Raw genomic sequence first — 57,671 nt, forward strand, 5'->3', positions numbered from 1 at the left:
GGAGCGGGAAACGAGACTCGAACTCGCGACCCCGACCTTGGCAAGGTCGTGCTCTACCAACTGAGCTATTCCCGCAACAGGATGTCATTTGCAAGTGATTGGAGCGGGAAACGAGACTCGAACTCGCGACCCCGACCTTGGCAAGGTCGTGCTCTACCAACTGAGCTATTCCCGCATCGGAATATCACTTACAAATTTTTGGAGCGGGAAACGAGACTCGAACTCGCGACCCCGACCTTGGCAAGGTCGTGCTCTACCAACTGAGCTATTCCCGCAACTACCTTAAAACGGCCGTACAGCATTTGGTTGCTTGCGCTACTGTACGGGAGCCGAATTATAAGAGCAGGCATTCCAATTGCAAGGGCTTTTTTGTCTGGTTGCGCGCGTTCGCTCAAAAGCTGGTCGAACTGTCGATTTTAGCAACCGGGAGAGCACAAGCCCTTGCCGCAGACTCAGATCTTGAAGACGTGGCTGCGGTAAAACTGCAGTTCGGCAATGGATTCGCGGATGTCGTCCAGCGCCTGATGGGTACCGCTCTTCTTGAACTGGTCCAGCAGCGCCGGCTGCCAGCGGCGCACCAGCTCCTTGATGGTGCTGACGTCCACGTTGCGATAGTGGAAGAAGGCTTCCAGATCGCTCATGTGCTTGACCATGAAGCGACGATCCTGGCCAATGCTGTTGCCGCACAGCGGGCTGGTACGCTCGGGCACCCACTGGCGAATGAACTCGAGGGTCTCGGCGACGGCTTTCGCCTCATCGTGCTGGCTCGCCTTGACCCGGGCCACCAGACCACTGTTGGTGTGGGTGTTGACGTTCCAGTCGTCCATCTTGGCCAGCTCTTCGTCGCTCTGGTGAATGGCGATGACCGGCCCTTCGGCCAGCACGTTCAGGTCCTTGTCGGTGACGATGGTGGCGATCTCCAGTACCACATTTTGTTCGGGGTCCAGACCCGTCATCTCCATGTCGATCCATACCAGGTTCTGCGCGCTGACTGTCATGATTGCTCTCTCTATTGGGAGGAATGGCGGAATTTTGCCAATTTGCATGTATCATACTGGCTTTGGATCTGTTCATAAACTGGCGAATCGAGTGGCAAAGAAAGCAAAACTCAATCTGGGTCAACAAAGGCGCGTCCAGGCCAACCGCGAGCGGCGGCTGCAAAAAGAGCACACCACGGTCGTGGATGACACCCTGTTTGGCCCGGCCATCGAAGGGGTGGTGATCAGCCGTTTTGGTCAGCACGCAGACGTCGAGGCGAGCGATGGTGCCATCCACCGCAGCAACCTGCGGCGCAGCAGCATCAGCAGCCTGGTGTGCGGCGACAAGGTGGTGTGGCGTCCCGGCCTCAATGCCGCGACGGCCGGCGTCATCGAGGCGGTGCATCCGCGTCACTCGGTGCTGACCCGGCCGGACTTCTACGACGGGGTCAAACCCATCGCCGCCAACATCGACCAGATCATCATCGTCTCGGCGGTGATGCCCGAGTTCTCCACCAACATCGTCGACCGCTATCTGGTGGCCGCCGAGGATGTGGAGATCCGCCCCCTGATCGTGCTGAACAAGGTCGACATGCTCGATGACGCGGCCCGCACCCGCATCGAGCGCCAGCTCGAGACCTACCGCAAGCTCGGTTACGAGGTGTTGCTGGTAAGCTGCGAGAGCGGCGAAGGGCTCGATGAACTGAAAGCCGCCCTGACCGACAAGATCAGCATCTTCGTCGGCCAGTCCGGGGTCGGCAAGTCGTCGCTCACCAATGCCCTGATGCCGGGGCTGGATGTACTCACCGGCGAGATCTCCGAAAACTCGGGGCTCGGCCAGCACACCACCACCACGGCGCGGCTCTATCACTTCCCGAGCGGTGGCGATCTCATCGACTCCCCGGGGATCCGCGAGTTCGCCCTCTGGCATCTGGAAGCCGACCGCATCACCTGGTGCTTCGTCGAGTTTCGCGACTATCTGGGTGGCTGCAAGTTCCGCGACTGCACCCACAAGGACGATCCCGGCTGCGCCCTGCGGGCCGCCGTCGACAGTGGCGCCATCAGCGCCGATCGCTTCCACAACTATCACCGCATCCTGGAAACCATGCAGGAAGCCCGTCACGGTCGCCAACAGGCGCGGCTGTGACCCTATTCAACCTACCTTGATGATGAACATGAGCATTACTGACAACCTGAAAATTGCCGGTCAATACTGTCTGCCCAAACACGCCCTCTCCCGCCTGGTCGGCAAGCTTGCGGCTGCCGAAGCAGGCAACCTCACCACCAGGGTGATCGAGGCCTTTATCAAGCAGTACCAGGTCGACATGAGCGAGGCGCTGCACGAGAGTCCGGCCCACTACAAGAGCTTCAACGAATTCTTCACCCGCGAACTCAAGCCGGGGATCCGTCCCCTGGTCGAGGATGCCATGACCCTGGCGCTGCCGGTGGATGGCACCGTCAGCCAGCTCGGTCCGATCCAGCAGGGTCGCATCATCCAGGCCAAGGGCCACGACTACAGCGCCCGCGAGCTGCTGGGCGGTTATGAGGATCTGGTGGCACCGTTCAAGGATGGCGACTTCGCCACCATCTACCTGGCGCCCAAGGATTATCACCGCATCCACATGCCGCTGGACGGCGTGCTGGAGAGCATGGTGTTCGTGCCGGGGGATCTCTTCTCCGTCAACCCGCTCACCGCCGAGAACGTACCCAACCTGTTTGCCCGCAACGAGCGGGTGGTCGCCACCTTCCGCACCCCGCACGGCCCCATGGCGCTGGTGCTGGTCGGTGCCACTATCGTGGCCAGCATCGAGACCATCTGGGCCGGCAACATAGCGCCGACCAAAGAGAAGCGCGTCGTGCGCTGGGATTACAGTGGCGACGAGGCCATCACCCTGCAAAAAGGCGCCGAGATGGGCCTGTTCAAGCTGGGCAGTACCGTGGTCTGTCTGTTTGGCCCGGGCATGCTGGCCGGTTTCGAGCCCCATCTGGCCAACGGGGTCACCACCCGCATGGGTCAGCCCTTTGCCAAGCTGGTGGCGCAGGCATGAGCGAACAGCCCGCCTCCTCGCAGAAGAACAACCCGCTGCACGGGCTGACGCTGGAAGCCATCGTCACCGCCCTAGTTGCGCACTATGGCTGGGAAGAGCTGGGGCAGCAGATCAATATCCGTTGCTTCACCGATAACCCCAGCATCAAGTCCAGCCTGAAGTTCTTGCGCAAGACCCCCTGGGCCAGAGAGAAGGTCGAGAGCCTCTATCTGTATGTCCAGCGCAAGCAGGCCAAATCAAAGGAATAACGCCATGGCGTTCAAGATTACCTACACCTACGGCAAAAAAACCAAAGAGATTGGCTACGCCAACGACAAGTTCAACAGCATCTACGATGCCATTGCCGCTGCCGAGGGGATCAACCTGGCCAGCTTCCACGCCATGGAAGAGCAGCTGGCCCAGGTGTGCCGGCGCGACAAGAAGAGCGTGAAGGATTACCGGGAGAACTACTTCAAGGAGCTGGGCTTCTCCAACATCGTCATCGAGCGGGACGCCAAGGAGTAAGCATGCGCACCCTGACCCTGATGGCCACCTCCCTGCTGCTGGCGGCCTGCAGTACCCCGGAACAACATCTGGTTGGCAGTGATCGCGACAGCCACGGCTGCATCGGCAGTGCGGGCTATCAGTGGTCGGCGCTGACCAAGCAGTGCGTGCGGCTGTTCGAGCAGGGCATCCGGCTCAACCCGACCGATGCCGGCCAGACCAGCAGCGCCTTCGTGCTGTTCAACGCCGATCAGAGCCAGGCCGAGCTGACCCTGCCGAGCGGCGAGCAGCACCTGCTCACCCGCCAGGGGGCGGAAGGCAACTGGTCGTGGCAAGGCAGCGGCTACACCCTCTTCCCCTGGAAGGGCTATGTGCTCAAAGCCGGCGAGCAGACGCTGTTTCACGGCGACGTCGCCCGCTAAGCCACCCGTATCTATTCAACCCCCGGCCCTGCCGGGGGTTGTTTTTTGCGGTTATCGACAACGGCCACATGCACCTTGTCGCCAGGCCGGAAACAAAAAACCCCGTTGCAGGCAACGGGGTTTTTGCTGGCTCTCGGCGCGACTTAATTGCCAAGGGTGGAGAACAGGCTCTGTTCCAGGCTGCCACGGGAGACGCACACCGGGGTGATGGAGGGTGCCAGTACCCGCTCGCCGGAGGACTCGACGAAGTAGAGCTGGGTGTTGCCCTTGACGTTGACGGTCGCCACGCTGTTGTTGCCGCTCTGGGTGATGATCAGGTTGATCTGCAGGTTGGGGTTGCCCAGTGCGACCTTGGAACCCATGGTACCGCAATCCAGCCACTCCAGACCGTCGGCCGAATTCTCGACGTTGGCGGTCATCAGGCCGGAGCCGCGCTGGCTGTTCTCGATGTTAAGACCGTGATCGCCAAACCACTTCTCGGCACGGGCCCACACCAGATCCACCGGGATCTGCATCTCCTGGGTGTTGTTGGTCGCCTTGGCTACCGGCGGGGTATAGCGGTACTGTTCGCCGCCATTGTTGTCGCTGGCACAACCGGCCATCAACAGGGCCAGTGCTACTCCCACAATCTTTTTCATGCTGCTTCTCTCATCCATATAATCCGGCCATCGGCCGACCGGCGGCTATTATGGCGTCAGCGACACAGACTGTCAGCAGGGATCGGCAGAAATGAGTCAGCCTTAACCCAAGCTTTACAAAACCAGCCTGCTATCATAGATTTGCTCGAAATTTCCCCCGTGAGTGTCTGTGTGAACTCCTTGCTCACCCTGCCCCTGCTGCAGCAGATCATCGACCAGCTACCCATGAATATCTTCTGCCGGGATACGGATGGGCGCTACCTGTTTGCCAACCGTGCCTTCACGGAGCAGGCAGGCCTGCCGCAACCGGCGGATCTCATCGGCAAGACCGATGCCGACATGCCCTGGGGCGACATCTTTCGGGAAGAGGATCTGCGCCTGCTGGCGGAGGGCAAACCGCTGCTCTATCAGCAGTTGCACTGCAGCAGCGGTGATGCCACCAGCTGGATGGAGATCCACAAGATCCCGCTCTACGACGCGCAAGGCAAACCGGTGGCCCTGTTCGGCATGGTCAATGAAATTGGCCAGCGCAAGGAGCTGGAGCAGACCTTCCGCCAGCAGCAACTGCTGCAACGCCGCCTGCTGGACGCCATCCCGGATCCAATCCGGCTGGAAGACCACCAAGGGCTGCTGATCGACTGCAACCAGGCCTTTCTCGACTTCATGGGCATGGTGGCGAGCGAGGCGCTCGGCCAGCGGGTCGCCCACCGCCTCTCCACCGAGCTGCCGATGGGGCGCGGTGAATACTGCCTGGTGGACGCCAACGGCCAGGGCCGCCATCTGGAAGTGACCCGGGTCGATGTGCCGGATGACGAGGGCAACTCCCTCGGCATCCTCACCCTGAGCCGCGACATCACCGGACTGCGCACCACCCAGGCCCAGCTGCAGCAGGAGCAGCACTACGACAGCCTGACCGGCCTGCTCAAGCTCTCCCACTTTCTGCAGACCAGCCGCCATCTCGGTGCCCGCAAGGCGAGCCTGGCGCTGGTCGATTTGCAGCACTTTCGCGAGATCAACGACCGCTTCGGCATCCGGGTCGCCGACCGGCTGCTCAATCAGGTGGCCCGCCGCCTGCAACAGCTGGCCCCGCCCCAGTCGCTGGTGTGCCGGGTCGCCGCCGACGACTTTGCCATGCTGCTGCCCGAGCTGAGCGAGCCGCTGACCAGCTGGAGCCGCCGCCTGCAGGGGGCGCTGATGGTGCCCTACCAGGTAGAAGAGCACAGGATCCAGATCCCGGTGTTCCTCGGCATCGCCCACGGCAAGGCCAATGACGCCGAGCGCCTGCTGAGCCACGCCGAAGCCGCGCTGGCCCAGGGCAAGCGCCAGCAGCAGCACTGTACCCTGTTCGATCCCGAACTCGATGCCAAGCTCAAGCGCCGTCAGCTGATCGCCGCCCAACTGCCGCTGGCCATCAAGTCCGGCCAGCTGACCGCCGTCTACCAGCCCATCATCAGCACCCGCACCAGCCAGCTGCACGGGGCTGAGCTGCTCTGCCGCTGGCCCCACCCCGAGCTCGGCATGATCTCGCCGGACGAGTTCATCCCGCTGGCGGAGGAGCTGGGGCTCATCGGCCTGCTCGGCAGCCACATGCTGGAGCAGGGCTGTGCCCAGCTGGCCCGCTGGCAGGTGGCGGCACCGGATCTGGTGCTCTCCATCAACCTGTCGCCGCTGCAATTTCGCGACCCCGAGCTCTGCCCGCAGATCTTCGCCTGCATCGAACGCCACGGGCTCGCCCCCTGGCAGCTGGAGCTTGAGATCACCGAAGGGGTGCTGATGGAGAATGCCGACGAGATTGAGAGCAACCTGGCCAACCTGATCGAGGCCGGCTTTCAGCTTGCCATCGACGACTTCGGCACCGGTTACTGCTCGCTCGCCTATCTGCCCAGGCTGCAGGTGGCCACCCTCAAGCTGGACCGCAGCTTCACCCAGGGGCTGGCCACCAACCAGGCGACCACCGCCATCGTGCGCTCCGTCATAGGGCTGGGCCACGAGCTCGGCATCAAGATCACCGCCGAAGGGGTGGAGACGCAGGAGCAGCAAGCGTGGCTGGTGCAGGCCGGCTGCGATCGGCTGCAGGGCTACCTGTTCAGCCGCCCCCTGCCCCCCGCCGAATTTGCCCGCAGTTACCAGCTGCCGGAGCAGTAAGCCAGCAACAACAAGGCCACCCGAGGGTGGCCTTGTTGTTTTTGCAACGCGTGCGTGAGCTGGCTTCTTACTCCTGGAAGTAGGTGCCCCAGCCGTCGTAATCCACGCCGTATTTTTCGAGGATGGGCAGCATCTTGGCGATGTCCGCGACTATGGTCTCGATGTCCAGCTTGCACTCGGTGGTGGCGTCGAAGCAGAAGATGGTGGCGCCATCATCCAGCTCCATCTCTTCGGCATCGGTCACTTCGAAACCGGCCTTGAACAGGTCGACCGCCGCCTTCTCCAGCAGATCGAAATCCTGGCAGGCAAAGTGGTGCTCAATCTCGTATTCCAGATCCGGGTTGCTGCCATCGGCCAGCAACTCGTTGACGATGGCGGTGGTCTCTTCGCGCCACTCTTGCATATCAAGACTCATATTAACCCCAGATGCGACTGTGTTGGTATCAAATGCCCGCGCGGGCGAGCGCCGTATCGGCTGCGCCCCTGCCCCGCAGGCATGGTTGCGGCAAAGCATACCCGCACAGCCACCTTGGCTCAATGCGGCAAGCCAAGATAAGCAGCTGGCGGCGGCCACCCCAAATGGGGTGCCATCACAAAAGGTTAATAAAGCGTAATCTTTTGTCAGGAATGAATTGCTCCATATGGAGCTTCAACGAGACACGGGAAAACCGCACAACCCCCGCAACAAGCCGTTTGAAATCAGCAGGATCCACCAGCAGCGCCCCGGTGACAAAGGCCATGGACGAGGTGTATCAAGGGACGCGGGTGGAGCACTGCCCGTACGGAAAGAGGAGCCAGCCAGGCTCCCTTTTTATCATGTGAAGGAGCACATAGATAATGCCTAAAAAAACAATAATGAGCCTGCTTGTCGGCTCAACCCTTATGATTGGAAACCAGGCCATGGCCGCCCCGGTCCACGGTCCGTTCGATGCCCCGCTGGCCGACGAGGTGAAGGTGCTGGAGATGCTCAAGAAGAGCGGCCGCATCCCCACCCTGGCCTCCCCCGAGCAGGAGCAGGCGGCCCTCGCCAGCTACTATCGCGAAAAATCGCGGGCCTATCAGGGCAACAGCGGCACCCTGGCGGTGAAAGAGGGCAAGGTGCGCGAGACCATCCTCAAGAAGATCCGCCTCAACGGCACCGCCCGTCCCGGTGATCGGGTGCCCACCCTGCTGCTCAAGGCCATCGAGCGGGAGCACTACCAGGGCCAGATGCGCAAGGACAAGATTCTCGCCATCCTGGTGGACTTCCCGGACTATCCGAAGAACAGCGTGCGCCCCGAGCTCACCAAGATGTACTACCCGGATTACACCCCGGCGCACTACAACGATCTGCTGTTCTCGTCCAAGGGCTATGCCGGCCCGAACGGCGAGCGGTTCATCTCCATGCGCCAGTTCTACGAGCAGCAGTCCGGCCAGAGCTACAGCGTGCGCGGTCAGGTGGCGGGCTGGTATACCGCCGACAAGAACGCTGCCTACTACGGCGCCAACGCCACCCCGAACACCATCCGGGAGCTGGTGAAGGAGGCGCTGATCCAGGTGGCGAACGACCCTTCCATCGATCTGGCGCAGTTTGACCAAGAGGATCGCTACGATCTCAACGGCAACGGCAACCGCAACGAGCCGGACGGACTCATCGACCACCTGATGATCTTCCACTCCAGCGTCGGCGAGGAGGCCGGTGGCGGCGATCTCGGCGAAGACGCCATTTGGGCCCACCGCTGGAACCTGGGCACCCCCTACCCCATCCCCGGCACCAGCAGCCCGAGCCAGAACTTCGGCGGCCAGTTTGCCGCCTACGACTACACCATCCAGCCCATCGATGCGGCGGCCGGGGTCTGTGCCCACGAGTATGGCCACGATCTGGGGCTGCCGGACGAGTACGACACCAAGTACACCGGCAAGGGTGAACCGGTGGCGACCTGGTCCATCATGTCCTCCGGCTCCTGGGCCGGGGTCATCGGCGGCACCGAGCCGACCGGGTTCTCCGCCTGGGCCAAAGAGTTCCTGCAGGCCTCCCTCGGCGGCAACTGGCTGCACGGCAGCAACGTGCAGCTCGCCGATCTCAGCCCCCGCGGCAACGTCTACATGCTGGATCAGGCCAACGACAAGGGGCGCAACGACGACGTGGTGCGCATCAACCTGCCGGCCAAGCAGATCCCGCTCAACCCGCCCTACGCCGGCCAGTACCAATACCATGGCGGCAAGGGCAACAACCTCGACAACCGCATGAGCCTCAAGCTGGATCTGAGCGGCAAACAGAGCGCCAGCCTCGGCTTCAAGGCCTGGTATCAGATTGAAGAGGGGTTCGACTACGCCCGGGTGCTGGTCAACGGCCAGCCCATCGCGGGCAACCTGACCACCAGCGACGATCCCAACGGGGTGGGCTTCGGGATCGGCATCACCGGCAACTCCAACGGCTGGACCGATGCCGAGTTCGATCTCACCCCCTGGGCCGGTCAGCAGATCACCCTCACCCTGCAATACCAGAGCGATGGCGGCGTGGCCGAAAACGGGCTGTTCGTGGACGAGCTGCAGATCCTCGCCGATGGCGACACCCTGCTGAGCGACGGGGCCGAGGGCAGCTCTGCCTTTACCCTGGCCGGCTTTGTGAAGAGCAACGGCAACGAGGCCAAGGATCACTACTACCTGGCCGAGTGGCGCAACCACGCCGGGGTGGACAAGGGGCTGGCCCACATCAACGTGGCCGATCAGCTGATGCGCTACGAGCCGGGCATGCTGCTCTGGTACGTGGACAACAGCCAGGCCAACAACTGGGTGGGTGTCCACCCGGGTGAGGGCTTCCTCGGGGTGGTGGATGCGGATCAGCGCACCCTCAAGTGGAGCGACGGCGCCGTGGCCAGCACCCGCTACCAGATCCACGACGCCACCTTCAGCCTGGGCTTCCAGCAGCCGCTCAACCTGAAACACCCGAGCGGCTCCCTGCTGCGCGACTTCTGGATCACCCCGAACCGGGTGTTCAAGGATTCCCGCAGCTACCAGAGCAAGGAGATCCCGGATGCCGGTCGCCTGCTGCCGGAATACGGGCTCAAGATCAGCGTCACCGGCCAGGCCCGTGACATGAGCACCGGGCGGATCATCGTCAGCCGCCACTGAGCACGACAGTTGTGACCAGGGGGGCCTCAGGCCCCCCTTTTTTTATCTGCTGACCTGCCGCCCAGGATGAAAATGGGCCAAACCGCCCAACAAACGCCCTGATTGCTCACTTGTCGAGCGAACAGTCCGACTATCTGCGCCCTGCGGTTGACACATCCGTTCAGAAAGGGTTTAATGCGCGCCGTTGCCCAGATAGCTCAGTCGGTAGAGCAGGGGATTGAAAATCCCCGTGTCGGCGGTTCGATTCCGTCTCTGGGCACCATAATTCCTCCTTAGTTCAGTCGGTAGAACGGCGGACTGTTAATCCGTATGTCACTGGTTCAAGTCCAGTAGGAGGAGCCAAATTTGAAAAGCCCGCTCATCGAGCGGGCTTTTTTCATTTCGGTCAGCTGCCGTTGCAGGTTGCCAGCAGCAGGGTCGCTCCGCAGGTGGCACTGAACAGCAGCAATCCTGTCTGCAGCACACCCTCCGGGTTTACCCGTTTCTCTTTTTTGCGAAATCGTATCCACTTAGGCTTCATCAAGCCCACCTCGTCCTGTTACGACCCCTGCCCCGTCGGCAGGCGAGCCATCTTTGTGCAGCCGCCCGGCGCCGTCAACTCCCTTGCCGACAATAAATTCATCACGCTGCCACCGCCCGTTTTCCCTTCGTGACAATGTTAACAATTTGGAAAACCGGCGTGACCCGTTCCCACGCCGGGGCTATGATGAGGCCGACGATTTTCCTACCCTCAGGGAGACCCCAGATGAGCAGCCCGTTGCGTTACGTGCTGGATGGCATCCATTGCGAGCCCCGCTTCTTCACCGTGCCCCTCGACCACCAGCGACCGGATGACGAGGAGACCCTCACCCTGTTCGGCCGCACCCTCTGTCGCCAGGACCGGCTGCACGACGATCTGCCCTGGCTGCTGTTCTTGCAGGGTGGGCCCGGCTTTGGCGCCCCGCGCCCGACCGCCGCCAGCGGCTGGATCAAGCGGGCCCTGCAGGAATTTCGGGTGCTGCTGCTCGATCAGCGCGGCACCGGCCACTCCAGCCCCATCAGCGCCGAGGCGCTGGCCCAGCTTACCGCCCCACAGCAGGCGGAGTACCTCGGCCAGTTTCGCGCCGACAGCATAGTGCGCGACGCCGAATACATTCGCGAAGTGCTGAGCCCGGGGCGTCCCTGGAGCCTGCTCGGCCAGAGCTTCGGCGGCTTTTGCAGCCTCACCTACCTCTCCCTGTTCCCGGACAGTCTGCACGAGGTCTACCTCACCGGCGGGGTGGCCCCCATCGGTCGCAGTGCCGACGAGGTCTACCGCGCCACCTACCAGCAGGTGGCGGACAAGAACCGCGCCTTCTTCTCCCGCTTCCCCCACGCCCAGGCCATCGCCAACCGGCTGGCCAACCACCTGCACAGCCATGAGGTGCGCCTGCCCAACGGCCAGCGCCTGACGGTGGAGCAGTTGCAGCAGCAGGGGCTGGATCTGGGTGCCAGCGGCGCCTTCGAGGAGCTCTACTACCTGCTGGAAGACGCCTTCATCGGCGAGCGGCTCAACCCCGCCTTCCTCTACCAAGTGCAGGCCATGCAGCCGTTCAACACCAACCCGGTGTTCGCCATCCTGCACGAGTCCATCTATTGCGAGGGAAGCGCCAGCAACTGGGCGGCCGAGCGGGTGAGAAGCGAATACCCGGCCCTGGCCTGGGCACCGGGCAAGGACTTCGCCTTCACCGGCGAGATGATCTTCCCCTGGATGTTCGAGCAATTCCGCGAGCTCATCCCGCTGAAGGAGGCCGCTCACCTGCTGGCCCAGAAAGCGGACTGGGGGCCCCTCTACGACCCGGCGCAGCTGGCCCGCAACACTGTGCCGGTGGCCTGCGCCGTCTATGCCGAGGACATGTACGTGGAGTTCGACTACAGCCGCGACACCCTCAAGGGGCTTGGCAACAGCCGCGCCTGGATCACCAACGAATACGAACACAACGGCCTGCGGGTCGATGGTGAGCAGATCCTGGACCGGCTCATCCGCATGAATCGGGATCACTGATCCCGCCGGGCTCGCGCCCGCAGCAAGACGACAATATCGAGGGCGACCCATGAGTCGCCCCGCCCCTCTGGAAGCAGCACAAAATAATAAGGACACCCATTGGATCATCCGGAAATCTCGGCCGGCTGGCTGAGCCGCCTCTTCTATCACTGGACCGGCCCGCTGCAGCGCAAGGGGCTGAGCGAGCCCCAGGTCAACCTCGACGATCTCTATCCCCTGCTGCCGGAAGACAGGCGCGATGGCCGCGCCGACGCCTTCCTCGCACTCACCGCCGCCCAGCCGGTACGCCCCTGGCCCATCACCGCCTTCATCTGGCGCCATTACCGCGGGCGCATTGGCCTGCTCACCCTGCTGCAAATGCTCGGCATGCTGGCGACCTTGGCCAGCCCCTGGCTGCTCAACCACAGCATGACCCAGCTCGGTGCCGGCGCCCCCACCGAGCAGAAATTGCTGCTGGCGTTCGCCCTGTTTGCCTCGGTGCTCGCCTCCGGCATGCTGGCGGAGCACTCGCTACAACTGGCACTCAAGATGCACGTGCCCATCCGCCGCCTGCTGGCCGAGTCCCTGCTCGCCAAGGTGATGAAGCTGGGTGGCAAGAGCTTCGACGACCGGGCCGGTGGCCGGGTGCAAAACCTCATCAACCGGGACGTGTGGGACATTACCTGGATTCTTGCGGACCCCGCCATGCCGCTCACCATGCTGCTGCAACTGCTCGGCACCATCGCCCTGCTGGTGTGGCAGGTGGGCAGCGCCGGGCTGGTCGGCTTCGCCGTGCTCACCCTGCTGCTGCTCATCTCCACCCGGGTGGTGCGACGCATGAACCAGCAGGAGCAGCAGCTCAAGCGTCAGCAGGACGAGCGCAACGGCATCCTGGCGGAGTACATCAAGAAGCTGCGGCTGGTGCGCCAGAACGGGCTCGGTGCCTTCTTCACCCGGGCCGCCGGCCACAAGCGCCAGCAGGAGCTGGGGGTGCTGGGGCGGGTGCTCAGGCTCGATGCCATCAACGAGAGCCTGATGCTGAGCACCCCGCTGCTGGTGACCCTGGCCACCTTCACCACCTATCTGGTCTCGGGCAGAGAACTCACCCTGCCCCAGGTGTTCACCACCATCGCCCTGTTCACCGTGCTGCGCATCCCCATGATGCGGCTGCCCTACCTCATCCGCACCCTGATCAACTTCAACACCGGCTTCAACCGGCTGTGCGAGTTCCTCAACAGCCCCGAGCAGCATCGGGATCTCACCGACCCCAGCTTGCCGGTGGGCGGCCTGCGGCTCGACAACGTCACCGCCCTGCACCAGCAAAAACCGGTGCTGGAGGGGATCAGTCTGCACATCGAGCCGGGGGAACTGGTGGGGATCACCGGTGCCACCGGGGCGGGCAAGAGCTGCCTGCTGCACCTCATCGCCGGCTTCGACAACGGCTTCGAGGGCAGCATCCGTCGCCACGGCCGGGTCGCCCATCTGGGCCACAAGCCCTGGCTGATGAACGACACCATCCGCAACAACATCCTGTTCGGCCAGCCCTGGCATGGCGAGCGCTATCGCTGGGTGCTGGGAGCCTGTGCGCTGGGCGCCGACCTCACCCTGCTCAGCCACGGCGACCAGACCCTGGTGGGCGAGCTCGGCACCCGTCTCTCCGGCGGCCAGCAACAGCGGGTCGCGCTGGCCCGCGCCCTTTACGCCCAGGCCGACATCCTGCTGCTGGACAACCCGCTCTCGGCACTCGACCCCATCGTCTCGGCCCAGGTGCTGGAGCAGGGACTCGCCTTCAAGCCGGGGCCGACCCGGCTGCTGGTGAGCCACGATCCGGACGTGCTGGCCCACTGCGATCGGGTGATCCGCATCGAGCAGGGCCGACTGGTGGAGCTCGATGCCCACCAGCTGGCGGATCTCATCCAGCATCCCCGCCCCACCCCGCCGGTGCCGCCTCAGGAGGCGGAGCAGTTCAGCGAGGAGAAGGTGGTGGAGGGCAAGGTGGACTGGGGGCTGTTCGGCTTCATGTGGCAGCGCCTGGCCGCCCCCGGCGCCATCCTGCTCGCCCTGCTGCTCACTCTGGGCCAGGAGGGGCTGCGCATCGCCTCGGATCTCTGGCTCGGCGGCAAGGCCGGGGTGACCGGGGTGAGCGAGCTGCTCGGCATCTATGTGCTGCTGGGAGCGGGCTCTCTCACCTGCATCATGGTGGTGCGGGTCATCAACTACAAACTCGGCCTCAAGCTGGCCTGGACCCTGTTCGACGGCATGCTGGGACGCATCAGCCGCGCCCCCATGGCCTTCTTCGACAAGGTGCCGCAAGGGCGTATCCTCAACCGCTTCGATCGGGATCTGGGAGAAGCCCAGGAGATCCTGCTGTCGATGCTGATGGGGCTGTTCGGCATGCTGGTGTCGGTGGCGCTGCAGGTGGTGGTGATCGGCGTCAACATGCCGCTGTTGCTGCTCATCGCCCCCCTGGTGGGCTGGGCCCTCTACGTGCTGCAGCGCCGCTACCGGGCGGTGCAGCTCAAGCTGCGGCGACAGGCGTCGGTGCTGCGCTCGCCGCTCTACATCAGCATCAGCGAGACCATCCGCGGTGCCCCCGCCCTGCGCCTGGCCGGGGCCGAGCGCTTCGCGCTGGATCAGGTGCTGCTGCACTATGACAACAACCTGCGCAGCTGGTACACCACCACCTCCATCAACCGCTGGCTCGGCATGCACCAGACCCTGCTCTCCGCCGCCCTGGTGGGCGCCGTGGCGCTGATGGTGGCCTTTGGCAACAGCTCGCTGCTGGGGGCCGTGGCCATCACCTACGCCTTTACCGCCTCCGCCATGCTCAACTCCCTCATCCGTACCTTTGCCGAGGTGGAGCAGGTAATGAACGCGGTGGAGCGGGTGCGCGAATACAGCGAAATAGAGAGCGAGCGTCAGGAGGGAGAGGCCCTCGCCGCCCCTCACCCTGCGGTGCGTTTCGACAACCTGGGGCTGCGCTATCCGCAGGCCAGCCAGTGGGCGCTGCACAAGGTCAACTTCGAGCTGGCCCCCGGCGAGAAGGTCGGCGTGTGCGGCCGCACCGGCGCCGGCAAGAGCTCGCTGCTGGGGGTGCTGCAGGCCATGTATCCCGCCTCTCAGGGGGAGATCTACTACGGCGAGCAGCCGCTGTCCCGGCTGGCACCGGAGGCGGTGCGCGATCTCTACGACACCGTCTCCCAGATCCCGCTCACCTTCTTTGGTACCCTGCGTGCCAATCTGGCTCCCCTGACCGAGCATGACGACGCCGCACTGGAGCAGGCGCTGGCCCGGGTGGGGCTGGCCGAGCGCTGCGCCGGCCGGCTGGACGAGGAGCTCGACAAGCTGCAGCTCTCCGCCGGTGAGACCCAGCTGCTGGTGATCGCCCGCATCCTGCTGTCACGCCGCCCGCTCATCGTGCTGGACGAGGCCACCTCTGATCTCGATCACATCGGCATGCGCAAGATGGCGGAGCTGCTCTATCGCTACCGGCCAGAGGCCAGCTATCTGGTGATCGCCCATCATCTGGAGCCGCTGCTGTCGGTGGACCGGGTGGTGGTGATGGAGGCGGGCACCGTGGTGGAGCAGGGCTCGCCGGTGAGCCTGCTGGCCAACTCCCACTCCCGCTTCCACCAGCTGTTCGTGGGTCAGGTAAACCGTCAGGTACCCCAGACGGTGTGAGGGCCGAAAATGACAAGGGCTGCCCGCGGGCAGCCCTTGTTGCTTGAGGAGAGCCTCAACGCTCCATGATCTGGGTGACGTCATCCTTCTTGATCATCACCTCCCGCCCTTCGGTATCGTAATAGCGGTACATGCCGGTGCTCTCGTCCAGCTTGGGTTTGCTGTCGGTGGTGATCATCTTGCCATCCTTGGTGCTCATGATGTACTGGGAGCTGCACGCCACCAGTGCCAGGGCACACACCAGGATCATCATCAGTTGCTTCATCGCCTGTTTTGCCTCCCGCTTCACCCTCACCACGAGGGTGGTGTCTGAAGCCTAGTTCAACCAGATGAGCCCGTTTGCCGCCATTGCTGCAATGGGATCAACGTCAACAATCAGCTACTTGCGCCCACCCGGCTTGCCACTGCCACCGGTCCCCGGCCCACAGCCGAGCGCCATTTTGTCTGCCGCCGCCTTAGCCTGCACCAGGCCGTAGCCATAGCTGTTGTCGCGCCCCAGCGCCCCCAGATCCTGGGCACTGCTGCGCAGGGTCTGGCGCAGCTGATCGTTGCTGCACTCCAATCGCTGTGACCAGACCAGCGCCGCCACCCCGACCACGTGCGGCGTCGCCATCGAGGTGCCGCTGTAGTAGGCGTAGCCGGTCGGCACGGTGGAGAGCACGGAGACACCGGGGGCGGCCAGCTCCACCTGATCGTTGCGCTGGGAGAAATAGGCCAGCTGCTTGTTGGCATCGATGGCGGCCACGCTCACCACACTGCCGTAGGAGGCGGGATAGGACTTGCTGGTGTTGCCCGCGTTGCCCGCCGCCGCCACGCTCAGCACGTTCTGGCCATAGGCCTGGTTGAACGCCTGCTCCTCAGTCTTGCTGGGCACGCTGCCCCCCAGACTCATGTTGATGACCATGCGGGTGAATCCCCGGTTGCTCATCCCCTGCTTGCAGGCATTGAGCGCCCCCACCAGGTTGGAGGAGTAGGCCCAGCCGTTGGCCCCGAACACCTTGACGATCTGCAGCGGCACGCTCTGGTTCGGCAGCACCCCGACGACCCCCAGATCGTTGCCGCCCACGGCGGCGATGGTGCCTGCCACGTGGGTGCCATGGCCGTTCTCGTCGCTGCTCCAGCTGCCGGTGCCGGCATCGTTGCTGCCCTGCACCTGGGCCCCGTGGGGCAGGTCCGGGTGGCCGCCGCTGTAGCCTGAGTCAATGATGCACACCAGCACCTCTCCCGCCGCCGCGTCACTGAGCTGCGGCGCCTGCACCATGGGAATGCCGTAGGGCAGGGTCTCGGCGCTGGCATAGCGTTTGGCGTCCGGCTCCACCCAGAGCACGTTGGGATTGTGCGCCAGCGCCGTGGCTGCCGCCGCCGGCAACCAGAGCGCCAGCGCGTGCTGCTCGGGCAGCGCCAGGGCCAGCTCGCCTCCCATTCCCTTGCTCTGGGCCAGCACCGCTGCCTCCGCCCCCGGTTTCAGTTGCACCAGATAGCGATCCCGCTCGGCGGCCATCGCCCCCTGTCCCAGCACGCCTGCCACCAGCAGGCCTAGCCATATCCGTCTCATCAGTCACTCCTTGCATCGACCTGATTGTCACTCGCAAAGTGTAGCGTCCGGCTGGCGCAGGCCCGAGCGGGTACAAAAAGGCCGGACATGGGTCCGGCCTGTTCTGTCATCGTCGTCGATTACTTGGCGGGCTTGCGCTCGCCGGTCACGATGGGGTTCTTGGGATCGGCGCTCCACTCGTACCAGCCGCCGTCGTAGACACTGATCCGCTTCCAGTCCATCAGCCATGCGTAGAAGAACGCCTCGGAGGCGCGCCAGCCGGTGCCGCAGTAGAAGGCAGCCTGCTGGGTCGGCTCGATATTCCACTCGTCCCACATGGCGAGGATCTCGCGGGCCGGCTTCATGGTGCCGTCCGGGTTGTGGAAGTCGCTCATGCTGTTGGCATCGACACCACCACGACCCCACTTGGCGCCGGGAATGTCGCCCTTCGGCTTGATGTAGCTGTAGCCGGAGGTGTTGCCGACGAACTCGTCCCAGGTGCGCACGCTGACCAGGGCGCCGTCGGGCTGCTTGAGCAGCGCCTTGGCCTGGCTCAGGGTGGTGTAGTACTCGGGATGGGCCGGAATGGCGACGCCGAACTCCTTGGCCGGGGTGAACTTGTTGGCCAGCCCGGTCTCGGTGCGCAGATGCTGCACGAACCAGGCATCCAGGCCGCCGTCCAGCAGCCGCACGTCCTGCACGCCGGCATACATCATCAGGTGGGCCGCACGGGCCGCCGCCATGGTGTTGCGGCCGTAGAGGATGACGGTAGTGTCGTGGCGGATGCCGTTTTCCAGCAGCAGCGCCTTGAGCGCCTCGTCAGAGACCTTGTTCCACAGCGGCTCCTCTTCCAGCCGGTTGGTGTCGATGTAGCCGGCCCCCGGGATGTGGCTCAGCAGATAAGCCTTGGGGGAACCCCACGCCACCTCGAACAGCTTCCAGTCGCCCTTGGGTGCAGCCACCACCGGCTTGCCCTCCTGCAGGTCGGCCAGCCAGCGCGGATAGACCAACTGCTGCCAGCGGGCCAGATGCTCGCGCGGCGCGGTTTTCCAGCCCTGCAGCTCGAACAGCTGCTTGATGCCCTGCTGGCGCAGCAGGCGGGCCACTTCGGCCACCTCGCGCGGAGCACCGTAGAGCGCCACCGGCCGATCGGCCTTCAGCCCCTTGGTCGCCAGCGCCGCCGGCCACTCCTCATCGCTGTACTTCCACTCGGCGGAGAGGTTCTCGGCGCCAACCACGTGGCCGCCCTGCTGCTCGCCCTCCATCGGCCAGCCCTGATAGAAGTAGCTGGCGCGGGTATCCAGAATGACCGCCTGCTTGGCGTTGGCATCCGCCAGCGAAAGCGGTGGCAGCTCGGCAGCCAGGGTCGGCAGGGCATGCCAGAGCAGCAAGGTTGCCAGGGTGGCCCGTAACAAGCTCATTATTCGTTTCATGGTGATCTCTCGATTCAGAGTGACAAGGTTAAAAAATGGAGCGGCCCAGACGCTCGGCCAGCAGTTCCAGCGCCGCCGTGCCCGCCAGCGAGTTGCCCGCCTTGTTGAGCTCGGGCGACCAGACACAGACGCACAATTCTCCCGGGATCAGGGCGATGATGCCGCCACCGACCCCGGATTTGCCCGGCATGCCAACCCGATAGGCAAAATCCCCCGCCTCGTCATAGAGGCCGCAGGTGGCGAGCAGGGCGTTGACCTGCTTGGTGGTGCGGGCCGGCAGCAAGGGGGTCGTCGCGCCCAGCGGCACCCCGCGATTGGCCAGATAGATGAATGCCCGCGCCAGATCGACGCAACTCATGCGGATCGCACAGGCATTGAAGTAGCTCTGCAGCACCTTGTCCACTTCGTTCTCGAAATTGCCATACGCCTTCATCAGATAGGCGATGGCCGCGTTGCGGGCAGAGTGCTGATATTCGGAGCGGGCCACCACTTGATCCGCCATGATGGCCGGGTTGCCCGAGAGGCGGCGCACCAGCTCCAGGGTACGCTGGCGCGGCGCGGTGAGGCGGGTCTCCAGCAGATCGCTGACCACCAGGGCACCGGCATTGATGAAGGGGTTGCGGGGAATGCCCTGCTCGAATTCCAGCTGCACCAGGGAGTTGAAGGGCTGGCCGGAGGGCTCCTTGCCGACCCGGGCCCAGATCTCCTCCTCCTGATAGAGGGTGAGCGCCAGCGTCAGGCTGAGGGCCTTGGAGATACTCTGGATGGAGAAGGGTTCGCTGGCATCACCGGCGGTGAACAGCTCCCCTTCCACGGTACAGACGGCGATCCCGAGCCGGTCGGCCGGCACCTGGGCCAGCGCCGGAATGTAGTCGGCCACCTTGCCCTGTCCGAGCAGCGGGCGCACCTCATCCAGGATGCTGGCCAGTAATTCGGATGACAACACCATAAGCGATTCCATAACTAACGTGGCGATCCCATCACCACCGACAAAAATCCCGCCAGCGGCGGGACTTGTCTATCTGCTGTCGCAGGCTGTCGACACCGGGGCGCCTGCCACAGCCAGCCTGTCATCAGGCCGGTTCACCGTACCAGAGGTCGAACAGCTCGGTGACCACCACGGCTTCCATCCCCTTGCCTTCCAGCCAGGCTTTGACGGCGGCACGGTCTTCTTCGCTGCATTTGCCCAGCTGCTGGGTGCAGATCATCCCTTCCCAGGCCAGATGGCCGGAGCCGGCGAAAGCCAGCTTGCGGGGTTCGATCACTTCATCGATCATCGCGTCGACTACCGCATCGATGGTCTCTTCGGCGGTACCGACCGGGAAGTTGAAACTGATGTCGAAGCCCATTTCCTGGAATTCATCGACGCGCAGTTTCTTGCGCAGGCGGCGGCTACGATTGGCCATGATAGCTCCTTCAGTTAGTTGACACGTTTGAAAATCAGATCCCACACCCCGTGGCCGAGACGGTGGCCACGTTGTTCGAATTTGGTCAGCGGGCGCCAGTCGGGACGCGGCACCCAGTTGCCGGTGGCGGAGGTGTTCTCATACCCCTCGGCGGCGCTCATCACTTCCAGCATGTGCTCGGCGTAGTTTTCCCAGTCGGTGGCCATGTGGAACACGCCACCGATGGCCAGCTTCTGGCGAATGTCCTGAGCAAAGGCCGGCTGCACGATGCGGCGCTTGTGGTGACGGCTCTTGTGCCAGGGATCCGGGAAGAACAGCTGCAGACAGGCCAGCGAGCCATTCGGGATCATGTGCTCCAGCACCTCCACCGCGTCGTGGCAGATGACACGCAGGTTGGTGACTCCCGCCTCCTGGGCGGTACCGAGGCAGGCACCGACACCCGGCGAGTGCACTTCGATGCCGATGAAGTTCTTCTCGGGGGCATTCTTGGCCATCTCCACTAGGGAGGCGCCCATGCCGAAGCCGATTTCCAGCACCACCGGGGCCTCGCGGCCAAACAGGGCAACCAGATCGAGCGGCTCCGGTGCGAAATCGATACCCATGACCGGCCAGAGCTCTTCCAGGGCCTTCTCCTGCCCTTTGGTCAGGCGGCCTTCGCGACGGACAAAGCTGCGGATCTTGCGCATGAACTTGCCGTCTTCGTTAAACACATCTTGGGTCACTGGCATAATCAAATTGCTCGTTATTGCATCGGTCTGGGTCACAGACCATATAAATGGATTGCTCGTTATCTCGTCGTGCTGATCACAGACGACCGAGATGAATTGCTCGTTGTTTCATCGTTCCACCTCGCCGACGAGGCGCGAAATTGTTCGTCATTTCATCGCTCGGCGAAACAGGGTAGCGAATTATCCCAAGATAGGCTCAGGGCGCAAGTGTTTCGCGCAACAAATCCCCCGCCACTGACCAATTCCGCCACCGCGATTGACAAATGCCACCCCCTTCACAGAATCTGCCAGGCGCCGGGTGCATGCTGACCTGCGCAAATAAAACCATACACAACAAAGGATTGCAGTATGAAACACACAGCATTGGCGTTTGCCATCACAGCCCTGCTGGCCGGGTGCAACACCTCCAGCAACGATTCACAGGCCCCCTCCGCCGCCGAGCAGGCCTATGAATACCTGGTGCAGCTGAGTTCCACCGCCGAGGGGATCGGCGCCAGACCCACCGGCAGCGAGGCCGAGACCCGCGCCGCCGCCTGGATCCAGGACCATCTGGCCGGCTGGGGCTACGAGGTGCAGAACCAGCCCTTCACCTACACCAAGAGCGGGGCCAGCAAGACCTCCCAGAACCTGGTCGCCGAGCTCAAGGGCAAGAGCGACAAGGTGATCCTGATCGGTGCCCACTATGACAGCACCGGCGACAAGAAGGGCTCCGAGGGGGCCACCGACAATGGTGCAGGCGTCGCCGCCCTGCTGGCGGTGGCCGAAACACTCAAGGGGCAGACCCTGCCCTACACGGTGCGCTTCGCCTTCTTCGGCGCCGAGGAGAACGGCCTCAACGGCTCCAAAGCCTATGCCGCCAGCCTCGACAGCGCCGCCGTCGCCAAGCTGCTGGCGATGGTGAACTACGACACCATCGCCGGGGGCGACATCGTCTACGTCCACTCGGCCCACTCCGACGTGGCCGAATACAACTGCGCCGATCCGAGCCGCTACAGCTTCGATCCCAAGGTGCGGGATCGCCTGCTGGCCATCTCCAAGCAGACCGCCACCCCGTTTGCCATCCACCCCAGCTACAGCGGCTACCCGGAAGGGGAGACCGGCAGCTGGTCCGATCATGCGCCGTTCGCCTGCCTCGGGGTGCCCATCGCCTACGTGGAGGCCACCAACTTCACCATCAACGGGGCAGATGGCTACGACGGCTACTCCCAGACCACCAATCCGGCGCTGTGGGACTGCTACGACGATGCCACCAAGAGTGCCTGCGATCGGGACAGCGAAACCCAGTGGGGCAAGATCTGGCATACCCAGTATGACCGCCTCGACAAAATGGCCGAACTGTTCCCGGGCCGGGTGCAGCAGCAGCTCGGTGCCAACACCGAGCTGATGATCCGCTTCCTCAAGGAGCCGGGACTGTAACGGGTCACGCCGGGGCTTTTGCGCCCCATGACCGTCCCCGACCGATAAAATTCGGGCAGGTGCCAAACCTGCCCTTTTTTATCGATTTTTGTTACAGCCATTGCCTCATTTTTTAAATCTGATACAAACGGATAACTTGGCGGTCGAATGGAGCGACCGCTCACCATGCCAGAGAGAATCCTATGCAGCCGTTTTTTGCCCAGCGCTTCGAGAAGGTAGAGCCTTCCTTCATCCGCGAGATCCTCAAGGTCGCCGCCAATCCGGAGATCATCTCCTTCGCCGGCGGTCTGCCCAATCCGCACCTGTTCCCGGTCAAGGCCATCGACCAGGCCTGCCAGGACGTGCTGCGCGAACAGGGCGCCGCAGCCCTGCAGTATGCCGCCACCGAGGGCTTCGCCCCGCTGCGCCAGTACATCGCCGACCGCTATCTGGCCCGCCACGGCATGCAGGTCAATCCGGACAACATCCTCATCACCAGCGGCTCCCAGCAGGCGCTGGATCTGCTGGGCAAGGTGCTGATCGACGAGGGGCAGGATCTCATCATCGAGGAGCCGGGCTATCTTGGCGCCATCCAGGCCTTCTCCGTCTATCAACCGGCCTTCAAGCCCATCACCCTGGGTGAGGAGGGGCTGGATCTGGCGGCGCTGGATGTGCTGCTGGCGAGCGGCTCCAACGCCAAGCTGCTGTACGGCGTGCCCAACTTCCAGAACCCGAGCGGCGTCTCCTACAGCCGTGCCAACCGCGAGGCACTGGCGCAGCGGCTGGTCAGCCACGAGCTGCTGATGGTGGAAGACGACCCCTACGGCGAGCTGCGCTTCGAGGGCGAACACCTGCCCCCCATCGCCAAGCTGGCGCCGAACAATACCGTACTGCTCGGCTCCTTCTCCAAGACCGTCGTCCCGGCCTTCCGCCTCGGCTGGATGCTGGTGCCGGACTGGCTGCGCAAGAAGGTGACCATCGCCAAGCAGGCCACCGACCTGCACAGCAACGCCTTCAGCCAGCAGGTGCTGCACCGCTTCCTGATCGACAACTCGCTGGATGCCCATCTGGAGAAGATCAAGGAGGTCTATGGCCGCCAGCGTGCCGCCATGGAGGCCGCCCTGGCCCGTCACTGCCCACCCGGCGTCAGCTACACCCGGCCCGAGGGTGGCATGTTCCTCTGGCTGACCCTGCCCGCCAGTGTCAGCGCCATGGCGCTGTTTGACGAGGCGATCAAGGAGAAGGTGGCCTTCGTACCGGGCGCCCCCTTCTACGTGCGCCCCGAGATCCAGAACACCCTGCGCCTGAGCTTCTCCTGCGTGGATGAAGCCACCATCGAGGAGGGGGTCAAGCGTCTGTGCCGCGCCCTCGCCCGCATGCTCTGACCAGCCTCGGGGTGAAAAAAAACCAGCGACCTCGGTCGCTGGTTTTTTTATGCGCGCAAGTTGGCTCAGCCCTGTGCCAGCAGGCCGGCAAACTCCTTCATCGGCATCGGCCTGCCATACAGATAGCCCTGCAGGAAGTTCACCTGACGCGCCCGCAGATAGGCGGCTTGCACCTCGTTCTCCACCCCTTCGGCAACCAGCAGCAGACCGAGCCGGGTCGCCAGATCGATGACGTTCTCCACGATGTGGCTGGAGAGGGCATCGGAGCCGATCATGCCGACGAAGCTCTGGTCGATCTTGAGAAAATCCACCTGGAACTGCTGCAGATAGGTGAGGCTGGAGTGGCCGGTACCGAAGTCGTCGATGGCGATGAAAACCCCCAGCTGATGCAGCTCGGCAAACAAGCGGTCGGTCGTCTCGTCGGCCACGATCAGTTCCCGCTCGGTCAGCTCCAGCACCAGCTTGATGGGGTTATCCCGAAACGCATTGATGAAGTCGCGGCAATCCTCCAGCAGACTCATGTCCTTGCAGTGGCTGGCGCTGATGTTGAAGCCGAAGTGGAACCCTCTTGGCAGGCTATGCACTCGACCTGCGAACTGCTCGCGCACCTGCTCCATCAGCAGCCGGGTCATGGGCACGATGAGACCGCTGTCTTCAGCCAGCGGAATGAAGCGATCCGGCGAGATGAGGCCCTGGCGCGGATGCTGCCAGCGCATCAGCACCTCGCAACCGCTCCAGTGGGCGTCGTCACCGGTCACCACGGGTTGCAGATAGGGGATGAACTCCCGCTGATCCAGCGCCCGCCGCAGCTCTTGGGAAGGCGAAGTCGAGCGGCCGGCCAGCCAGTAGACCAGGCAGCCCGCCAGCAGACCCAGCAATGGGTAGATGATGAGGCTGGCCCGAGAGTAGCTCCAGATATGGCTGCCGTACTCGTCGTGGGAGAGATCGGTGACCACCCGAAACGGATACTTGCCGGAGGTCTGTTCCAGCGACCCCAGCGCCACAGGCGGCACCTCGTCGTGGATCTGGCCGTCGGCCAGCATGCTCTGCGCCCCGATCACCAGGGTCAGCGGCGAGTTGCGGCTGAGCATGTCGAGGATGTTGTGCAGGTAGTAGCCATCGATGCCGACCAGCACGCTGTACTCCCCCACCGGTTGGCGATAGACCACCAGAGGCCGCCCCGGCGTCACCGGGTTGCCCCGCATCAGATCCAGCTGGCCATTGGCATAATCGGCCAGCTTGAAGGGACCCTGATAGGGACCGTAGAGCGAGGAGCAGTAGACCACTTCCCCTTTGGCCAGGTTGACGGTGCGCACGTCCGGCACGGTCGCCACCTGATCCCGCAGCCCCTGCACCACTTCCTCGCAGGGGCGCCCCACGCTGCCCTGCACCATGGCCGCCGCCTGATGGGCGTGATCCAGGGTGCGCTCCAGCATCTCCCTGGCATGGAGCAGGCGCTCTTCGGCATCCTGCTTCATGCCGGCAAAGGTCTGCCAGGAGACGATCAATACCCCGAGCAGCAAGGGGAGCAGGCCGGCCAGCAACGCCGCCCCCAGCCTGGTATAAAACTGGCGCAACCTCAAACGACGAAACGGCATACCCACCCTCGCGGCAACGGTGAAAAAGCGGACGAGTCTACTCCTATCCCCTTCTCTGACAAGCCTTTCTGACAACTCTGACGGCAGAGCGGGGCGCTCTGACCAACACTATATCGCGTCTGCAGCGGGGCGACAGCGGCAGTCGCTGCCATCCCTTCGCATGTGCGCAGTGTTTGCTGCACGCCCCCTGGCGCGATGCGCCAGATGCCTGCTGTGACGATTATAATCTTTGCAAAAACAGCTGCTTGTTCATCTGGTGCCAGCCCACTAGAGTAGAGCCAACAGCGTCAGGGAGTCTGCATATGAAAATATTGATCACGGGAGGGACAGGCTTCATCGGTCGCCGTCTGGTGGCCCATCTCAAGGTGGCCCACGAGGTGCTGGTGCTGACCCGCCAGGGCAGCCGCGCCTATGATCTGCTCGGCCACGACGTCAAGCTTCTCGACAGCCTGGATCGGCTCGACAACCTCAACGACGTAGACGCGGTCATCAACCTGGCGGGGGAGCCCATCGCCAACGGCCGCTGGAGCGAGCGGCGCAAGCAGCTGCTGTGTGACAGCCGCTGGCTGCTGACCGAACAGCTGGTCGACTTGGTCAAGCTCTCCGATACACCGCCCAGGGTGCTGATCAACGCCTCCGCCATCGGCTGGTATGGCCGTCAGGGCGATGAGCCGCTGGACGAGCAGTGCCAGACTCCTCACGACGAATTCACCCATCAGCTCTGTCAGCAGTGGGAAACCCTGGCCCGCGAAGCCCGCAGCAAGCATACCCGGGTCTGCATCGTGCGCATCGGGCTGGTGCTCGGCCCCGACGGCGGTGCCCTGCCCAAAATGTTGCCTCCCTATCGTGTCGGCCTCGGTGGCCCCATGGGCACAGGGCACCAGGTCATGAGCTGGATCCACATCCAGGATCTGGTGCGCGCCATCCTGTTCCTGCTGGAGCACGACGAGTGCGACGGCCTGTTCAACGGCACGGCGCCACAACCGGTCAGCAACCGCGAGTTCAGCCAGACCCTGGCAGGCACCCTGCACCGGCCACACCTCTTCTTCGTGCCGGCCCCGCTGCTGCAGTTGCTGATGGGCGAAGCGGCCGATCTGCTGCTCACCGGCCAGAGGGTGCTGCCGACTCGTCTGCAGCAGGCCGGCTTCCACTTCACCTATCCGGCGCTGCCCCAGGCACTTGCCAATCTGCTGAGCACTGCCCGTTGACCGGGCTCATCAGCCAACCGGATAACAATCAGCCCGGCCATTGGCCGGGCTGATTGTTATTGCGCCTTGCGGCATCCGCACTGGATGCGGTGATCAGAGCAGGCCCTGCCCCAATCCACGCAGCCGATCGCTCAGGGTGCCTGCCAGCAGCTGGCGCTGCATGCCCTGCCCCGCCAGCGTCACCAGCACGGCCCCCAGCAGCGGCAGACCGGCCCAGATGGCCCAGTGGAATTGCCACTGTCCCTCGAACCACCACCACTGCAGGCCGAGGGAGCAGAGCTCGACTACCATGGCGGCGCACAGCCCCGCCAGCAGGCCGCTGGCAACCAGCTCCCAGCGCAGCATCTTCCTGAGCAGCTCGCTGCCGGCCCCCAGGGTGCGCATCAACAGCAGTTCACGGCGCCGATGGGCCATGCTGGCCTGGGTCTGGGTCAGCAGCACCAGCAACGCCGCCACCGTCACCAGCCCCAGCATCAACCCCAGCGCCCGGCTCACCTGATCCGATACCGCCGTCAGCCGCACGATCAAGTCGTCCACATCGATCAGGCTCACCGTGGGGTGCCGGCGGATCAGCTCCACTTCGGCCACCCGCCCCTGCTCCGGCAGACGATAGCTGCCGAGCCAGGTCTGGGAGGAGGGAGCCAGCACGTCCGGCGAGAAGATCATGTAGAAGTTGGGGCGCATGTTGTCCCACTTGATGGCCCGCAGACTGGTCACCTGCGCCTTGAAGCTGCGCCCCTCGATGGTGAAGCCCAGGGTGTCGCCGAGGGCAATGTCGAGCCGTTTGGCCAGATCCTTGTCTACCGATACCTGGCCGGGGCCATCCAGCCAGCGTCCTGCTGTCAGGGTATTGTCCGGCGGCAGGGTGGCGGTGGTGGTGAAGTTGAGCTCGCGATTGACCCCTTCGCGGCCATCTTCATCCGTGTCGCGCACCGCCTCGCTGGCGATGCTGATCAGCCGGCCGCGCACCATGGGGTAGAAGTCCGAGGTCACGGCCCCCGCCTGGCGCAGATCGGCCAGGATCCCCTCCCGTTCTCCGTCTGCCACGTTGACCAGGAAGCGGTTGGGGGCATCCGCTGGCAACCGGGCCGAGAACTCGCCGAGCAGGTCGACCCGCGCCGCCCACAGCAGACCGAACAGCATGAGTGCCAGCGCAAAGCCCGCCAGTTGGAACAGACCGCTGCCCCGCTCGCGGGAGAGATGGCTGATGGCCAGCCGCAGCGCGTGGGGCCCCTGCACCCGGCGCCCCAGCCGCAGCAGCAAGGAGGCGATCAGCGCCAGCAGCCCCATCAGCAAGCCCATGCCGCCGATCAGCCCCAGCGCCAGGGTCGCATCGGCGGTGAAGCCCCACACCAGCCCAAACAGGCCGAGCAGCGCCACCGGCAACGCCAGCCAGGGCGGGATCCCCGCCTCCAGCTCGCGCCGCAGTACCCGCAGCGGCGGCACCTTGAGCAGACGCAGGAAGGGCACGAAGGCCAGCAACAGGGTGATGAAGAAGGCCACCGCCAACCCCAGCGCAAAGGGTCGCCACGACGGCGGCGGTAGATCGGCTGGCAGCAGGTTGCCCAGCAGGTGCAGGGTCAGCCACTGCATGGCGCTGCCCGCCACCAGACCGAGCAGGGCGCCGACCAGCGTCAGCGACAGCAGCAGGGTGCCCATCAACTGCCAGAGCGAGCGGCGGGAGGCCCCCAGGGTCTTGAGCAGCGCCACCATGTTGGTCTGGCGCTCGGCGAAGTGACGCACCGCAATGCCCATAGCCAGCGCCCCCAGCAGCACTCCCGCCAGGGAAGCGAGCCGGAAGAAGCGCTCGGCATTGGCCAGCGAGCGGCCCACCTGGGAGCCCTGGTCGTCCGGCTTGATCAGCTTCTGCCCCGCCTTGAGTCTGGGTTTGAGCCAGCGTTCATACTCGGCCACCTGCTCGCGGGAGCCCTTGAACAGGTAGCGCCACTGCTGGCGGCTGCCCGGCAGCAGGGCTCCGGTCGCCTCCACATCGGCGCTGTGGATCAGCGCCCGCGGCGCCAGCAGGAAGGGGCTGAAGCCCTGATCCGGCTCCTGACCCAGTACCCCCGCCACCTTGAGCACCGTATTGCCCACTTCCAGCTCATCCCCCGGCTTGGCCGCCAACAACTGCATCACCCGGGCCGAGAGCCAGATCTCGCCAGGCGCCGGGGTGCGCTGGGGGCTCAGCTCCAGCTTGCCGTAGAAGGGGAAATTCTCGGGCACGGCGCGGATGGAGGCCAGTTGCAGGGCATCGCCATGAAACAGCATGCTGTTGAAGCTGACCGTGGTCTGCACCGCCAGACCCGCTTTTGCCGCCTGCTCGAGCCAGGCGGCCGGCGCCGGCGTGGCCGAGCGCAGCACCCGGTCGGCACCGATAAAGTCGCGGCCGGAGGCTTTGAGCCCGGCATCCAGCCGATCCGCCACCAGGGCCACGCTCAGCACGCAGGCCACGCTCAGCGCCAGCGCCAGCACGAACCAGCGCAGCTCGCCGTTGAATCCTTCCCGGCGCAATAATTTGAATCCCAGTCGCCATTGACTCATGACGTGCTCCTCACCTGCGCCAGTCCGGGCAGCCCCTTGTCATTGACGCCTTCCCCACACCATAACTTGATTCCCAGTCGCCACTGACTCATGACAGCTCCCTGACTCTTGCTGCAGAGACGGCTTCGGATGCTGACGCAGCCGCCGCCAGCCGTCCTGCCGCCATCACCAGCTGCCGCTGGCAACGCTGAGCCAGCTCGTGATCATGGGTCACCACCACGAGCGTGGTGCCATGCTCGCGGTTGAGCTCGAACAATAGCTCGATCACCCGTTCCCCGGTCTTGCTGTCGAGGTTGCCGGTGGGCTCATCGGCCAGCAGCAGGCTGGGCCGGGTCATGAAGGCCCGGGCGATGGCGACCCGTTGCTGTTCACCGCCGGAGAGGCGCGGCGGCAGATGGTGCAGCCGCTCGCCGAGGCCGACCGCCGCCAGCAGCTCGCGCGCCCGCGGCTCGCAGCGGGTCTCGCCACGCAGCTCGGCAGGCAGCATGACGTTTTCCAGCGCGCTCAGGGTAGGCAGCAACAGGAAGGACTGGAACACAAAGCCGACCTGCTCGGCCCGCAGCCGGGCACGCCCCTCCTCGTCCAGCTGCAACAACGACTGGCCGAGGATCTCGATATCCCCCTGGCTCGGCAGATCCAGCCCGGCCAGCAGCCCCAGCAGGGTGGATTTACCGGAGCCGGAAGCACCGACCAGCGCCACTGTTTCGCCACTATTGACTTGCAGGTCGATCCCTTCAAGGATGGTGAGGCTTTCCTGGCCCAGGCGCACTGTCTTGCCCAGGCCCTTGACGTTGATAATGGGAGTTGAATTCATGACGCGTTTCCTGTTTGCCTTGTGCTGCCTGGTGTCATCGGTGCAGGCCCAGACCCTGCTGGTACTGGGCGACAGCCTGAGTGCGGGTTATCAGATGCCGGCGGAGCAGAGCTGGCCTGCGCTGCTCAATCAGAAATGGCAGCAGCAGGGGGGTAAACATCAGCTTATCAATGCCAGCATCAGTGGTGAAACTACGCAAGGGGCGCTGGCCAGATTGCCGGCCCTGCTCAAGGAACATCAACCGGACTGGGTGCTGATCGAGCTGGGTGGCAACGACGGGCTGCGCGGGTTCGCACCGGCCATCACCCGGGACAATCTCACCAGGATGGTGGCACTGACCAAGGCGCAACAGGTAAAAACCGTGTTGACCCAGATCCAGCTGCCCCGCAACTACGGCGCGCGCTACCTGCGCCAGTTCGAGCAGATCTTCCCGGAGCTGGCCAGCGCCAATCAGCTGCCGCTGATGCCCTTCTTTATGGATGATATTGCGCTGCGCCCTGAACTCATGATGAACGATGGCATCCACCCCACCGCCGCCGCCCAGCCGCAGATCCGCGATCGGGTAGCCAGCTTCATCGAGCCACTGCTGACCCAGTGATCCCGGTGTCATGGCCTTGCCTATCTTCCGGGTTCCAACCCCAATAAAAATCCCGCCAAGGCGGGATTTTTATTGCTCCTGTCTCAGCGTTCCAGGATCTGGCGCAGCCGCTCCTGGGCCACCCCGACCAGCAGGTCTGGCTGGAACTTGGAGATGAAGCGATCACAGCCCACCTTCTTGACCATCGCCTCGTTGAAGTTGCCGCTCAGCGAGGTGTTGAGGGTGATGAAGAGATCGGACATGCGGGCATCGCTGCGAATTTCGTGGGTCAACCGGTAGCCGTCCATCTCCGGCATCTCGGCATCGGTGATCATCAGCAGGATCTCGTCGGTCACCTTCTTGCCCGCATCGCACCACCCCTTGAGCAGATTGAGCGCCTGCAGGCCATCCTGGCATTCGATCACTTCCAGCCCCAGCTGGCCCAGGGTCTCGCGCACCAGATTGCGGGCCGTGCTGGAGTCGTCGACGATGAGCACCTTGCGGCCATGCATTTCCGGCAGGATCTCTCGATCCAGCACCTCTTCCGAGATGCGGATGTCATAGGTGATGATCTCGGCCAGCACCTTCTCCACGTCGATGATCTCGACAATCTGATCCACTCCATCCTCGGGAATGCGGGTGATGGCGGTCAGGTAGTTCGCCCGCCCGGCCGAGCGCGGCGGCGGCAGTATGTCCTTCCAGGTCATGTTGACGATGTTGGCCACTTGCCCCACCAGAAAGCCCTGAATGGTGCGGTTGTATTCGGTAATGATGAGGTTGGACTCGGCATCGATGGGCATGGGGCGCATGCCGATGGCGCTGCGCAGGTTGATCACCGGAATGGAGGTGCCACGGATGTTGGCCACCCCGCTGATGTTGTGGTGCGCTCCCGGCATCTTGTTGAGATGGGGCAGCTTGACCACTTCCCGCACCTTGAACACGTTGATAGCAAACAACTGTTGGGATCCCAAACGGAACATCAACAGCTCCAGGCGGTTCTCCCCTACCAGCTGGGTACGTTGGTCCACTGAATCCAATATGCTCGCCATATAAAGCCCTTACGTCCGTTGCCCGAGTCTCGCCATAGTATAGAAGGGTCAGAATCCCAACACGACCCGTATTCTTATCCTATGTCGGCCAGATGATGCAGGAACTTGATAAAAAAAAGCGAGACCCGGCTCGCTGCCAGGCTCTCTTCAAGCTTGTCAGTAACCATTCGCTCACAATTCTCTGTCGACGGTGATACGACCTTGATTATCCGATGAAAATCAGCGCCCCCTTCAATCCCATGACATAAAAAAAGCGGCAGATGAATCTGCCGCTTTTTGCCTGGGGTCGACCGGATTACTTGTCGATATCCAGCATGTTGTTGTTGAGCATGTAATCGATCACCTGGGACGAGGTGGCCGACGCGCTGCCGGTGAGGCTGTCGAACGTGTGGTTCATCAGCACTATCTCCTGGGTCACGGGGGCGGCGCTGCTCTCCTTGACCTGCAGGTGAACCCCTTCGCTGTCCTGAAAGACCGAGAGCAGGCTCTTCAGATCGTTCTGGTTGCGAGAACCATCGTGATCCAGCAGGTCGCTCAGATCCAGCTTGTCACCTTCCGCCTTGGAGAAGTCGACCACGTAATCCTTGGCCACGCTGCCCGCAGTGGTATCGCCCTGCAGCCAGGTGAAGGTATCGGCGCCGCCATCCCCCTTGAGGATGTCATTGCCCAGCCCGCCGACCAGGATGTCATTGCCCAGACCACCGCTCAGGGTATCGTCACCGCTACCGCCGTACAGGGTGTCGTTGCCGCTACCGCCGTACAGGGTATCGTTGCCACTCTCGCCGTACAGGGTGTCGTTGCCGGCACCACCGAACAGGATGTCGTTGCCGGCACCGCCGAACAGGAAGTCATCGCCACCCTGACCGAACAGGATGTCGTTGCCATCCCCGCCGATCAACACATCCGCCTTGTCATTGCTGGAGGACTGATCGAACTCGCTGGCATGATCCGTGATGTAGTCATGGACCTGGGCATCGGTCACCGAGCCTGCACTCAGCTTGCCGGCCACGTACTGCTTGATGGCCGCGTAGCCTTCACCATTGATGCCGGCGAAGTGGATGGCATCACCGAACAGGATGTCGTCACCGGCACCGCCGTCAATCCGGTCGCTGCCCGGCAGGTTGTTCACCGAGGTGCCCAGGATGGCGTTGGCCAGGTCATTGGCAGACACGTTGGACTGCACAATCTGGTCACTGTCGAACAGCTTCAGGGTATCGATGGAGACGCTGCTGCCGATGCCGATCGCTTCCAGTGTAACCTTATTGGCCAGCAGAAGCGGCAGCACAGCCAGCGCGTTTTGCAATGCCCAGTAGTTGCTGTCATAGGAGGTCGAGATCTCGAAGGTTCCATCCCCCTGCGCTTTCAAGGTTCCGATGGAGGTCGAGCTCCACTTGTTGTTATTGCCCTGCGACCACTTCTGAACATTGCCGTTAGCGTCGATCAATACCCGGTTGATGCCGCCGATGTTGGCGTAGAAGACTTCACCCGGCACATAGTTGTTGACGTTGACCAATGAATCGAGACGCTCGTTGGTCTTCGTATTCACGATCGGGTTGGTATCTTCATAGTCGTAATAGGTGTTTGGTGCCCCATCAGTAATGAAGTACGCCAAGTTCTTCGCGTTGGTGTTGTTCTTGGCGGTGTCGCTGTTGAACCAGTTGGAGGTAGTCTTGAGCGCATCCTCGTAGTTGGTCGCCCCACCGTTCCAGCTACTGCCGTCCATGCTGTCGAGCACGGCCTGCAACTTTGCCAGTACATTGGGGTCCTTCAAGTCCACGCTGATGGACTTGTTGGCCTGACTATCGAAGTCCACTAGGAAGATATTCACCTTGCCCGCCCCTTCAGTACCAGCACTGGTCTTGAGTGTTGCAAACACCTGTGCCAGCTGGCTCTTGATGGTGTTCATGGCACTGGTACCGATACTGCCCGAGCTGTCGACCATAAAGGCGATGTTGTAGTTCTGGCCCGGCAGTACCACGCTGCCATCCAGATCCCCAACCACGATATTGTGCTCGTTGCCATAGGCGCGGTTCTGATCGCCCGGCTCCCCTTCGGTGGAAAGGAAGTAGCTCATGCGGATCGAATCCTGATCCGATGCACTGCTGGTCTGATCGGTCGCCACTTCCTTGGCGATGGCTTCTACCTTCAGGTCGAACTGGCCGGCACTGCTGCCCGGTACCCGCAGGGTCAGGCCGGTCAGCTTGACGTCCAGCGCGCTCTGGTTCCACAGACCGGTCAGCGTCAGCTTGCCATCGGCCCCCACTGTGCCGAGCACGGTGGAGCCCTGATAGAGAGTCGACCCCGTCGGCATGCCAGTCAGCACCAGGCTGTCTAACTGTTCGCTGCCATCCCGGTCGGTCAGGGAAGCGCTGATCTCGAGCGGATAATCCACCAAGCTGGGCGGTACCGCCGACAGGGTGCCGTCGGTCTGGTTGAACTGGTAGATGCCGTCATCAAACTGCACCAGCTCGATGTCGTAGAGCGACTTGCTGATGGTGACGCCGTTCTCCTTCACCAGGAAGTTGAAACCGCCGTCACTCCTGCGCTCGATGACATAGTTGGCACGCGAGCCCATCAGTACGGCCAGGTCGGTACCGGCATCCCCATGCAGGGTATCGCCACCCAACCCAGCCACCAGGATATCATCACCTGTGCCACCAGTTAGGGTATCGCCGGATACCGAGTTACCGCCGACCAATACATCATTGCCCGCACCGCCGACGAAGTAATCGCCGCCCCCCTTCACGCTGACGATGTAGTCGTTGCCGCTGGTCCCCACCACGCTGTCCTGAGTGGTGGTACTGTCGGTAAAGCTGCTGCTGATGCCAAAGTTGCCCTTGTTGAAGTTGCCGCTCTGGAACGCCCCGGTGGAGATGCCGGACGACGGGTACTGGGTATAAAGCGGGACGCCGTTGCCCGTCAGGCTGATGTCGACCACCGGCTTGTCCGCGACCGCCGTGATATCGATCACCAGCTTGCCGTTGTTGCTCAGGTTGGCGCCGTCGCTGATCTGGTAACCAAAGCTGGCGTAATCACCCTGCAGGTTACCGGTCACGACGCCATTGCCGTTGCTGGCATTGGTGCTCGACTCGTTGAGGCCTGGCACGAAGCGCAGGTGGCCGCTGTCGATATCGGCGTAGGAGACAAGATCCCCCACCTTCACCGCAATCCACTGGCCGGCGGCGTTCAGGTACTCCAGCTTGCCGTTCAGCGGCAGGCTGTTGATCTGCACGCTCAGGTCAGAAGCGGCCTGATCATCGCTGGCACCAAACTGGGCCCACTTCAGCACCAGCGGCGTGTCTTCCTTGCCGGTACTGTAGCCACCCGTGGTCACTGGCGCACGATCGTTGTCGATGATGGTACCGATGCCGTTCTGACCACCCACGGTCACGGTCAGGGTCTCATTCGCTTCGACCAGACGATCGTCCACCGTCGGGATGGTCACGGTAAAGCCCGACACCCCGGCCGGCACGGTGATCTTGCCGGTGGTGCTGTTGTAGGTCACCCCGTTGCTGAACTGGGCCGCACTCCAATCCTGAGGGGCTGCGGGGTTGTTGCCGCTGCCCTTGATGCCGAAGTCATACTGGGTCGCTTCCTGGGTCGCATCAGAGAGTGTCACCGTGTGCAGCAGGTTGCCGCCTTCGGCCGCACTCTCGCTGGAGACCGACTGTACGATAGGCGTAAACAGCGGCTTGGTTGCGAAGGAGCCCGGGCTGTAGTCGCCGTCGCCATCCACCACCTTGATCTGGAAGTCGATGTCGCCATCTCCCAGCGGCTTGGACATGTTCTGATACTGGAAGAACTCCCACTTGCCGGTGGCCGGGGTAAATTCCAGACGGAACACCAGAGTGCCATCGCTGGCCTTGCCGACCAGAGTATTGGCCGATTCCATCGTGGTGGTGATCAGCTTGCCGGTCGCCGTGGTCAGCCCGGTCTCGGTAGAACCGACCAGCTGCATGTAGCCCTTGCCGTCGGCGCCCCACTGCGGGGTGACCGTGCCGGAACCGTAGGCGATGGCCGGCGCCGTGGTGGCACCGAGGAACTCGATGCTCTTCACGGTGAAGTCACTGTTGTCGGCATAGAGGCCATTACCATTGTTGGTGGCCTTGATGACCATGGTATCGAAGCCACCCTGCTGCACCTGGAAGTTGCCGGCATAGTCGCCACCCGCCGCGTTGGAGCTGAAGGTCTGGGTACCGATCAGCACGCCGCCGCGGTAGAACTCGACCACACCGCTCTCCAGCTCACCACCGAACATTTGGCTGAACTTGATGTTGGCGCCATAGGCCACCTTGCCCGCATCCAGCTTGACGATCAGCTGCTCGGAGGCAGAAGTACCGTTTGCAAAGTGGCGGAAGTCCACCTCATTGGCGAGGTTGTGGTTCGGTGAACCGACGCTGGAAACCCCCAGGCCGGCGCTGGAACCATTGACATTGGCCATCGTCAGGGCCGAGTTGGTCGACGAGGTAAAGCCCAGCGCTGTGATGCTGAAACCGCTCACGTTCAGGGTCGTCTGGTTGCTGCCACTGTACTTGGTCAGATCAAACAGGCCGGTCAGGGTATCCGGGATGTTGGTCTTGATGACGGACACGGCCGCGGCATCGCCAGCTATCGGTGCATCATCCTCGACGGTGACATCCAGCTTGCCCTTGGTGACGCCGCTGCCATCGGAGACCTCCACGTCCAGCTGGAACGACAGCTTGTCTTCCGAGGTCGTATCCCCGTGGTCGAGGGGGTCCTTGAGGGTCACGTCATAGGTCCACTCTCCCTTGCCGCTGGCATTGGGTGCCGTCAGCTTGACCTCGACCACCGCCTTGTAATCGGCGCCGCCAATCGCTCCCGTATAGCCGACCAGCATCTTGCTACTCGCATCCCAGTTCCACTGCACCTTGGCACCACCAGACGTCAGCCCGGCCGGTCCGTTCAGGGAAATGTTGAGCGTGCTGCTGTCGATGTCGCCCACCGAGAGGGTACCGGATGCCTTGATGGCGTTGGTGGTATCCGGGTTGCCGATCGTGTCGGCAATGCCATTTGCCAGCCCCTCTTCAGAGACGACAGCCCCGTTGGAGATGGTCAGCGTCGGCAGATCGTTGACCGCATCCACCTTGATGGTCACGGTCGCAGGGCTAGCATCCACGGCGCCATCGTTGTCCACAGCCGCATAGTTGAAACTGGTATTGCCGTTCCAGTTGGCATTCGGAGTGAAGGTGAGCTTGCCAGCGTCCGCTACCGCAATGCTCTGATCCACCGTCACCGCTACCCCGTTCAGATAGAGGATGCCGTTGGCAGGCAGGCTCTTGATGGTGAAACTCACCACGCTGCCATCGATATCGCTGCCACTGAGGGTCGGGATGGCGATACTGGTTGCATCTTCCTGACCATTTGCCTGTTTATTCGCAGTCTCCGGCGCTTCATTCAGGATCTGCGCGTTGTCGCTGCCCGGCAGGGAGACGTTACCCGCCTTGTCGGTCTGGGTCGCCGTCACAGTCAACGACTTGCCGTTGGCCGGGGTCGTTTCCGTCCAGCTGATGGTGCCATTGTTGTAAACAAAGCCGCTTGCCAGCTGCCCGCTTGCCAACATCAGCACACCATTCACCAGCTTCAGCTCTACCGAGCTTTCGGTGCCGCCGTTATTGATGGTCAAGGTGACCTTGCCACCTGCAACCAGGTCACTATTGCTGACCTCGGCCCTCACCTGGATCTGATCATTACCGATCTCTCCTTTGGTCAGCAGCTGGTCGTTGTTGGAGTCATCCACTATGACCACGCTCGGCGCCGGGGCCGCCACGTTGTCCACGCCCGCCTTGTCTTGAGCAACCTCGGACGGGTTGCCCGCCTGGTCGGTTACCTGCGCCGTGACCTTGACCTCGCTCGGGCTGCCGCTCACCGGCACTTCCACGTTCAGGCCATCTTTGAGCATCTCGGCAGTCACCTTGCCGCTGAACAGCTCGACACCCGCACCATTGGTCACAACCAGCAGATCACCCACCTGAGTACCGGTACTCAGCGTCACCTTGGCGGTCACGCTGTTGTCGCTGCCAATCTCGTCCTTGTTGTAGACGTCGTCGCCACCGGCACCTTGCAGTTCCACGGTCGGCGCCGGGGCCGCCACGTTGTCCACACTGGCGCTGTCGCTGCCGCCAGTCCCCTTGTTGTCGGCGAGATCGGTGTAGCTCTCCGGTTTGACGGTGACGGAGGCAGTGCCTTCAAAGTTCGCGTCCGGGGTGAAGATCGCGCTCCAGGTCTTGCCGCCGTCGCTGCTGGTCAGCCCGGTCACAGTGCCGCCCACCACAGTCAGATCAGCAAGCTCGAACCCGGTCACCTTCTCGCTGAAGGTGAAGGTGACTTCGCTGGTCTCGCCCACGGTGAGCTTGTCGTCAACCAGATTCACCACCACTGTAGGCGCCTGGGTGTCGACCCCGTACCCTTCTTTGTCGGTGGCGGTGGTGCTGTTGCCCGCCGCGTCGGTGGTGGTCACGCTGGCGTCAATGGTCTTGTCGCCATCGGCCACCAGGTCGCTGCCCGGCACGTTGATGCTGAAGGTCTTGTCCGCCAAGACCAGACCGGTGAAGGTCTTGCCGTTCACGGTCAGGGTAACGGTGTCGCCCACCTTCACGTCGCCGCCCACCGTGCCGCTCACCGGGATCTGCTGACCGGCTTCGGCCGCGTTGATCACGTCGTCCGCAGTGATGTTCTCATCCAGGGTGATGGCCAGGTCCGGGGCTGTACTGTCCACGCTGCCGTCATCGGTCGCGGTGCCGGTGTTGCCGGCCGGATCGGTGACGCTGGCTGTCACTGTGTAGGAGCCATCAACCAGCGGAGTGGTCACGTCCACGCTGAAGGTGCCATCCGGATTGACGGTGGTGATCAGGGTTTGCTGGTTGCCATTGGCATCGGTCACCAGCAGGGTCACGGTACTGCCGGCGTCGGCATCCGTGGTTCCGGTGATGGTCGGTGTCGTGTCGTTGGTATTGTCAGGTGCGGAGACGGTGATCACCGGCGGGACGAGATCAATCAGGCGATTCTCTTCACCCGGCAGTGCATCAGCGATCACGCCGGCATCGGTCTGGTTGGCCGTATCAAAACCGGCCGCTGCTATGGTGGCATCACCGGTACGATCGATGGTAACGAAACCACCATTGCCACTGGCGCCAGCCACGCCACCAATGCCACCACCACCGGCGGCAGGCGCCCCACCTGCGGCAGATGCTTCAAATGCCTTGGTCGGGTCGGCGCCACCCAGGATGGCCTGCTGCAGGGCCGCGATGTCATTGGGATTGCCGGACGGCACATTCTGGGCAAGCTGCGGCTCTTGAGACGTTTCATCCTCAACCTGCTGCTCGTTGGTCGGGCTCAGGGTGAAAGTCTGGTTGCCGCCTTTGAAGCTGGCGCCTTCAGGAGTGATCAGTACCGCATCCTTGGGCAGGATATCGCCTTCGGCGAGCTGCTTCTGGCTGCCATCAGCGGCCACCAGGTAAACCTTGCCTTTCAACTGGGTAACGACGACGTCCTGATCCAATGCGATATTGTGGCTGCTCATGTTCTCTCCTGAATCTCTATTGGCATGCAATATTCCACCGTCTAATGTGCCCGCGAATGGCGCCGGAAACCAGTTAGAAAATTCGAATGGATAGACTGATTTGAGGCTGGAACAGTCGGTTAAACAGAAGGGTCAACAACGGCGGGAATGGAAAATAAAACCAAGATGATCAATGTGTTGCATTTTGATGACGGGAGCACTGCGAGTGCCCCCGTCAAGGGCTTCATATCAGGCACCAGCCCACAACAGGATAGCCAGCAACTGGGGTGAGATGATGCGCAGGAACATCACCAGCGGATAAACGGTCGCGTACGACAGGGCACTGGCACCACTGGTGGGGTGCATGCCGTTGGCAAACGCCAGGGCGGGAGGATCCGTCATGGAGCCGGCCAGCAAGCCGCACAAGGTGAGGTAGTTCATCTTGCCGTACAGACGGGCCAGCACGCCGACCACCAGCAGCGGGATCAGGGTGATCGCCACCCCATACATCATCCAGGCCGGGCCATCGCCGTTGATCAGGGTATCGATGAAGCCGGCGCCGGACTTGAAGCCCACCACCGCCAAAAACAGCACTATGCCGATCTCCCGCAGCGCCAGGTTGGCGCTCGGCGGCATGAACCAGTAGAGCTTGCCGATGCTGCCGATGCGCGACAGGATCAGCGCCACCACCAGCGGACCACCCGCCAGGCCCAGCTTCAGTGCGGCCGGGAACCCGGGCAGATAGAAGGGGATGGAGCCGAGCAGCACGCCAAGGCCGATACCGATGAACACCGGCAGCATCTGCACCTGCTGCAGTTTCTGCTGCACGTTGCCCACCACATTGGTGACCGCCTCGATGGCGTCGAGTCGCCCCACCAGGTTGAGAATGTCACCGAACTGCAGGCTGGTCTGGCTGGTCGGCACCAGCTCGATGCCGGCCCGGTTGAGGCGCGAGATCACCACGTCGTACTTCTGCTTGATGTCGAGATCGCGGATCTTCTTGCCGAGCACCTGCTCGTTGGTCACCACCACCCGCTCTACCCGCAGATCGGTGCCGCGAGTGGAGAGCGAGGTCTCCACCTCCTCCCCCAGCACCAGCAGCACCTTGCGCAGGGCGTGCCGCTCACCCACCAGGTGCAGCAGGTCCCCCAGTTCAATGCGCGAATCCGGCCGCGGCACCATCAGCTCCTCGCCCCGTTTGAGGCGCGAGCAGATGACGTCTGCCTCGTCGAGACTCGGGATCTCGCTCAGCATCAGACCATGGATGTTGGGGTTGCGCACCGCGATGTTGATGGTCTGCAGACTCTCCTTGGTCTTGCCGGCCTGTTGTTCAAACTGGGCTGCTTCTTCGTCGATCTTGATGCGAAAAAACATGCGAATGAGCCACATGGTGAGCAGGATGCCACAAATGCCGAACGGATAGGCGACGGCATACCCCATGCCCATCAGGCCGGTGGAACCGGGCGCGGCCCCCAGCTCCGCCAGGATCTGCTGGCCGGCACCGAGAGAAGGGGTGTTGGTCACGGCGCCGGAGAAGACCCCCAGGATCACCGGCAACGGCACGTCGAACAGCTGGTGCAGGGCGGCCGCCACGGCGCAGCCAAGCAGTACCAGCAGGGCGGCGAAGCCGTTGAGCTTGAGGCCGGAGCTGCGCAGGGAGGAGAAGAAGCCGGGGCCGACCTGAATGCCGATGGTGTAGACAAACAGGATCAGGCCGAACTCCTGAATGAAGTGCAGGGTCTGCTCATCCAGCGCCAGCCCCGAGAGGCCGGCGAAGTGGCCCACTATGATGCCGCCGAACAGCACCCCACCGATCCCGAGACCGACGCCATAGACCCGCCAGTTTCCCAGCCAGAGCCCCAGCACTGCCACCAGCGACAACATGCTGATGGAAAGCGCGATATCACTCATTTCGTGCATCCTTTGCAAATTGAACTGTCCCTAGCTTGTCAGCAAACGCCGTGGCCAACTGTGTGATACCGCACGAATTTATCCTTTTGAGCAGCAAAAAATACCAATTAAGGGCTAGTTAGGCGACGTAGCCATAAATGGCCATAAAGTGACAAACGCTGCCCCCCAGCACGAACAGATGCCAGATGGCGTGGTTGTAGGGGATACGTTTGGCCACATAGAAGATCACCCCCAGGCTGTAGATGAGACCACCCAGCCCGAGCAGCAGCAAGCCTTCCCCCTCCAGATGGATATAAAGCTGATAGACCACCAGCAACGACAGCCAGCCCAGCATCAGGTAGGTAAACAGCGACAGCTTCTTGAAGCGGTTGATGAAGAGCAGCTTGAACACCACCCCCGCCAGCGCCAGCCCCCAGATCACCACCATCAACCCCTGTGCCAGCGGCGTGTCGAGCGCCACCAGCAGGAAGGGGGTATAGGTACCGGCGATCAGCAGATAGATGGCACAGTGGTCGAATACCTTGCACCAACGCCTGGCCGGCCCTTCCGCCATGCTGTGGTAGAGGGTCGAGGCCAAGTAAAGCAGCACCAGGCTGCCACCATAGAGGCTGTAACTGACCAGCGCCTGAGGGCCCTGCGCCCAGCCCTTGTTCAACAACAACACCAATCCCAGGATCCCCAACACCAGCCCCAGCCCGTGGCTGAGGCGGTTGGCCAGCTCCTCGCGGGGCGAATAATCCGTCACACTGCTCATTGCATACTCCTGCCCAAACTGCGCTCACTCTAGCTGCCGCCATTTCAGAGTACAATTGTTAGCTTAAAGTGATTTTCATGCCATTTGCCGTGTGTTGAGGAGATGCGCATGGCTGTCACCCGCTGGCCTTTGGTGTATGCTCTGCGGCCGATGCCCACGTAGCTGTTGCCACCGTGCTTGCTCACCACCCAGTGACTCCCTGGCAACCCGGTCTGGAGAACCTGATGAAGTTGACTGAACTGTTTGCACTACCGGATCCGGCCTTCGGCCAGGCCATGACGGATCTGCTGGAGACCTTCCACCACTCGGATGACAGTCAGGCTCCCTACCAGCGCGACCAGTTCACCCACCAGCTCGATCAATCCCGCATGCCGGCCGCCGGCATCGCCATGGATGACTATCTGGCACGCCTGGCCACCCTGGTGCCTGGCGCATCTCACCTCACCTCGCCACGCTACATGGGTCACATGACGGCCCCGTTACCGGCCTTCACCGCCGAGCTGTCCCGCCTGGTGGTGATGCTCAACCAGAACCCGATGAAGATGGAGTCCTCCCGTCTGCTCAGCTTTCTGGAGCGGGAGGTGCTGGCCAAGCTGCACCGCCTCATCTATTGCGCCGACGATCTCTTCTATGACACCCAGATGCATGCCAAGGATGCCGCCCTCGGCGTCATGACCAGCGGCGGCACCATCGCCAACGTCACCGCCCTCTGGCTGGCCCGCAACCGCGCCTGCGGCGACAACCTGTTCGCGCTCTATGAGCAGGGCTATCACGGTGCGGTCATTCTCGGTTCACGGCTGATGCACTACTCCTTCGACAAGGGGATGGATCTGCTGGGGCTGGGGGCGCGCAGCGTCTGGCGCCTCCCCACCGACGATCAGAACCGGCTCGACATGGCGGCGCTGGAGCAGGCTCTTGCCCAGTGCAAGGAGCAGAAGCTCAAGGTGCTGGCACTGGTCGGCGTGGCCGGCAGCACCGATTTCGGCTCCATCGACCCGCTGCCTGAGCTGGCGGACATTGCCGAGCGCGAGCAGATCCACTTCCATGTGGATGCCGCCTGGGGCGGCCCGACCCTGTTCTCGCCCCGCTATCGGGCGCTGCTGGCGGGGATCGAGCGAGCCGATACCGTCACCCTGGATGGCCACAAGCAACTGCTGGTGCCGCTCGGTACCGGCATGCTGCTCTGCCGCCAGCCGGACCTGATGATGGCGGTCAAGCGGGAGGCCCCCTACGCCATCCGCGCCAGCTCCTTTGATCAGGGGCGCTTCACCCTGGAGGGTACCCGCCCGGCCAACGCCCTCTATCTGGATGCCGCCTTCCAGCTGTTCGGCCAAGAGGGTTATGCCGAGCTCATCGAGGCCAACTACGACCGGGCCCGCCTGATGGCCAGCCTTATCGACCAGGATCCCGCCTTCGAGCTGATGTCGGCCCCGGTGATGAACCTGCTCTCCTATCGCTGCATCCCCCCTCATCTACAGGGCAAGGTGCTGGACGAGGCCGCCAACGAACAGGTCAATGCCTTCAACGTTGCCCTGCAGAAGGCTCAGCGCGCCGAGGGGCACAGTTTTGTCTCCCGCACCCAGCGCGCCGTGGGGCGCTACGGCACCCAGCCGCTCACCCTGCTGCGGGCCGTGCTGCTCAATCCGCTCATCGAAGAGCGCCATATCCGCGATCTGCTGGCGGATCAGCAGCGGCTGGGCGCCGAGATCGCAAGGCAGTTATTTGGCTGAGGAACTGGCTGGCGAATGAGCGGTCTTATTCATTTGCCGTTGCCCATCGGGCAGGTACACTGAATGAAATTTTGCGGTCCACTTTTGAGGGCGACGAGCCAGACATGAAGCAATTTATTGAATTTATTCCTCTTATCGTTTTCTTTGCAGTCTACAAGTTCTACGACATCTACATGGCGACCGGCGCCCTGGTGGTGGTAACCGGTCTGCAGCTCGCCTACAGCTGGATCCGCTATCGCAAGGTCGAGAAGATGCAGCTGTTCACCTTCCTGCTGGTCGGCTTCTTTGGCGGCCTCACCGTCTTCTTCCACGACGACACCTTCATCAAGTGGAAGGTCACCGTCATCAACGTACTGTTTGCACTGGGCCTGCTCATCAGCCGCTACGGCTTTGGCAAGAACCTGATCAAGCAGATGCTGGGCAAGGAGCTGCAGGCACCGGATCCCGTCTGGGATCGGGTCAACCTCGGCTGGGTCGGCTTCTTTACCGTCTGCGGCCTGCTCAACCTCTATGTGGCCTTCAACCTGCCGCAGGAGATGTGGGTCAACTTCAAGGTATTCGGTCTGCTCGGCATGACCCTGGTATTCACTCTGCTAAGCGGTGTCTATCTCTATCGCCACCTGCCCGCCGAGCAGAAAAATGAAATGAAAAAATAACTGCCATCAAGAAAAGGATCGTCTCATGTGGTATCTCATCTATTCCGAAGATGTCCAGGGCAGCCTGCCGCTGCGCAAGCAGGCGCGCCCGGCCCATCTGGCCAGGCTACAGGCGCTGCAGGATGAAGGGCGGCTGCTCACCGCCGGCCCTAACCCGGCCATCGATGCCGAGGATCCGGCCGATGCCGGCTTTACCGGCAGCACCGTCATCGCAGAGTTTGCCTCACAGGCGGATGCCAAGGCCTGGGCCGATGCCGATCCCTATGTGGCGGCCGGTGTCTATGCCAAGGTGACCATCAAGCCGTTCAAGAAGGTCTTCTGACCCAACGCGAATAGCGAAATAAAAAAGGCCGGACTGGCAGTTCACGCCAGTCCGGCCTTTTTGTATCCCGATATCCCGTTTTATGCCTTGGCCACGAACCAGGGGTTGAGGATGTCCGGCTTGTTGTAGCGCAGCGGCGAGCCATCGAGCTGGGTGACGCTGCCGCCCGCCCCCTCCAGCACCGCCTGCGCCGCACCGGTATCCCACTCACAGGTGGGGGCGAGGCGCGGGTAAAGCTCGGCCCCCCCTTCGGCGATGATGCAGAACTTGAGCGAACTGCCCATGGAGACCAGCTCAATCTCGCCCCGCGCCATCTCACCAAAGCCCGCCAGGTAATCCAGGGTGGCCTGAGAGAGGTGATTGCGACTGCCCACCACCCGCCAGGGCGTACCTTCCTGATGAGGTTGGCTCTGGATGGCCTCACGCTTGCCATCAGCCACCCGCCAGGCCCCCAGCCCCTTGCCGCCATACCAGAGCTGGTCCAATACCGGGGCATAGACCAGTCCCCAGCGCGGAGCCCCCTCTTCAATCAGGGCGATATTGACGGTGAACTCGCCGTTGCGGGAGACAAACTCCTTGGTGCCGTCCAGCGGGTCCACCAGCCAGTAGTGGGACCAGCCGTGGCGCGCCGCCATCACCTCGGGCCCGGACTCCTCGGACAATACGGGGATGTTGGGAGTCAACCGGACCAGCGCCTGCACGATCACCTCGTGCGCCCCCTTGTCGGCGGCGGTCAAGGGGCTTTCGTCCTGCTTGTACTCCACCGCAAAGGGCTGACTGTAGATGGCCATGATGGCGTCACCGGCGGCACGGGCGATGGGCTCCAGCTCGGAAATCGCGGGAAAAAACATAAGAAAAGACATCCTGGTCAAATGGTTAGCACAGTGTACCTATTTTGGATCAAGGAAGCTTATAGCCGTTTGCTCTGACTTATACAGTGTCAGATATGACAGACAAAAAGTGGCGCGACTCGGCTAATTCTCAATAGGCATTCCACACAACACAAGGACGTGCCGCCATGAACTACAAGACCCTGACCGCCACCTTGCTGCTGAGCTGCCTGCCCCTGCTCAGCCAACCTCTGCTGGCCGCCGACAAGCCTGTTGCCAAGCCGGCAACCACGGTCACTACCGCCAAGGAGAGCGGCAAGGTGAACCTCAACACCGCCAGTATCAATGAGTTGACTGCGCTCAAGGGCATTGGCGAGAAGAAGGCCCAGGCCATCGTCGATTACCGCGAGAAGCAAGGCAAATTCACTACCGTGGATCAACTGGCCGATGTGAGCGGCATCGGGCCAGCCACGCTGGAAGCAAATCGGGACATGATTATCGTCAAGTAACCGATCCATACCCTTTCCATCATAAGGGCAGCCTGTGGCTGCCCTATTTTTCTTCGGGTATCATGGGCCCACTTTGTATCCTTTGGAACTTATCCATGAAAAATATCCCTCTTGTGGTCCGCAAAGCCGTTCTTCCCGTCGCCGGTCTGGGCACCCGCATGCTGCCAGCCACCAAGGCCATCCCCAAAGAGATGCTGCCCGTCGTCGACAAACCGCTGATCCAGTATGTAGTGCGCGAAGCCATTGCCGCCGGCATCAAGGAAATCATTCTGGTTACCCACTCGAGCAAGAACTCCATCGAAAACCACTTCGACAAGAGCTTCGAGCTGGAAGCGACCCTCGAGAAGCGGGTCAAGCGGCAACTGCTGGAAGAGGTGCAACACATCTGCCCGAAAGACGTCACCATCATGCACGTCCGCCAGGGGGAAGCCAAAGGTCTGGGACACGCGGTGCTCTGTGCCCGTCCGCTGATCGGCGACAACCCGTTTGCGGTACTGCTGCCGGACGTGCTGATTGACGAGGTGGCCAGCAATCCCAAGCAGGACAACCTGGCCGAGATGGTGCACATGTTCGAACAGGATCACATCAGCCAGATCATGGTGGAAGCCGTCCCCGAGAGTGAAGTGGACAAATACGGCATCGCCGACATCAAGGGGGAAGTGCTGAGCGAGGGCATGTCTCTGCCGATGCAAGCCATCGTCGAAAAACCCCCCCGTGACGAGGCCCCCTCCAATCTGGCCGTGGTCGGCCGTTACGTCCTCTCTTCCAACATCTGGCCGTTGCTGGAGAAGACCCCCGCCGGTGCCGGCGACGAGATCCAGCTGACCGATGCCATCGCCATGCTGATGGAGCAGGAGCAGGTGAATGCCTACTTCATGAAAGGGCGCAGCCACGACTGCGGCAGCAAGTTTGGTTACATGAAAGCCAACGTGGAATATGCAGTGCGCCATCCGGAGCTGAACGGCGAATTTATCACTTGGCTGAAACAGTTTGCCAAGCAGCTGTAATAGCTGAATATTTAACCTATTAATGGAATAAAACACTGGGCATCATTCGATGCCCTTTTTCATTTTATAAACATATATTCAACCATTGATAGATAAAATATCGCTAAATCATAATATTGTAATTTAATCACGCTTGTTCTATAAGGATTATGGCTTGTTCCTAGCCCTTGCATAAAATTTCTAAAAAAATATAAGACACAGGTGGAAGTTCCAATGAATAATCCGTCCAAAGGGACCTTTTTAGGTCACCCTAAAGGGCTTTTTTTGCTCTTTAGTACCGAACTGTGGGAGAGATTCTCCTATTACGGCATGCGTGCCGTGCTCGTGCTCTATCTGACTGACATGACTGCCAACGGCGGGATGGGCTGGACTCAGGCCGATGCCCTCAAGCTGTACGGCATCTATACCGGTCTGGTCTACATCACCCCGATCATCGGCGGCTGGCTGGCAGATACCTTCCTCGGCCAACGCCGCGCCATCCTGTTTGGTGCCGTGCTGATGGCCGCCGGCCAATTTACCCTGGCGCTGCCGCACGCCATGTTCCCGGACATGGTCAACACCGTCTTCTATTCGGGTCTCGGCTTGCTGATCGTGGGTAACGGTCTGTTCAAACCGAACATCTCCACCATGGTGGGTGACCTGTATCAGGAAGGTGACCACCGTCGTGACGGTGCCTTCACCATCTTCTACATGGGTATCAACCTGGGCTCCCTGCTGGCCGGCGTGATCTGTGGCGCCGCCGCAACCGCCTATGGCTGGCAAGCCGCCTTCGTCAGCGCCGGTATCGGCATGCTGCTCTCCCTGGTGGTACAGGCCACCATGGCTCAGCGTTTCCTGGGTGACATCGGCCGCGTGCCGGCCGCCCAGCGCGCCGCCGAGCAGCGCTCCAAGGAGCAGAAGGCTCCGCTGACCAAGCAGGAAGTGGATCGCATCAAGGTCATCCTGGTGCTGGGTCTGTTCACCATCATCTTCTGGGCAGGCTTCGAGCAGGCCGGTGGTCTGATGAACCTGTACGCGCAGGAGTATACCGACCGCATGATCGGCAGCTTCGAAGTGCCGACCGCCTGGTTCCAGTCCCTGAACCCCTTCTTCATCATCACGCTGGCCCCCATCGTTGCCGCCATTTGGATCAAGCTCGGCAAGAAAGAGCCGAACTCCCCGGTGAAGTTCGCCATGGGTCTGCTGTTCTTGGCCGTGGGCTTCCTGTTCATGATCGGTGCCGTGCTGGAGCAAGGTGGTGATCAGGCCGTCAAGACCTCCATGTTCTGGCTGGTCGGTGCCTACCTGTTCCACACCCTGGGCGAGCTCTGCCTCTCCCCGATCGGCCTCTCCATGGTGACCAAGCTGGCTCCGCTGCGCCTGGCCTCCCTGATGATGGGTGCCTGGTTCGGCTTCGTGGCCCTCGCCAACTATACCGCCGGTTTCATCGGCTCCTTCGTCGGCGAATCCGGTGCCATGGCCATCTTCGGTGGCATCGCACTGGCCGCCGTGATCAGCGCGCTGATCCTGCTGACCATGGCCAATCGCCTGGTCTACTGGATGCACGGTGCAGAAGGTCCGGCCAAAGAGCCGCAGGAACACGACAAGAAGCTGCAATCTGCCGCCGTCTAAGCGGTCCGGATTGTCAGCAACAAAGAGGGCGCCCATGGGCGCCCTCTTTGCATGTGGCCGTCTGACACGGCCTCAATGATGTCGAACCTGCACATGCAGGGCACTGCCACTGTCACTGCGAAACTGCAGGTCAAAGGGTTCATGCCAGCTGCGCCTGTGCAAGGCGTAGTGGCTGGTACGCAGCAGGCCGAGTGGCAGGCCGCCGGAGCGCACCAGCCAGTGGGGCGAAGTCAGCCCGGCATTGGCAAAGACCAGCCCGTCCTCCTGATCAAACAACAGGGCGGCCATGGCGAAGGAGTGGCGCAGACCGGATTCGACCAGCTGCAGATTGAGGTAATCAAGCAACCGGTGGGGCTGGGTCAGCAGCAGACTCTCGCCACGCTGAAACTGGCGATACGGGGCGTTCATCAGAGAGCGCACCAGGGCGCCGCAGAAGGCGGCATCCACCCCGAGTATCGGCAGTTCCATCACCAGCACCAGCAGCTTGTCATCCACCTTGAAGGTATCGGGAATGAACAGATTGCCCATCCCTTCAAAGGTGACCTGCCAGGGCCCCCACTCCTGCAGGCCCGGCGGCTTCAACCAGGCCAGCAGCCGGGTCGCCGCCTGGTCGTGTTCGCGAAAGAAGTCGATGTGCTCCATCAACTCCAGCTGTTGCCCATAACCATGATTGGCGCTCAGGCACTGCTCTATGCTGCGACGCACCTGACCGAAGTCCGAGATGGGCTTGAGCAGAAAATCGCGGGCGCCGGCGCGCAGCGCTCGCTCGACCGCCTCCATCTTGCTCTGGGCCGAGATGACGATGACAGGAATATGGGGGTAGCGGGCTGTGAGGCAGGCGATCACCTCATGCCCATCCATGTTGGGCATGTTCAAATCACATAACACCACATCGGGGTGATAGAGAGCGGCGGCAGAGAGGCCTTCAATGCCGTCTTCCGCCTGGAAAACGCAGGCACCATCGTGAGCGAGATAATTGACCAGCGAGTGGCGAAAAACGGCTTCGTCCTCCACCACCAAGATCCGTAGTCCGGCTTTTGACATCTTGATAAAGCTCTTATTAGTCAACCAGTTATTTAGCCTCAAGCCTAGACCATAACCGACTGCATTGACCAATCAGATGATTGAATAATCGCCGAAAAATCCATGCCTGCTAGCTATTCTGGCGGCCAACTGCTTGAAATAAAGCAGCTAATGATGCTTATCGAAACTCAGCTTTTTCTCCTCTTTGCAGCTTGGCTGACCAAAAACAGCGTCATACGAAAACAAGCAACCCCGATTGCGGGCGAGCCGACCACCCGCCGGCGGCCATCAATTGTATGAGGCTGCGCCATGGGGGATAATACCGCCACGTCCGTCAATGAAGCATGCCATGACCCCTGCCGAATACAGCGCCCTCGCCCATCCCAGATTGTCCCACCCGGCCCGCAGCCTCTATACCCTGCAGCTACGCCGACTGGTGCTGGAAAATCAGCTGGCCAGGCTCAACTACCCCGAACTCGGCCGGGCGCTGGCGGTGGTCGACCCGGGCGATCCCAGCGGCTTTTCCTTTCAGGTCAATGCCCGCCAGCTGACCGAGCTGTTCGATGAGCTGATGGAGGCGGGTTTGCTGCAAGTCGAGGCGCAAAACGACAGTGAGCACTACCATCAGTGCCCGTTCCAGCTGCCACTGCTGACCCAGCGGGTGCGCAGCCCGCTGCCGGAGCGCCCGTTCCAGATGCACCTGCAATGGCGCCCGGATACAGAGCTGCCGGCCCTCGCCCGCCTGTGCGGGGTGATCGATGCCAGCTACAGCGAAGAGGATCTCGGCGAGTTCATCGCCTACTGGCTGGGGCGGCCCGAAGTGTTCGACTCCCAGCACCAGTGGATGCTCAAGTTCATTCGCGCCCTCAAGACCCGCCGCTATACCCGCCGCAAGCCGATGGAGGTGCAGGGCTACCAGCAGGTGACCCAGGCACCGGTCGAGGCTGGCCCAAGCAAGCGGGCGCAGGAGATGATCGAAGAGGCCAAGCGGTTGGCCGGCCAACCGCAGGAGCCGGATAATGATTGATAGCAGACACTGCCAGCAGGCAAAATCAGAGGCCTGTCCCCACCCCAGACCGAGCAGAAGGAGCATTCCATGACTGACCCGCACGATCCCCTGCGCCAGGAGCTGGAAGAGATCGAAGCCAAGCGCCAGAAGATCGCCAAGGCCAAGCAGGATCATCGCGTTCACGATCCTGAATTGAGCCGCCACGTAGGAGGCCTGCTGGAGCGCATTCGTCGTCTTCAGCAAGAGACCGGCGGCAGCCAGTACGACTACGAGACCCTGCGCAAGGAGTACGACGCCAAGGCCAATGCCGAGGTGCGCGAGCTGCAGAAGGCGGCACGCCAGGAGCGGATCCAGAAGCTGATCGCCCAGGCCGACCTCAACCCCGACTGGGTGTTTGAACGGATGGATGCCGGCGATCCGGCGCTGCAATATCCCATCGAGACCGCCCGCTACTTCATCAGCGGTTTCGAGCACTGGGAGAAAAGCGGTGGTGGCTGCATGCTGATCTACGGTGACTACGGTACCGGCAAGTCGACCCTGGCGGGCGCCGTGGCGCACGAGTTGATCGCACGCCACCAGAAGTCGGTGATCTTCCAGCAGTGGGCCTCCATCGTGGACAGGTTGTTCTTCAACGTGATCCAGGATCAGGAAGAGCGCAACCAGTACCGGCGCGCCCTGGAAGAGGTGGATCTGCTGATCATCGACGAGGTCTCGGCCAACCGCGCCAAGATGGCGGAGAGCCAGTCCAGCTTCCTCGGCCACCTGCTGCGCCGCCGTCGCAACCTGTCGAAAAGCGTCATCCTCATCACCAACCACAATCCCCAGAGCCTGCACCAGGCGATAGGTGATTTCGCGTTCGAAGCGATCAAGGCGTTCAATCCGGTGGATATTCACCTGAGCGGCCCCAGCCGTCGCCCCCATATCGGCCACTACAACGGCTGATCCCCGTGCGAGCCAGGCCCCACCCCTGGCTCGCCGCTTCCCTCTTTTCCTGACAAATAAAAACAACTCTCATTTACAGCCTCCCCACAACCCTCTAGGCTAGCCCTTTCGTCAAAGGGAGCAGCAGCATGCCAACCACACTCATCTTCGGAGCCAGCCGCGGGCTGGGCCGCGCCTTCACCGAACAAGCCCTGCAGCAGGGCCACCGGGTCATCGCCCTGATCCGCAGTCCCGAGGTGGCCACCGAGCTGCGCGCGCTGGGAGTCGAGGTCGTCAACGGTGATGCCCTCGACCCGCAGGCGGTCGCGGCGACCTGCCAGCTGGCCGGTGACGGGGCACAGGCCATCTCCACCCTCGGCAGTTTTCACCAGGCAGAGCCTGTCGACTATCTGGGCAATCGTCAGGTGATCGATCAGATGGAGCTGGCCGGGCTCAAGCGCCTGCTGCTGGTAACCTCACTCGGTTGCGGCGACAGCTGGCAATATCTGCCGCAGCGGGCCCGGGCTGCCTTCGGTCACGAGGTCAGATTGAAGAGTCTGGCGGAGAGCTGGCTGCAGACCAGCACGCTCGAGTGGACCATACTGCGTCCGGCAGGTTTGCAGGATGGCGAGGCCACCGGTCAGGCCGTGCTGAGCCAGGGCAAGGAGGTGCACGGCCTGGTGCGTCGTGCCGACGTCGCCGCCTGCGGACTACGTCTGCTGAGTGACAAGACGGCACACCGCCAGATCTACGCCATCGGCGATCCCGAGCTCCAGCGCGGCTAAAGCTGCATCATCCTCACTGAGTCCAGCGCATACAAAAACGGTCAGCCCAAGGGCTGACCGTTTTTCGCTTTACCACGCACGCCGTCTCACGCGCGCTGGTACCCTCCCGCTTAACCGGCGGTGGTTTCACTCTGCAAGGCAGGCTGGCTGGCAACCGGCAACGACTGCTGCCGCCAACGCAGCAGCAGGCAGGCCAGCGCACCGTAGAGCAGTGCCAGCCCCCACAACTGCCACCAGTAGCGGGAGACCTGAGCAAACTCGGCCCCCATCTGGTTGAGCCGCAGAAAACCTTCGATGGCCGGGGTGCTCGGCACCCACTGGGCCAGCCAGTTGAGCGGGGTCGGGATCAGCTCCAGCGGCCAGATGAAACCGGCCAGAAAGACCAGCGGCAGCGAGGAGACAAGCACTACCTGGGTCGGCAGATCCCGGCGGGTAAACAGTGCCCCCAGCACCACTCCCAGCCAGGTGGTGGCCAGCAGGAACGGCAGGGTGAACAACCAGAGTACGGCCGGCTCGGCGGTGCGCACTATGTTGTAGTGATCGAAGCAGAAACCGAAGAAGTAGCTCACCGGCAGCACAAACAGCCCCCCCACCACCAGGGTACGGGCCAGCAGCAGTGGCAGGATGGGGGCATGCTGCCAGTAGCCCGCCTCGCCACGCTGGCTGCGCTGGTTCTGGGTCGCCCCCAGGATGCCGGTGCCCATCAGCAGCACCTGGTGCAGGATCAGCACGAACACCGCCGGTACCACGTAGTTCACATAGCCCATGGTGGGGTTGAACACCGGCAGCACGTTGAGCGCCACCGCATTCCAACCCATGGCGGCCTGCGGCAGGGCTTCACCGTGGCTCAGCAATCTGGCGACCTTCACCTGGGCGGCCAGGGTGCCGCCCGCCAGGGCCAGCCCCTCGGCAATGGTACCGTAAACCAGGAAGTAGGAGGCATCGCCGGCATAGCCCAGGGTGACGCTCTTGCCCTGCATCAGATCACGATAGAAGTGGTGGGGAATGTGCAAAATACCGCTCCCCTGCCCCGCCAGCAGCAACGCACGAGCCTCATCCAGACTGCCCGCCCGCGCCACCAGTTTTACCTGCGGCGTGGCATCGGCCATGAACTCCAGCTGACGCGACAGCTGACTGCCATCCTCGTTGACCACCACTACCGCCTCTTCCCGCGGCAGCTGGTGCAGATAGGGCTGCGGGTAGAGGAAGGAGTAGAAGAAGACGCCGCCGAACAGGGTGAGCATGATGGCCCTGTCCGCCAGCAGGGTGCGCAGCTCGAGGCGCAGCAGATCCCAGAAACCTAGCATGTCATTGGCTCCTTCCACCGCAAGGAGGCAGCGATTTGTGGCGCCAGCGAGAGGCACCAATCAATCGGCCGCCACTCGAGGCGTGGCACATTCCAACATCCCATCATGGCTTGGGCTCCTCATTAACGGGGGCCGCGCTCGCCTGGGCCTGATAGCGGTGAACCACCAACAGCAGGGGCAGCAGAAACAGCAGCAGGGCGCCAAACTGGGGCAACGCCGCCGCCAACGGTTGACCGTAGTTGGTCTGGCCTATCTGCAGCTCGACATAGTGGGAGATGGGCAGCAGGCTGCGCCAGAACTGGGCGAAATCCCCCATGGCGCTGACCGGAAAGGTGACCCCCATGAAGGCAAAGCCCGGCGCCGTGTAGGCACCGGCCAGCGACAGGGCGCGGGCCGGATCCCGGATGATACCGTAGAAAAAGGCCCCCATGCTGACGCAGGCGGCCGACGCCAGCCCCAGTCCTGCCGTCAGCACCAGCCAGCTGCCCTGCATCGGGTAACCAAACCCCTTGAACAGCAGCAGGCTCCACCCCAGCCCCCAGCCCCAGCCAATCAGCACGTGGGGCAGCAGGGTGCGCCAGAGACCGAACCAGACCCCTTTGGTGGTCCAGTCCAGCCCCAGCCTATCGGTGCGGGCCAGCGCATTGATGCCGTAGAGCACCACCAGGATCTGCCACACCGCCGGTAACAGGGCACTCAGCAAAAACTGGGCATAGCTGGAGTTGATGTTGTAGAGCGCCGTCACCTGGCTGGCGATAGGCACCGCCTGCCCCAGTGCACCGGGCAGCGCCTTGCCGCCCGCCATGGCCGAGAGCACGCCCACCTGACCGTTGAGCGTCCCGACCACCTGGGCCAACGCCGAGTTGATCAGCTTGGCGATCAGGATGAACTGGCCGTTGTTGAACACGGTGACCTGAGGCTGGGTGCCTTGCCGGGCATCGCGCTCAAGGTGGTTTGGCAGCACGACCAGGGCGTAGATGTCGCCCCCTCGCAGCGCGCTGGCCCCTGCCTCGATGGAATCAAACTGCTGGGCGACCTTGAGTCCGGCGGAGGCATCCAGCGAGAAGGCCAGCTCACGTGACAGCAGGCTCTGATCCAGATCCACCAGACCTATCTTGAGATCCCGCGCCAGCCCTGCCGAAAAGACCCAGCAGAGGATCCCTATCAGCAACAGGGGTAGCCAGCTTGCCAGCGCCCGGCCGAACGGATCCTGCCACAGCAACCGCCATTCACGTCCCATCAGAGTTCGACCAGCACGCTCATGCCGACCCGCAGCCCCTCAACCGGTTGCAGCGGGCGCGCCTCTACCTGGAAGCTCTTCATGTCAAAGCCCTGGCGGGTATCGGTGGCACGCCAGGTGGCGAAATCCCCCATCACGGCCACATGGGTCACCTTGAAGCGCACCGTCTGCTCGCCCAGGCCGGGAATACGGGCATCGAACTCGGTACCGACCGGGAAGCGGGGCAACAGATCTTCACGCACGTGGAACTGGGCCCAAGCATCGCTCATGTCGAGCAGGGTCACCACCGGGAAGCCCTGCGGCGCCAGCTCTCCGCTGCGCAGCAGCACCTGGGAGACTTCCCCGGTGTGCGGGCTGGCGATGCGGGTATCGGCCAGGTAGGCCTCCACTTCGGCCACACCACCGGCTGCCATCTTGGCCTGCTCGCGCGCCGCGATCTTGGTCTCTTCCCGCGCCCCTTCCAGGGTCATCTGGTATTGCTGCCAGGCCATGCCTTCGCTGTACTTGGCCGCCTGCCAGGCGGTCCAGGCCTCATCGCGCTTTTGCAGCGGCATCACGCCATCCCGATGCAGGCTGGCGATGCGCTCGTAAGTCTTGCCACGCAGCAGCGCGGCTGCCTTGGCCTTTTGCCACTGATCCTTGGCGGCGGCAATCTGCTGCGCGCGCGCCCCTTTCTCGGCCTCTTCGGCCATGGCGCCAGCCGCCGCCTGGCCGGCCTTGGCCTGGCTCAGCTTGGCTTCGATTTCCGGACTGGCCAAGGTAAACACCAGCTGATCTTTGGCCAGCTGATCACCCTTTTTAACCAGCACCTCGTCGATGCGGCCCGCCACCTTGGAGGAGACGGAGTACTGCTGCGCCTCGATCTGCCCCTGCAGGCGCACCGGCTCCGGCTGATAGGCCAGCCAGAAACGCCAGCCCAGCCAGATGACCAGCAACACCAGCGCCAGTGGCAGCAGCAGCGGCTTGGCCTGGCTCATCTTCTTCTTGATGGGGGGATGACTCATGCATTCACCTCGGCAAACGGGCGACCCTTGGCGGTCGAAACAAACATGGAAAAAGGAGCAGAGTGGCGCGCGATCATGAATTCACCTCGATCACTTGCCCATGCTGATATTGATTGAAACTGTTCATCTGACCGGAGAGCGCCAACAGGCGGGCCAGCGAGATCACGTATTGATAGGCGGCAGCGGCGCGCTGGGTCTTGACCCCGGCCAGCTGGTTGCGGGCATCCACCACATCGAGGGAGGTAGAGAGACCCTGCCCAAACGCCTTGTCCCGCAGCAGCACGTTCTCCTCGGCCAGCGCCTGGGTGGAAGAGAGCGACTGGAACTCCTCCAGCCCCTGCGCCGCCTCGCGCCAGGTCTTCTCGACCAGCAACTCCAGATCCTGGCGGGTCTTGGCCTGCAGCAAATTGACCTGCAGCTCGGCGCTCTTGGCCGCCTGTACCGTCTCGGAGCGGCCGTCACGGCTCACCAGCGGCATGCTGACGCCCACCCCGACCAGCCAGTCCGGCGTGGTCTTGGAGGCCAGCGAATCATCTTCATAGAGGTTGTAGTTGCCGAACAGGAACAGCTCGGGGGCGTACTTGCCCTTCTCCAGCTTGATCATCCCCTGCGCTTGCTCCTTCTTGGCCGTCAGCAGCTTGAGACCGGGATGCACCGCCAGTGTCTCCTGCACCAGAGCATTGAGCTCGGGCATCTGCTGGTTGATGAAGAGCTGGGTGTTGGGCTCGGCCTGCTTGAGCTTGAGCATGTGGCCAAGGGCCAGCTGGGCAATCTCCAGGCTGCGCCTTGCCTTCTGGGTATCGATGCGTGCTCGGTCATAGGCCGACTGGGCGGAGAGGCATTCGACCCGGGCAATCTGGCCCTGGGCCTCCAGCTTCTTGGCATGCTCCAGATGGTGGGACAGCCCCTGCTCGATCTCCTGCTTGGTCTGCACCACCTGGGCCGCCAGCACCACCCCGAAGTAGGTCTGGGAGAGGCTCTCGAAGGTGGACTGCTGCTTCAGTACCAGCAACTGCTGCGCCTCGCTCACCTGGGCCTGGCGAATGTCCTGCGCCGCATCGATGCGGCCACCGGTAAACAGCGGCCACAGCATCTTGACCGAGCTGGTCACTACGTTCTGTTTGGTGAGGGGGGTGACGAAGTCGTTGGGCGTCAGCTTGAGCGCCTGCATGATAGGCGCCAGCACCTTGCCGAATTCCGGATGGTTGGCGATGGGGTTGAGATCCATCATGTCGAGCTCCATCGGCTGATCGAGGTGGGTATAGCTGGCCCCCACGTCCACCTTGGGCAGATACATGGCCTTGGCCGCCTCGCGCAGTTGCTGCGCCCGCTCCACCCCTGCCTGCTCGGCCGCCAGCCCGTCATCCTGGCGGATGACCCGACTCCAGGCTTCGCTGAAACTGACCGTCTGGGCCTGGGCCGAGCCCAGCACGGCACCAAGCAGACACGGGTAGAGAGATTTGATGAACCTTGCCGTCATACATCCCCAATCTGTTTGTAATGAAATTGTTTGGAGCCTTTGCTCGATACAAGCTCGCTATCATAACGCAAACCGGTCCGGGATGGGGACAGGCAAATCGCCTCTCCCCTCACCCATTTGGCCCCGCCAGTCCGGCTCGACAATATGTCTGATTTTCAAGCACTCCTGAATTTGCAAGCCTTGGCGCGACGTTTTTTTCAGAAAAAAATGGCTGACGCTCAAATACTAACCTTTTCTCCTGACTAAAAAATGCGTAATATACGCCGCCCTAAGCCGATGGTAACCGTGGAATGCAGATAGGTCCCCACACGCTTGAAACTCCCCTGATTGTGGCTCCCATGGCCGGTGTAACAGACCGACCATTTCGTGAACTTTGTTTGCGATTGGGCGCCGGCATGGCCGTTTCCGAGATGCTGCTGGCCAACCCGGATGTCTGGGATACCCAGAAAACCAGGATGAGAATGGATCACTCTGCAGAAGGTGGCTTGCGATCGGTCCAGATTGCCGGAGCCGACCCCGAGATGATGGCGTTTGCTGCCCGCTACAACGTGGAGCAGGGCGCTCAGATCGTCGACATCAACATGGGATGTCCGGCAAAAAAAGTGAATAAGAAGCTGGCAGGTTCCGCCCTGCTGCGCCAACCCGACCTGGTCAGAACCATCTGCCGGGCCGTAGTGGACGCAGTGGAGGTACCTGTCACCTTGAAGATCCGCACAGGATGGGATCCGGATAACCGCAATGGCGAGGAGATCGCCCGAATCGCCGAAGATTGCGGTATCGCGGCCCTTGCCGTGCATGGTCGTACCCGTACCGACCTCTATCGGGGCGAGGCGGAGTACGACACTATCAGGGCGATTAAGCAGGCCGTATCGATT

General features: G+C 62.5%; 46 protein-coding genes and 5 tRNA genes (1 of these 51 running past the window's edge). 25 read left to right on the forward strand and 26 right to left on the reverse strand.

The features are described from left to right. Positions 1 to 2: 2 nt before the first annotated feature. The 4 genes from OKB87_RS22120 to orn all read right to left on the reverse strand — a co-directional run bounded on the left by OKB87_RS22120 (position 3) and on the right by orn (position 998). Positions 3 to 75 (reverse strand) — tRNA-Gly (locus OKB87_RS22120). Between the two features lie 24 nt (positions 76 to 99). Then, a tRNA-Gly gene (locus OKB87_RS22125) sits at positions 100 to 175 on the reverse strand. 24 nt (positions 176 to 199) lie between these two features. Beyond that, positions 200 to 275: transfer RNA gene (locus OKB87_RS22130), tRNA-Gly, on the reverse strand. Between the two features lie 177 nt (positions 276 to 452). Continuing rightward, positions 453 to 998: an oligoribonuclease gene (gene orn / locus OKB87_RS22135; RefSeq protein WP_045526077.1), complete on the reverse strand. Its 546-nt coding sequence runs from the start codon at positions 996 to 998 to the stop codon at positions 453 to 455. Between the two features lie 91 nt (positions 999 to 1,089). Here orn and rsgA point away from each other — a divergent pair, with 91 nt between their 5' ends. From rsgA to OKB87_RS22160, 5 genes are read left to right on the forward strand one after another with little or no spacing between them, the layout of a single operon-like run. Further along, the gene (gene rsgA / locus OKB87_RS22140) at positions 1,090 to 2,124 is read left to right on the forward strand and encodes a small ribosomal subunit biogenesis GTPase RsgA (protein ID WP_041213674.1); all 1,035 of its coding nucleotides are present in this window, start codon (positions 1,090 to 1,092) and stop codon (positions 2,122 to 2,124) included. Positions 2,125 to 2,152: 28 nt separating this feature from the next. Next, positions 2,153 to 3,025, forward strand: a complete 873-nt coding sequence (gene asd / locus OKB87_RS22145) for an archaetidylserine decarboxylase (protein ID WP_039215124.1) — start codon at positions 2,153 to 2,155, stop codon at positions 3,023 to 3,025. Beyond that, on the forward strand, positions 3,022 to 3,273 hold the full coding sequence (locus OKB87_RS22150; protein WP_029299157.1) for a VF530 family DNA-binding protein: 252 nt from the start codon (positions 3,022 to 3,024) through the stop codon (positions 3,271 to 3,273). The genes asd and OKB87_RS22150 overlap by 4 nt, the downstream gene beginning before the upstream one ends. Before the next feature lie 4 nt (positions 3,274 to 3,277). After that, positions 3,278 to 3,529, forward strand: a complete 252-nt coding sequence (locus tag OKB87_RS22155) for a DUF2960 domain-containing protein (RefSeq protein ID WP_011707214.1) — start codon at positions 3,278 to 3,280, stop codon at positions 3,527 to 3,529. 2 nt (positions 3,530 to 3,531) lie between these two features. After that, complete coding sequence (locus OKB87_RS22160; protein WP_270828541.1) at positions 3,532 to 3,930, forward strand: hypothetical protein; 399 nt, start codon at positions 3,532 to 3,534, stop codon at positions 3,928 to 3,930. Between the two features lie 143 nt (positions 3,931 to 4,073). On the opposite strand, the gene OKB87_RS22165 is transcribed toward OKB87_RS22160, so the two are convergent. Then, positions 4,074 to 4,568, reverse strand: a complete 495-nt coding sequence (locus OKB87_RS22165; RefSeq protein ID WP_017410927.1) for a hypothetical protein — start codon at positions 4,566 to 4,568, stop codon at positions 4,074 to 4,076. A gap of 171 nt (positions 4,569 to 4,739) precedes the next feature. On the opposite strand from OKB87_RS22165, the gene OKB87_RS22170 reads away from it, so the two are divergent. Next, positions 4,740 to 6,713 (forward strand): putative bifunctional diguanylate cyclase/phosphodiesterase, encoded by a 1,974-nt coding sequence (locus OKB87_RS22170; RefSeq protein WP_270828542.1) that lies wholly within the window; start codon positions 4,740 to 4,742, stop codon positions 6,711 to 6,713. Positions 6,714 to 6,780: 67 nt separating this feature from the next. Here the strand turns inward: OKB87_RS22170 and rraB are convergent, their stop codons facing one another. Then, positions 6,781 to 7,128 (reverse strand): ribonuclease E inhibitor RraB, encoded by a 348-nt coding sequence (gene rraB / locus OKB87_RS22175; protein WP_076360509.1) that lies wholly within the window; start codon positions 7,126 to 7,128, stop codon positions 6,781 to 6,783. A gap of 485 nt (positions 7,129 to 7,613) precedes the next feature. On the opposite strand from rraB, the gene OKB87_RS22180 reads away from it, so the two are divergent. The 3 genes from OKB87_RS22180 to OKB87_RS22190 all read left to right on the forward strand — a co-directional run bounded on the left by OKB87_RS22180 (position 7,614) and on the right by OKB87_RS22190 (position 10,169). After that, entirely contained in the window at positions 7,614 to 9,827 is a 2,214-nt protein-coding gene (locus tag OKB87_RS22180; RefSeq protein ID WP_270828543.1) for an immune inhibitor A domain-containing protein, read from the forward strand. 186 nt (positions 9,828 to 10,013) lie between these two features. After that, a tRNA-Phe gene (locus tag OKB87_RS22185) sits at positions 10,014 to 10,089 on the forward strand. A gap of 4 nt (positions 10,090 to 10,093) precedes the next feature. Next, a tRNA-Asn gene (locus OKB87_RS22190) sits at positions 10,094 to 10,169 on the forward strand. A 43-nt stretch (positions 10,170 to 10,212) separates the two neighbouring features. Here the strand turns inward: OKB87_RS22190 and OKB87_RS22195 are convergent. Next, a complete protein-coding gene (locus OKB87_RS22195; protein ID WP_011707223.1) occupies positions 10,213 to 10,347 on the reverse strand; it encodes a hypothetical protein in 135 nt (44 codons plus the stop codon). Between the two features lie 225 nt (positions 10,348 to 10,572). Between OKB87_RS22195 and OKB87_RS22200 the strand changes: the two genes are divergently transcribed. Together OKB87_RS22200 and OKB87_RS22205 are read left to right on the forward strand one after the other, a co-directional pair. Then, positions 10,573 to 11,850 (forward strand): alpha/beta hydrolase, encoded by a 1,278-nt coding sequence (locus OKB87_RS22200; protein WP_270828544.1) that lies wholly within the window; start codon positions 10,573 to 10,575, stop codon positions 11,848 to 11,850. Positions 11,851 to 11,949: 99 nt separating this feature from the next. Beyond that, entirely contained in the window at positions 11,950 to 15,510 is a 3,561-nt protein-coding gene (locus OKB87_RS22205) for an ATP-binding cassette domain-containing protein (RefSeq protein WP_270828545.1), read from the forward strand. Between the two features lie 55 nt (positions 15,511 to 15,565). On the opposite strand, the gene OKB87_RS22210 is transcribed toward OKB87_RS22205, so the two are convergent. From OKB87_RS22210 to trmB, 6 genes are all read right to left on the reverse strand, one after another. Further along, positions 15,566 to 15,775, reverse strand: a complete 210-nt coding sequence (locus OKB87_RS22210) for a YgdI/YgdR family lipoprotein (protein WP_016351843.1) — start codon at positions 15,773 to 15,775, stop codon at positions 15,566 to 15,568. 114 nt (positions 15,776 to 15,889) lie between these two features. Continuing rightward, positions 15,890 to 17,065 (reverse strand): S8 family peptidase, encoded by a 1,176-nt coding sequence (locus tag OKB87_RS22215; RefSeq protein WP_270828546.1) that lies wholly within the window; start codon positions 17,063 to 17,065, stop codon positions 15,890 to 15,892. A gap of 119 nt (positions 17,066 to 17,184) precedes the next feature. Then, positions 17,185 to 18,477 (reverse strand): sulfurtransferase, encoded by a 1,293-nt coding sequence (locus OKB87_RS22220; RefSeq protein WP_073351528.1) that lies wholly within the window; start codon positions 18,475 to 18,477, stop codon positions 17,185 to 17,187. A 28-nt stretch (positions 18,478 to 18,505) separates the two neighbouring features. Further along, the gene (glsB, locus tag OKB87_RS22225) at positions 18,506 to 19,426 is read right to left on the reverse strand and encodes a glutaminase B (protein WP_029299132.1); all 921 of its coding nucleotides are present in this window, start codon (positions 19,424 to 19,426) and stop codon (positions 18,506 to 18,508) included. Positions 19,427 to 19,550: 124 nt separating this feature from the next. Further along, positions 19,551 to 19,883, reverse strand: coding sequence for a YggL family protein (locus tag OKB87_RS22230; protein ID WP_011707230.1), 333 nt, complete (start codon positions 19,881 to 19,883; stop codon positions 19,551 to 19,553). A gap of 14 nt (positions 19,884 to 19,897) precedes the next feature. Next, positions 19,898 to 20,611 (reverse strand): tRNA (guanosine(46)-N7)-methyltransferase TrmB, encoded by a 714-nt coding sequence (trmB, locus tag OKB87_RS22235; RefSeq protein ID WP_017410916.1) that lies wholly within the window; start codon positions 20,609 to 20,611, stop codon positions 19,898 to 19,900. Between the two features lie 348 nt (positions 20,612 to 20,959). Between trmB and OKB87_RS22240 the strand changes: the two genes are divergently transcribed. Beyond that, on the forward strand, positions 20,960 to 22,027 hold the full coding sequence (locus OKB87_RS22240) for a M28 family metallopeptidase (protein ID WP_029299130.1): 1,068 nt from the start codon (positions 20,960 to 20,962) through the stop codon (positions 22,025 to 22,027). 182 nt (positions 22,028 to 22,209) lie between these two features. After that, on the forward strand, positions 22,210 to 23,391 hold the full coding sequence (locus OKB87_RS22245) for an aminotransferase-like domain-containing protein (protein ID WP_270828547.1): 1,182 nt from the start codon (positions 22,210 to 22,212) through the stop codon (positions 23,389 to 23,391). Positions 23,392 to 23,456: 65 nt separating this feature from the next. Here OKB87_RS22245 and OKB87_RS22250 read toward each other — a convergent pair whose 3' ends face one another. Beyond that, positions 23,457 to 24,989, reverse strand: coding sequence for an EAL domain-containing protein (locus tag OKB87_RS22250; protein WP_270828548.1), 1,533 nt, complete (start codon positions 24,987 to 24,989; stop codon positions 23,457 to 23,459). A gap of 302 nt (positions 24,990 to 25,291) precedes the next feature. Here OKB87_RS22250 and OKB87_RS22255 point away from each other — a divergent pair, with 302 nt between their 5' ends. Continuing rightward, entirely contained in the window at positions 25,292 to 26,197 is a 906-nt protein-coding gene (locus OKB87_RS22255; RefSeq protein WP_270828549.1) for a TIGR01777 family oxidoreductase, read from the forward strand. A gap of 93 nt (positions 26,198 to 26,290) precedes the next feature. Here the strand turns inward: OKB87_RS22255 and OKB87_RS22260 are convergent, their stop codons facing one another. Continuing rightward, complete coding sequence (locus OKB87_RS22260) at positions 26,291 to 28,738, reverse strand: ABC transporter permease (protein ID WP_270828550.1); 2,448 nt, start codon at positions 28,736 to 28,738, stop codon at positions 26,291 to 26,293. Positions 28,739 to 28,826: 88 nt separating this feature from the next. Beyond that, entirely contained in the window at positions 28,827 to 29,552 is a 726-nt protein-coding gene (locus OKB87_RS22265) for an ABC transporter ATP-binding protein (RefSeq protein WP_252375830.1), read from the reverse strand. On the opposite strand from OKB87_RS22265, the gene OKB87_RS22270 reads away from it, so the two are divergent. After that, positions 29,551 to 30,150 carry an arylesterase gene (locus OKB87_RS22270; protein WP_011707238.1) on the forward strand — a complete coding sequence of 200 codons (600 nt, stop codon included), beginning with the start codon at positions 29,551 to 29,553 and terminating at the stop codon, positions 30,148 to 30,150. The genes OKB87_RS22265 and OKB87_RS22270 overlap by 2 nt on opposite strands. 83 nt (positions 30,151 to 30,233) lie before the next feature. On the opposite strand, the gene OKB87_RS22275 is transcribed toward OKB87_RS22270, so the two are convergent. The 4 genes from OKB87_RS22275 to trhA form a co-directional block, all read right to left on the reverse strand. Next, positions 30,234 to 31,178 carry a chemotaxis protein CheV gene (locus OKB87_RS22275; protein ID WP_017410908.1) on the reverse strand — a complete coding sequence of 315 codons (945 nt, stop codon included), beginning with the start codon at positions 31,176 to 31,178 and terminating at the stop codon, positions 30,234 to 30,236. Positions 31,179 to 31,473: 295 nt separating this feature from the next. Further along, positions 31,474 to 38,718 carry a retention module-containing protein gene (locus OKB87_RS22280; protein ID WP_270828551.1) on the reverse strand — a complete coding sequence of 2,415 codons (7,245 nt, stop codon included), beginning with the start codon at positions 38,716 to 38,718 and terminating at the stop codon, positions 31,474 to 31,476. Positions 38,719 to 38,946: 228 nt separating this feature from the next. Then, on the reverse strand, positions 38,947 to 40,608 hold the full coding sequence (locus tag OKB87_RS22285; RefSeq protein ID WP_017411002.1) for a putative transporter: 1,662 nt from the start codon (positions 40,606 to 40,608) through the stop codon (positions 38,947 to 38,949). A 118-nt stretch (positions 40,609 to 40,726) separates the two neighbouring features. Continuing rightward, positions 40,727 to 41,362, reverse strand: coding sequence for a PAQR family membrane homeostasis protein TrhA (gene trhA, locus OKB87_RS22290; RefSeq protein WP_016351856.1), 636 nt, complete (start codon positions 41,360 to 41,362; stop codon positions 40,727 to 40,729). Between the two features lie 224 nt (positions 41,363 to 41,586). Here trhA and OKB87_RS22295 point away from each other — a divergent pair, with 224 nt between their 5' ends. The 3 genes from OKB87_RS22295 (at position 41,587) to OKB87_RS22305 (ending at position 44,070) form a co-directional block, all read left to right on the forward strand. Further along, entirely contained in the window at positions 41,587 to 43,092 is a 1,506-nt protein-coding gene (locus OKB87_RS22295; protein ID WP_270828552.1) for an aminotransferase class V-fold PLP-dependent enzyme, read from the forward strand. A gap of 104 nt (positions 43,093 to 43,196) precedes the next feature. After that, positions 43,197 to 43,748: a septation protein A gene (locus tag OKB87_RS22300; protein ID WP_024946223.1), complete on the forward strand. Its 552-nt coding sequence runs from the start codon at positions 43,197 to 43,199 to the stop codon at positions 43,746 to 43,748. Positions 43,749 to 43,773: 25 nt separating this feature from the next. Beyond that, positions 43,774 to 44,070, forward strand: a complete 297-nt coding sequence (locus tag OKB87_RS22305) for a YciI family protein (protein ID WP_005309589.1) — start codon at positions 43,774 to 43,776, stop codon at positions 44,068 to 44,070. A gap of 80 nt (positions 44,071 to 44,150) precedes the next feature. Here the strand turns inward: OKB87_RS22305 and cysQ are convergent, their stop codons facing one another. Continuing rightward, positions 44,151 to 44,921 (reverse strand): 3'(2'),5'-bisphosphate nucleotidase CysQ, encoded by a 771-nt coding sequence (gene cysQ, locus OKB87_RS22310; RefSeq protein WP_270828553.1) that lies wholly within the window; start codon positions 44,919 to 44,921, stop codon positions 44,151 to 44,153. A 167-nt stretch (positions 44,922 to 45,088) separates the two neighbouring features. On the opposite strand from cysQ, the gene OKB87_RS22315 reads away from it, so the two are divergent. From OKB87_RS22315 to OKB87_RS22325, 3 genes are all read left to right on the forward strand, one after another. Continuing rightward, a complete protein-coding gene (locus tag OKB87_RS22315) occupies positions 45,089 to 45,409 on the forward strand; it encodes a ComEA family DNA-binding protein (protein WP_270828554.1) in 321 nt (106 codons plus the stop codon). A gap of 95 nt (positions 45,410 to 45,504) precedes the next feature. Further along, the gene (gene galU / locus OKB87_RS22320) at positions 45,505 to 46,416 is read left to right on the forward strand and encodes a UTP--glucose-1-phosphate uridylyltransferase GalU (RefSeq protein ID WP_270828555.1); all 912 of its coding nucleotides are present in this window, start codon (positions 45,505 to 45,507) and stop codon (positions 46,414 to 46,416) included. A gap of 213 nt (positions 46,417 to 46,629) precedes the next feature. After that, positions 46,630 to 48,027, forward strand: coding sequence for a peptide MFS transporter (locus OKB87_RS22325; protein ID WP_270828556.1), 1,398 nt, complete (start codon positions 46,630 to 46,632; stop codon positions 48,025 to 48,027). Positions 48,028 to 48,099: 72 nt separating this feature from the next. Here OKB87_RS22325 and OKB87_RS22330 read toward each other — a convergent pair whose 3' ends face one another. Beyond that, positions 48,100 to 49,071, reverse strand: coding sequence for a response regulator (locus tag OKB87_RS22330; RefSeq protein ID WP_017410997.1), 972 nt, complete (start codon positions 49,069 to 49,071; stop codon positions 48,100 to 48,102). Between the two features lie 328 nt (positions 49,072 to 49,399). On the opposite strand from OKB87_RS22330, the gene OKB87_RS22335 reads away from it, so the two are divergent. From OKB87_RS22335 to OKB87_RS22345, 3 genes are all read left to right on the forward strand, one after another. Beyond that, the gene (locus tag OKB87_RS22335) at positions 49,400 to 50,077 is read left to right on the forward strand and encodes a DnaT-like ssDNA-binding domain-containing protein (protein WP_270828557.1); all 678 of its coding nucleotides are present in this window, start codon (positions 49,400 to 49,402) and stop codon (positions 50,075 to 50,077) included. 69 nt (positions 50,078 to 50,146) lie between these two features. Next, on the forward strand, positions 50,147 to 51,001 hold the full coding sequence (locus OKB87_RS22340) for a DnaA ATPase domain-containing protein (protein ID WP_011707253.1): 855 nt from the start codon (positions 50,147 to 50,149) through the stop codon (positions 50,999 to 51,001). 128 nt (positions 51,002 to 51,129) lie between these two features. Beyond that, complete coding sequence (locus OKB87_RS22345; protein WP_270828558.1) at positions 51,130 to 51,765, forward strand: SDR family oxidoreductase; 636 nt, start codon at positions 51,130 to 51,132, stop codon at positions 51,763 to 51,765. Between the two features lie 110 nt (positions 51,766 to 51,875). On the opposite strand, the gene OKB87_RS22350 is transcribed toward OKB87_RS22345, so the two are convergent. The 4 genes from OKB87_RS22350 to OKB87_RS22365 all read right to left on the reverse strand — a co-directional run bounded on the left by OKB87_RS22350 (position 51,876) and on the right by OKB87_RS22365 (position 56,796). Beyond that, a complete protein-coding gene (locus tag OKB87_RS22350) occupies positions 51,876 to 53,072 on the reverse strand; it encodes an ABC transporter permease (RefSeq protein WP_270828559.1) in 1,197 nt (398 codons plus the stop codon). Between the two features lie 103 nt (positions 53,073 to 53,175). Beyond that, complete coding sequence (locus OKB87_RS22355) at positions 53,176 to 54,312, reverse strand: ABC transporter permease (RefSeq protein WP_270828560.1); 1,137 nt, start codon at positions 54,310 to 54,312, stop codon at positions 53,176 to 53,178. Then, positions 54,312 to 55,316, reverse strand: a complete 1,005-nt coding sequence (locus OKB87_RS22360) for an HlyD family secretion protein (protein ID WP_270828561.1) — start codon at positions 55,314 to 55,316, stop codon at positions 54,312 to 54,314. The genes OKB87_RS22355 and OKB87_RS22360 overlap by 1 nt, the downstream gene beginning before the upstream one ends. A 73-nt stretch (positions 55,317 to 55,389) precedes the next feature. Beyond that, the gene (locus tag OKB87_RS22365; RefSeq protein WP_270828562.1) at positions 55,390 to 56,796 is read right to left on the reverse strand and encodes a TolC family protein; all 1,407 of its coding nucleotides are present in this window, start codon (positions 56,794 to 56,796) and stop codon (positions 55,390 to 55,392) included. Positions 56,797 to 57,086: 290 nt separating this feature from the next. On the opposite strand from OKB87_RS22365, the gene dusB reads away from it, so the two are divergent. Further along, on the forward strand, positions 57,087 to 57,671 hold the 5' portion of the coding sequence (dusB, locus tag OKB87_RS22370; RefSeq protein WP_029302666.1) for a tRNA dihydrouridine synthase DusB. The gene runs 381 nt beyond the window's last position; 585 of the gene's 966 nt are visible here — the first part of the coding sequence; the start codon lies at positions 57,087 to 57,089; the stop codon falls past the right edge of the window.

It is taken from the genome of Aeromonas sp. Y318-1 (genome assembly GCF_027706125.1).
Taxonomy (GTDB): Bacteria; Pseudomonadota; Gammaproteobacteria; order Enterobacterales; family Aeromonadaceae; genus Aeromonas; species Aeromonas hydrophila.

Excerpts from the sequence above, each read along its gene's own strand:
- orn (WP_045526077.1), bottom strand. The coding sequence starts at position 998 with ATGACAGTCAGCGCGCAGAACCTGGTATGGATCGACATGGAGATGACG.
- asd (WP_039215124.1), top strand. The coding sequence starts at position 2,153 with ATGAGCATTACTGACAACCTGAAAATTGCCGGTCAATACTGTCTGCCC.
- OKB87_RS22150 (WP_029299157.1), top strand. The coding sequence starts at position 3,022 with ATGAGCGAACAGCCCGCCTCCTCGCAGAAGAACAACCCGCTGCACGGG.
- OKB87_RS22155 (WP_011707214.1), top strand. The coding sequence starts at position 3,278 with ATGGCGTTCAAGATTACCTACACCTACGGCAAAAAAACCAAAGAGATT.
- OKB87_RS22160 (WP_270828541.1), top strand. The coding sequence starts at position 3,532 with ATGCGCACCCTGACCCTGATGGCCACCTCCCTGCTGCTGGCGGCCTGC.
- OKB87_RS22165 (WP_017410927.1), bottom strand. The coding sequence starts at position 4,568 with ATGAAAAAGATTGTGGGAGTAGCACTGGCCCTGTTGATGGCCGGTTGT.
- rraB (WP_076360509.1), bottom strand. The coding sequence starts at position 7,128 with ATGAGTCTTGATATGCAAGAGTGGCGCGAAGAGACCACCGCCATCGTC.
- OKB87_RS22180 (WP_270828543.1), top strand. The coding sequence starts at position 7,614 with ATGGCCGCCCCGGTCCACGGTCCGTTCGATGCCCCGCTGGCCGACGAG.
- OKB87_RS22195 (WP_011707223.1), bottom strand. The coding sequence starts at position 10,347 with ATGAAGCCTAAGTGGATACGATTTCGCAAAAAAGAGAAACGGGTAAAC.
- OKB87_RS22200 (WP_270828544.1), top strand. The coding sequence starts at position 10,573 with ATGAGCAGCCCGTTGCGTTACGTGCTGGATGGCATCCATTGCGAGCCC.
- OKB87_RS22210 (WP_016351843.1), bottom strand. The coding sequence starts at position 15,775 with ATGAAGCAACTGATGATGATCCTGGTGTGTGCCCTGGCACTGGTGGCG.
- OKB87_RS22215 (WP_270828546.1), bottom strand. The coding sequence starts at position 17,065 with ATGAGACGGATATGGCTAGGCCTGCTGGTGGCAGGCGTGCTGGGACAG.
- OKB87_RS22220 (WP_073351528.1), bottom strand. The coding sequence starts at position 18,477 with ATGAAACGAATAATGAGCTTGTTACGGGCCACCCTGGCAACCTTGCTG.
- glsB (WP_029299132.1), bottom strand. The coding sequence starts at position 19,426 with ATGGTGTTGTCATCCGAATTACTGGCCAGCATCCTGGATGAGGTGCGC.
- OKB87_RS22230 (WP_011707230.1), bottom strand. The coding sequence starts at position 19,883 with ATGGCCAATCGTAGCCGCCGCCTGCGCAAGAAACTGCGCGTCGATGAA.
- trmB (WP_017410916.1), bottom strand. The coding sequence starts at position 20,611 with ATGCCAGTGACCCAAGATGTGTTTAACGAAGACGGCAAGTTCATGCGC.
- OKB87_RS22240 (WP_029299130.1), top strand. The coding sequence starts at position 20,960 with ATGAAACACACAGCATTGGCGTTTGCCATCACAGCCCTGCTGGCCGGG.
- OKB87_RS22245 (WP_270828547.1), top strand. The coding sequence starts at position 22,210 with ATGCAGCCGTTTTTTGCCCAGCGCTTCGAGAAGGTAGAGCCTTCCTTC.
- OKB87_RS22250 (WP_270828548.1), bottom strand. The coding sequence starts at position 24,989 with ATGCCGTTTCGTCGTTTGAGGTTGCGCCAGTTTTATACCAGGCTGGGG.
- OKB87_RS22255 (WP_270828549.1), top strand. The coding sequence starts at position 25,292 with ATGAAAATATTGATCACGGGAGGGACAGGCTTCATCGGTCGCCGTCTG.
- OKB87_RS22260 (WP_270828550.1), bottom strand. The coding sequence starts at position 28,738 with ATGAGTCAATGGCGACTGGGATTCAAATTATTGCGCCGGGAAGGATTC.
- OKB87_RS22270 (WP_011707238.1), top strand. The coding sequence starts at position 29,551 with ATGACGCGTTTCCTGTTTGCCTTGTGCTGCCTGGTGTCATCGGTGCAG.
- OKB87_RS22265 (WP_252375830.1), bottom strand. The coding sequence starts at position 29,552 with ATGAATTCAACTCCCATTATCAACGTCAAGGGCCTGGGCAAGACAGTG.
- OKB87_RS22275 (WP_017410908.1), bottom strand. The coding sequence starts at position 31,178 with ATGGCGAGCATATTGGATTCAGTGGACCAACGTACCCAGCTGGTAGGG.
- OKB87_RS22280 (WP_270828551.1), bottom strand. The coding sequence starts at position 38,718 with ATGAGCAGCCACAATATCGCATTGGATCAGGACGTCGTCGTTACCCAG.
- OKB87_RS22285 (WP_017411002.1), bottom strand. The coding sequence starts at position 40,608 with ATGAGTGATATCGCGCTTTCCATCAGCATGTTGTCGCTGGTGGCAGTG.
- trhA (WP_016351856.1), bottom strand. The coding sequence starts at position 41,362 with ATGAGCAGTGTGACGGATTATTCGCCCCGCGAGGAGCTGGCCAACCGC.
- OKB87_RS22295 (WP_270828552.1), top strand. The coding sequence starts at position 41,587 with ATGAAGTTGACTGAACTGTTTGCACTACCGGATCCGGCCTTCGGCCAG.
- OKB87_RS22300 (WP_024946223.1), top strand. The coding sequence starts at position 43,197 with ATGAAGCAATTTATTGAATTTATTCCTCTTATCGTTTTCTTTGCAGTC.
- OKB87_RS22305 (WP_005309589.1), top strand. The coding sequence starts at position 43,774 with ATGTGGTATCTCATCTATTCCGAAGATGTCCAGGGCAGCCTGCCGCTG.
- cysQ (WP_270828553.1), bottom strand. The coding sequence starts at position 44,921 with ATGTTTTTTCCCGCGATTTCCGAGCTGGAGCCCATCGCCCGTGCCGCC.
- OKB87_RS22315 (WP_270828554.1), top strand. The coding sequence starts at position 45,089 with ATGAACTACAAGACCCTGACCGCCACCTTGCTGCTGAGCTGCCTGCCC.
- galU (WP_270828555.1), top strand. The coding sequence starts at position 45,505 with ATGAAAAATATCCCTCTTGTGGTCCGCAAAGCCGTTCTTCCCGTCGCC.
- OKB87_RS22325 (WP_270828556.1), top strand. The coding sequence starts at position 46,630 with ATGAATAATCCGTCCAAAGGGACCTTTTTAGGTCACCCTAAAGGGCTT.
- OKB87_RS22330 (WP_017410997.1), bottom strand. The coding sequence starts at position 49,071 with ATGTCAAAAGCCGGACTACGGATCTTGGTGGTGGAGGACGAAGCCGTT.
- OKB87_RS22335 (WP_270828557.1), top strand. The coding sequence starts at position 49,400 with ATGACCCCTGCCGAATACAGCGCCCTCGCCCATCCCAGATTGTCCCAC.
- OKB87_RS22340 (WP_011707253.1), top strand. The coding sequence starts at position 50,147 with ATGACTGACCCGCACGATCCCCTGCGCCAGGAGCTGGAAGAGATCGAA.
- OKB87_RS22345 (WP_270828558.1), top strand. The coding sequence starts at position 51,130 with ATGCCAACCACACTCATCTTCGGAGCCAGCCGCGGGCTGGGCCGCGCC.
- OKB87_RS22350 (WP_270828559.1), bottom strand. The coding sequence starts at position 53,072 with ATGCTAGGTTTCTGGGATCTGCTGCGCCTCGAGCTGCGCACCCTGCTG.
- OKB87_RS22355 (WP_270828560.1), bottom strand. The coding sequence starts at position 54,312 with ATGGGACGTGAATGGCGGTTGCTGTGGCAGGATCCGTTCGGCCGGGCG.
- OKB87_RS22360 (WP_270828561.1), bottom strand. The coding sequence starts at position 55,316 with ATGAGTCATCCCCCCATCAAGAAGAAGATGAGCCAGGCCAAGCCGCTG.
- OKB87_RS22365 (WP_270828562.1), bottom strand. The coding sequence starts at position 56,796 with ATGACGGCAAGGTTCATCAAATCTCTCTACCCGTGTCTGCTTGGTGCC.